Annotated in this window: 58 protein-coding genes (2 of these 58 cut by a window edge); 19 read left to right on the top strand and 39 right to left on the bottom strand. The window is 48.9% G+C overall.

Annotation, left to right across the window (positions count from 1 at the left end; genetic code table 11):
• A protein-coding gene (gene ppsA / locus ACO0LI_RS12075) for a phosphoenolpyruvate synthase (RefSeq protein ID WP_423032752.1) crosses the window boundary here: on the bottom strand, positions 1-1,848 show its 5' portion. The gene continues 570 nt to the left of window position 1, outside the view; the window shows 1,848 of its 2,418 coding nt (coding positions 1-1,848); its start codon is at positions 1,846-1,848; its stop codon lies off the left edge, out of view.
• A 242-nt stretch (positions 1,849-2,090) separates the two neighbouring features.
• On the opposite strand from ppsA, the gene ppsR reads away from it, so the two are divergent.
• A complete protein-coding gene (ppsR, locus tag ACO0LI_RS12070; protein ID WP_422949846.1) occupies positions 2,091-2,939 on the top strand; it encodes a posphoenolpyruvate synthetase regulatory kinase/phosphorylase PpsR in 849 nt (282 codons plus the stop codon).
• Here the strand turns inward: ppsR and ACO0LI_RS12065 are convergent.
• The 16 genes from ACO0LI_RS12065 to ACO0LI_RS11990 form a co-directional block, all read right to left on the bottom strand.
• Complete coding sequence (locus tag ACO0LI_RS12065; RefSeq protein ID WP_423032751.1) at positions 2,933-3,730, bottom strand: TrmH family RNA methyltransferase; 798 nt, start codon at positions 3,728-3,730, stop codon at positions 2,933-2,935. The genes ppsR and ACO0LI_RS12065 overlap by 7 nt on opposite strands.
• Complete coding sequence (rnhB, locus tag ACO0LI_RS12060) at positions 3,731-4,336, bottom strand: ribonuclease HII (RefSeq protein ID WP_423032750.1); 606 nt, start codon at positions 4,334-4,336, stop codon at positions 3,731-3,733.
• Entirely contained in the window at positions 4,329-4,580 is a 252-nt protein-coding gene (locus ACO0LI_RS12055; RefSeq protein WP_423032749.1) for a glutaredoxin family protein, read from the bottom strand. Before ACO0LI_RS12055 ends, rnhB begins: the two co-directional genes overlap by 8 nt.
• A 143-nt stretch (positions 4,581-4,723) precedes the next feature.
• Positions 4,724-6,208 carry a DegQ family serine endoprotease gene (locus ACO0LI_RS12050; protein WP_423032748.1) on the bottom strand — a complete coding sequence of 495 codons (1,485 nt, stop codon included), beginning with the start codon at positions 6,206-6,208 and terminating at the stop codon, positions 4,724-4,726.
• A gap of 12 nt (positions 6,209-6,220) precedes the next feature.
• Positions 6,221-7,165, bottom strand: a complete 945-nt coding sequence (locus tag ACO0LI_RS12045) for a MucB/RseB C-terminal domain-containing protein (RefSeq protein WP_423032747.1) — start codon at positions 7,163-7,165, stop codon at positions 6,221-6,223.
• 74 nt (positions 7,166-7,239) lie between these two features.
• Positions 7,240-7,908, bottom strand: coding sequence for a sigma-E factor negative regulatory protein (locus ACO0LI_RS12040; protein WP_422949840.1), 669 nt, complete (start codon positions 7,906-7,908; stop codon positions 7,240-7,242).
• Positions 7,909-7,983: 75 nt separating this feature from the next.
• Positions 7,984-8,586 (bottom strand): RNA polymerase sigma factor RpoE, encoded by a 603-nt coding sequence (gene rpoE, locus ACO0LI_RS12035; RefSeq protein ID WP_422949839.1) that lies wholly within the window; start codon positions 8,584-8,586, stop codon positions 7,984-7,986.
• Between the two features lie 135 nt (positions 8,587-8,721).
• Positions 8,722-9,222 carry a protein YgfX gene (locus tag ACO0LI_RS12030; RefSeq protein ID WP_423032746.1) on the bottom strand — a complete coding sequence of 167 codons (501 nt, stop codon included), beginning with the start codon at positions 9,220-9,222 and terminating at the stop codon, positions 8,722-8,724.
• Positions 9,223-9,282: 60 nt separating this feature from the next.
• Positions 9,283-10,524, bottom strand: a complete 1,242-nt coding sequence (gene fabF, locus ACO0LI_RS12025) for a beta-ketoacyl-ACP synthase II (protein ID WP_423032745.1) — start codon at positions 10,522-10,524, stop codon at positions 9,283-9,285.
• A gap of 33 nt (positions 10,525-10,557) precedes the next feature.
• Positions 10,558-10,797: an acyl carrier protein gene (gene acpP / locus ACO0LI_RS12020; protein ID WP_110253556.1), complete on the bottom strand. Its 240-nt coding sequence runs from the start codon at positions 10,795-10,797 to the stop codon at positions 10,558-10,560.
• 152 nt (positions 10,798-10,949) lie between these two features.
• Entirely contained in the window at positions 10,950-11,702 is a 753-nt protein-coding gene (gene fabG, locus ACO0LI_RS12015) for a 3-oxoacyl-ACP reductase FabG (protein ID WP_423032744.1), read from the bottom strand.
• The gene (fabD, locus tag ACO0LI_RS12010) at positions 11,699-12,640 is read right to left on the bottom strand and encodes an ACP S-malonyltransferase (protein ID WP_423032743.1); all 942 of its coding nucleotides are present in this window, start codon (positions 12,638-12,640) and stop codon (positions 11,699-11,701) included. Before fabD ends, fabG begins: the two co-directional genes overlap by 4 nt.
• A 61-nt stretch (positions 12,641-12,701) precedes the next feature.
• Entirely contained in the window at positions 12,702-13,688 is a 987-nt protein-coding gene (locus tag ACO0LI_RS12005) for a beta-ketoacyl-ACP synthase III (RefSeq protein WP_422949834.1), read from the bottom strand.
• Positions 13,685-14,779, bottom strand: coding sequence for a phosphate acyltransferase PlsX (gene plsX, locus ACO0LI_RS12000; RefSeq protein WP_422949833.1), 1,095 nt, complete (start codon positions 14,777-14,779; stop codon positions 13,685-13,687). The genes ACO0LI_RS12005 and plsX overlap by 4 nt, the downstream gene beginning before the upstream one ends.
• Before the next feature lie 265 nt (positions 14,780-15,044).
• Entirely contained in the window at positions 15,045-15,227 is a 183-nt protein-coding gene (rpmF, locus tag ACO0LI_RS11995; RefSeq protein ID WP_008449924.1) for a 50S ribosomal protein L32, read from the bottom strand.
• A 124-nt stretch (positions 15,228-15,351) separates the two neighbouring features.
• A complete protein-coding gene (locus ACO0LI_RS11990; RefSeq protein WP_422949832.1) occupies positions 15,352-15,876 on the bottom strand; it encodes a YceD family protein in 525 nt (174 codons plus the stop codon).
• 116 nt (positions 15,877-15,992) lie between these two features.
• Between ACO0LI_RS11990 and ACO0LI_RS11985 the strand changes: the two genes are divergently transcribed.
• The 6 genes from ACO0LI_RS11985 (at position 15,993) to ACO0LI_RS11960 (ending at position 22,183) form a co-directional block, all read left to right on the top strand.
• A complete protein-coding gene (locus ACO0LI_RS11985) occupies positions 15,993-16,604 on the top strand; it encodes a Maf-like protein (RefSeq protein ID WP_423032742.1) in 612 nt (203 codons plus the stop codon).
• 42 nt (positions 16,605-16,646) lie between these two features.
• A complete protein-coding gene (locus tag ACO0LI_RS11980; protein WP_423032741.1) occupies positions 16,647-17,399 on the top strand; it encodes an SAM-dependent methyltransferase in 753 nt (250 codons plus the stop codon).
• Between the two features lie 64 nt (positions 17,400-17,463).
• Complete coding sequence (locus ACO0LI_RS11975; protein WP_423032740.1) at positions 17,464-18,624, top strand: iron-containing alcohol dehydrogenase; 1,161 nt, start codon at positions 17,464-17,466, stop codon at positions 18,622-18,624.
• A gap of 516 nt (positions 18,625-19,140) precedes the next feature.
• Complete coding sequence (locus ACO0LI_RS11970; protein ID WP_162041307.1) at positions 19,141-20,163, top strand: phospholipase; 1,023 nt, start codon at positions 19,141-19,143, stop codon at positions 20,161-20,163.
• A 7-nt stretch (positions 20,164-20,170) separates the two neighbouring features.
• A complete protein-coding gene (locus tag ACO0LI_RS11965; RefSeq protein ID WP_423032739.1) occupies positions 20,171-21,565 on the top strand; it encodes a peptidylprolyl isomerase in 1,395 nt (464 codons plus the stop codon).
• A 48-nt stretch (positions 21,566-21,613) separates the two neighbouring features.
• Positions 21,614-22,183, top strand: a complete 570-nt coding sequence (locus ACO0LI_RS11960; RefSeq protein WP_423032738.1) for a hypothetical protein — start codon at positions 21,614-21,616, stop codon at positions 22,181-22,183.
• A gap of 106 nt (positions 22,184-22,289) precedes the next feature.
• On the opposite strand, the gene ACO0LI_RS11955 is transcribed toward ACO0LI_RS11960, so the two are convergent.
• The 8 genes from ACO0LI_RS11955 to ispD form a co-directional block, all read right to left on the bottom strand.
• Positions 22,290-23,513 carry a hypothetical protein gene (locus tag ACO0LI_RS11955; RefSeq protein WP_423032737.1) on the bottom strand — a complete coding sequence of 408 codons (1,224 nt, stop codon included), beginning with the start codon at positions 23,511-23,513 and terminating at the stop codon, positions 22,290-22,292.
• Between the two features lie 86 nt (positions 23,514-23,599).
• Positions 23,600-24,370, bottom strand: a complete 771-nt coding sequence (locus tag ACO0LI_RS11950; protein WP_423032736.1) for a hypothetical protein — start codon at positions 24,368-24,370, stop codon at positions 23,600-23,602.
• 9 nt (positions 24,371-24,379) lie between these two features.
• Positions 24,380-24,982, bottom strand: coding sequence for a hypothetical protein (locus ACO0LI_RS11945; protein WP_423032735.1), 603 nt, complete (start codon positions 24,980-24,982; stop codon positions 24,380-24,382).
• Positions 24,979-25,257 (bottom strand): DnaJ domain-containing protein, encoded by a 279-nt coding sequence (locus tag ACO0LI_RS11940; RefSeq protein ID WP_110253570.1) that lies wholly within the window; start codon positions 25,255-25,257, stop codon positions 24,979-24,981. The genes ACO0LI_RS11945 and ACO0LI_RS11940 overlap by 4 nt, the downstream gene beginning before the upstream one ends.
• A gap of 129 nt (positions 25,258-25,386) precedes the next feature.
• Positions 25,387-25,866, bottom strand: a complete 480-nt coding sequence (locus tag ACO0LI_RS11935; protein ID WP_423032734.1) for an FKBP-type peptidyl-prolyl cis-trans isomerase — start codon at positions 25,864-25,866, stop codon at positions 25,387-25,389.
• 309 nt (positions 25,867-26,175) lie between these two features.
• Positions 26,176-26,448 (bottom strand): DUF4404 family protein, encoded by a 273-nt coding sequence (locus tag ACO0LI_RS11930; RefSeq protein WP_423032733.1) that lies wholly within the window; start codon positions 26,446-26,448, stop codon positions 26,176-26,178.
• Between the two features lie 67 nt (positions 26,449-26,515).
• The gene (gene ispF, locus ACO0LI_RS11925) at positions 26,516-27,019 is read right to left on the bottom strand and encodes a 2-C-methyl-D-erythritol 2,4-cyclodiphosphate synthase (RefSeq protein ID WP_423032732.1); all 504 of its coding nucleotides are present in this window, start codon (positions 27,017-27,019) and stop codon (positions 26,516-26,518) included.
• A gap of 10 nt (positions 27,020-27,029) precedes the next feature.
• Complete coding sequence (ispD, locus tag ACO0LI_RS11920) at positions 27,030-27,716, bottom strand: 2-C-methyl-D-erythritol 4-phosphate cytidylyltransferase (RefSeq protein ID WP_423032731.1); 687 nt, start codon at positions 27,714-27,716, stop codon at positions 27,030-27,032.
• A 168-nt stretch (positions 27,717-27,884) separates the two neighbouring features.
• Between ispD and mfd the strand changes: the two genes are divergently transcribed.
• Both mfd and serB read left to right on the top strand, forming a co-directional pair.
• A complete protein-coding gene (gene mfd / locus ACO0LI_RS11915; protein WP_423032730.1) occupies positions 27,885-31,316 on the top strand; it encodes a transcription-repair coupling factor in 3,432 nt (1,143 codons plus the stop codon).
• A 49-nt stretch (positions 31,317-31,365) separates the two neighbouring features.
• Positions 31,366-32,214, top strand: coding sequence for a phosphoserine phosphatase SerB (gene serB / locus ACO0LI_RS11910; RefSeq protein WP_423032729.1), 849 nt, complete (start codon positions 31,366-31,368; stop codon positions 32,212-32,214).
• A 60-nt stretch (positions 32,215-32,274) separates the two neighbouring features.
• Here serB and ACO0LI_RS11905 read toward each other — a convergent pair whose 3' ends face one another.
• On the bottom strand, positions 32,275-32,778 hold the full coding sequence (locus ACO0LI_RS11905) for a hypothetical protein (protein ID WP_423032728.1): 504 nt from the start codon (positions 32,776-32,778) through the stop codon (positions 32,275-32,277).
• A 407-nt stretch (positions 32,779-33,185) separates the two neighbouring features.
• Between ACO0LI_RS11905 and ACO0LI_RS11900 the strand changes: the two genes are divergently transcribed.
• Both ACO0LI_RS11900 and ACO0LI_RS11895 read left to right on the top strand, forming a co-directional pair.
• Positions 33,186-34,253, top strand: coding sequence for a phosphotransferase (locus tag ACO0LI_RS11900; protein WP_423032727.1), 1,068 nt, complete (start codon positions 33,186-33,188; stop codon positions 34,251-34,253).
• 69 nt (positions 34,254-34,322) lie between these two features.
• Positions 34,323-35,582: an acyl-CoA dehydrogenase family protein gene (locus ACO0LI_RS11895; RefSeq protein WP_423032726.1), complete on the top strand. Its 1,260-nt coding sequence runs from the start codon at positions 34,323-34,325 to the stop codon at positions 35,580-35,582.
• 162 nt (positions 35,583-35,744) lie between these two features.
• On the opposite strand, the gene hmpA is transcribed toward ACO0LI_RS11895, so the two are convergent.
• From hmpA to ACO0LI_RS11880, 3 genes are all read right to left on the bottom strand, one after another.
• Positions 35,745-36,962: an NO-inducible flavohemoprotein gene (gene hmpA, locus ACO0LI_RS11890; RefSeq protein WP_423032725.1), complete on the bottom strand. Its 1,218-nt coding sequence runs from the start codon at positions 36,960-36,962 to the stop codon at positions 35,745-35,747.
• A gap of 228 nt (positions 36,963-37,190) precedes the next feature.
• On the bottom strand, positions 37,191-37,751 hold the full coding sequence (locus tag ACO0LI_RS11885) for an HNH endonuclease (RefSeq protein WP_423032724.1): 561 nt from the start codon (positions 37,749-37,751) through the stop codon (positions 37,191-37,193).
• Positions 37,752-37,931: 180 nt separating this feature from the next.
• Positions 37,932-38,165, bottom strand: coding sequence for a hypothetical protein (locus ACO0LI_RS11880; RefSeq protein ID WP_423032723.1), 234 nt, complete (start codon positions 38,163-38,165; stop codon positions 37,932-37,934).
• 471 nt (positions 38,166-38,636) lie between these two features.
• Between ACO0LI_RS11880 and ACO0LI_RS11875 the strand changes: the two genes are divergently transcribed.
• On the top strand, positions 38,637-38,831 hold the full coding sequence (locus tag ACO0LI_RS11875; protein WP_423032722.1) for a hypothetical protein: 195 nt from the start codon (positions 38,637-38,639) through the stop codon (positions 38,829-38,831).
• Positions 38,832-39,009: 178 nt separating this feature from the next.
• On the opposite strand, the gene ACO0LI_RS11870 is transcribed toward ACO0LI_RS11875, so the two are convergent.
• Positions 39,010-39,969, bottom strand: a complete 960-nt coding sequence (locus tag ACO0LI_RS11870) for a helix-turn-helix transcriptional regulator (RefSeq protein ID WP_423032721.1) — start codon at positions 39,967-39,969, stop codon at positions 39,010-39,012.
• A 99-nt stretch (positions 39,970-40,068) separates the two neighbouring features.
• Between ACO0LI_RS11870 and ACO0LI_RS11865 the strand changes: the two genes are divergently transcribed.
• Complete coding sequence (locus ACO0LI_RS11865) at positions 40,069-40,557, top strand: DUF1579 domain-containing protein (RefSeq protein ID WP_423032720.1); 489 nt, start codon at positions 40,069-40,071, stop codon at positions 40,555-40,557.
• Between the two features lie 57 nt (positions 40,558-40,614).
• Here ACO0LI_RS11865 and ACO0LI_RS11860 read toward each other — a convergent pair whose 3' ends face one another.
• On the bottom strand, positions 40,615-41,574 hold the full coding sequence (locus tag ACO0LI_RS11860) for a bifunctional helix-turn-helix transcriptional regulator/GNAT family N-acetyltransferase (RefSeq protein ID WP_423032719.1): 960 nt from the start codon (positions 41,572-41,574) through the stop codon (positions 40,615-40,617).
• Positions 41,575-41,834: 260 nt separating this feature from the next.
• Here ACO0LI_RS11860 and ACO0LI_RS11855 point away from each other — a divergent pair, with 260 nt between their 5' ends.
• From ACO0LI_RS11855 to ACO0LI_RS11840, 4 genes are all read left to right on the top strand, one after another.
• Complete coding sequence (locus ACO0LI_RS11855) at positions 41,835-42,146, top strand: FeoA family protein (protein WP_422949807.1); 312 nt, start codon at positions 41,835-41,837, stop codon at positions 42,144-42,146.
• Positions 42,146-44,035, top strand: coding sequence for a ferrous iron transporter B (gene feoB / locus ACO0LI_RS11850; protein ID WP_423032718.1), 1,890 nt, complete (start codon positions 42,146-42,148; stop codon positions 44,033-44,035). The genes ACO0LI_RS11855 and feoB overlap by 1 nt, the downstream gene beginning before the upstream one ends.
• Before the next feature lie 3 nt (positions 44,036-44,038).
• Entirely contained in the window at positions 44,039-44,302 is a 264-nt protein-coding gene (locus tag ACO0LI_RS11845) for a hypothetical protein (RefSeq protein WP_423032717.1), read from the top strand.
• A 116-nt stretch (positions 44,303-44,418) separates the two neighbouring features.
• Entirely contained in the window at positions 44,419-44,961 is a 543-nt protein-coding gene (locus ACO0LI_RS11840; protein WP_423032716.1) for a hypothetical protein, read from the top strand.
• 106 nt (positions 44,962-45,067) lie between these two features.
• Here ACO0LI_RS11840 and ACO0LI_RS11835 read toward each other — a convergent pair whose 3' ends face one another.
• Entirely contained in the window at positions 45,068-46,669 is a 1,602-nt protein-coding gene (locus ACO0LI_RS11835) for an ABC-F family ATPase (RefSeq protein ID WP_423032715.1), read from the bottom strand.
• Between the two features lie 228 nt (positions 46,670-46,897).
• The gene (locus ACO0LI_RS11830; protein WP_423032714.1) at positions 46,898-48,976 is read right to left on the bottom strand and encodes a 3-hydroxyacyl-CoA dehydrogenase NAD-binding domain-containing protein; all 2,079 of its coding nucleotides are present in this window, start codon (positions 48,974-48,976) and stop codon (positions 46,898-46,900) included.
• A 354-nt stretch (positions 48,977-49,330) separates the two neighbouring features.
• Here ACO0LI_RS11830 and ACO0LI_RS11825 point away from each other — a divergent pair, with 354 nt between their 5' ends.
• Complete coding sequence (locus ACO0LI_RS11825) at positions 49,331-50,800, top strand: diguanylate cyclase (protein WP_423032713.1); 1,470 nt, start codon at positions 49,331-49,333, stop codon at positions 50,798-50,800.
• 279 nt (positions 50,801-51,079) lie between these two features.
• Here the strand turns inward: ACO0LI_RS11825 and ACO0LI_RS11820 are convergent, their stop codons facing one another.
• On the bottom strand, positions 51,080-51,679 hold the full coding sequence (locus ACO0LI_RS11820; protein WP_423032712.1) for an SDR family oxidoreductase: 600 nt from the start codon (positions 51,677-51,679) through the stop codon (positions 51,080-51,082).
• A gap of 208 nt (positions 51,680-51,887) precedes the next feature.
• The gene (locus ACO0LI_RS11815) at positions 51,888-52,568 is read right to left on the bottom strand and encodes an SDR family NAD(P)-dependent oxidoreductase (RefSeq protein WP_423032711.1); all 681 of its coding nucleotides are present in this window, start codon (positions 52,566-52,568) and stop codon (positions 51,888-51,890) included.
• 156 nt (positions 52,569-52,724) lie between these two features.
• On the opposite strand from ACO0LI_RS11815, the gene ACO0LI_RS11810 reads away from it, so the two are divergent.
• A complete protein-coding gene (locus ACO0LI_RS11810) occupies positions 52,725-53,615 on the top strand; it encodes a LysR family transcriptional regulator (protein ID WP_423032710.1) in 891 nt (296 codons plus the stop codon).
• A gap of 466 nt (positions 53,616-54,081) precedes the next feature.
• On the opposite strand, the gene ACO0LI_RS11805 is transcribed toward ACO0LI_RS11810, so the two are convergent.
• The 4 genes in view from ACO0LI_RS11805 to ACO0LI_RS11790 are tightly spaced (at most 3 nt apart) and all read right to left on the bottom strand, a layout consistent with a single transcriptional unit that may run on beyond the window.
• Positions 54,082-54,792, bottom strand: coding sequence for an ABC transporter ATP-binding protein (locus ACO0LI_RS11805; RefSeq protein WP_423032709.1), 711 nt, complete (start codon positions 54,790-54,792; stop codon positions 54,082-54,084).
• Positions 54,789-55,553, bottom strand: a complete 765-nt coding sequence (locus ACO0LI_RS11800; RefSeq protein WP_423032708.1) for an ABC transporter ATP-binding protein — start codon at positions 55,551-55,553, stop codon at positions 54,789-54,791. Before ACO0LI_RS11800 ends, ACO0LI_RS11805 begins: the two co-directional genes overlap by 4 nt.
• The gene (locus ACO0LI_RS11795; RefSeq protein ID WP_423032707.1) at positions 55,550-56,836 is read right to left on the bottom strand and encodes a branched-chain amino acid ABC transporter permease; all 1,287 of its coding nucleotides are present in this window, start codon (positions 56,834-56,836) and stop codon (positions 55,550-55,552) included. The genes ACO0LI_RS11800 and ACO0LI_RS11795 overlap by 4 nt, the downstream gene beginning before the upstream one ends.
• A gap of 3 nt (positions 56,837-56,839) precedes the next feature.
• Positions 56,840-57,479: the 3' portion of a branched-chain amino acid ABC transporter permease gene (locus ACO0LI_RS11790; protein ID WP_423032706.1), read on the bottom strand. The gene runs 308 nt beyond the window's last position; 640 of the gene's 948 nt are visible here — the last part of the coding sequence; its start codon lies beyond the right edge, outside the window; its stop codon occupies positions 56,840-56,842.

The following is a 57,479-nucleotide window of genomic DNA, read 5'->3' as shown; positions in this document are numbered from 1 at the left end:
CAGCATAGGATTTTCTTCATCCGGCTCGTAGCGTGATCCACCTATGAGCTTCTTGTATTCATTCGATTTAAAATCAGACAAGCGGACGATGACTTTCTTGGGCCAGAATGCAGCAGCGATAGTCGCGATGCCTTCTGCCAGTTTATCTACATAAAAAGCTCTTGGAGAGGCATGTCCACGGGCAACAGATTCCACTGCTTTTTTGAGGTCAGCATCAATATTCGGATATTCCAGTATTGCCTTTGGATGTACGCCGATATTATTGTTGATGATGAATTCCAGACGTGCCAGGCCCACACCTTCATTTGGTACTGACTGGAAGTCAAATGCCAGTTGAGGATTGCCGACATTGAGCATGATTTTCAAAGGCAGCTTGGGCAATTCACCACGCAACTCTTCAGTGATTTCAGTTTCCAGTAAACCATCGTAAATCTTGCCTTCATCACCTTCAGCACAAGAGACTGTGACCAGGGTGCCGTCTTTCAGTACATCAGTCGCATCTTCACATCCAACGACAGCTGGCACACCCAGTTCGCGGGCGATGATCGCTGCATGGCAGGTGCGGCCACCGCGGTTGGTGACAATCGCGGCAGCGCGCTTCATGACGGGTTCCCAGTTGGGGTCTGTCATGTCGGCAACCAATACGTCGCCGGGTTGTACCCTCTCCATCTCGGATGGGTCATGAATAACGCGTACGCGGCCTGCGCCTATCTTTTGACCAATCGCACGGCCAGAGGCTAATACTGTGCCGCTGCCTTTGAGTTTGAAGCGCTGCTGCGCATCAGTGGCCTTTTGCTGGGATTTAACTGTCTCTGGACGAGCTTGCAGGATATACAGCTTACCGTCACGGCCATCCTTGCCCCATTCGATGTCCATAGGGCGACCATAATGTTTTTCGATGATGGTCGCATATTTGGCCAGTTCTACTACTTCAGTGTCATTCAGGGAATAACGGTTGCGCAATTCCACTGGCACATCGACTGTTTTGACCGAGCGGCCAGCCTTGGCTTCACCAGTGAATTCCATCTTGATGAGTTTGGAGCCAATATTACGGCGGATAACTGGCAATTTACCCAGTTCCAACATAGGTTTGTGGACATAGAATTCATCAGGATTAACCGCACCCTGCACTACGGTTTCGCCAAGGCCATAGCTGGACGTGATAAACACTACGTCCTTGAAACCGGATTCTGTATCTATCGTGAACATGACGCCAGCAGCACCCAAATCGGAACGCACCATGCGCTGCACACCAGCAGACAAGGCGACTTCAGCATGGGTAAAGCCTTTATGGACACGGTAAGAAATTGCCCTGTCGTTATACAGTGAGGCAAATACATGCTTCATTGCCTCCAAAATATTGTCAATTCCGACAACATTCAAGAAAGTTTCTTGCTGACCTGCGAAAGACGCATCAGGCAAATCTTCTGCCGTAGCTGAAGAACGCACGGCGAATGACATTTCAGCCGTAGAGTCAGAAACCAGCTTGTTGTAGAACTCTTCTATCCCTGTCAGCAAGCGTGGCTGAAATGGCGTGTCGATGATCCATTGACGGATATCTGCACCGGCTCTTGCCAGTTCCTTGACGTCGTCGATATCAAGCCCCTCAAGACGGTCGGCAATGCGTTTTTCCAGTGGTAAACCGCCATCAACACTATGCGTCAGGAAATCGCGAAAAGCTTGTGCCGTGGTGGCAAAACCACCAGGAACCCGCACACCGGCAGTTGCCAGCTGGCTGATCATTTCGCCTAAAGAAGCATTTTTCCCGCCGACGGATTCAACATCCGTCATGCGTAAATGCTCAAACGAGGCAACATAAGTTGCTTCAGTAATTGCTGCGTTGGACATAACAACCTCTTTTTGATGGTAAGAAATCTTTGCTGTTCCATGCTATTTAAAGCCGTGCTGCTTCGTATCCCGCTATTTTTTTGTTATTCTTGAGGCGAGCTACGCTGGACATGCTGTTGCAGCATTTTACATTGTGTCCTGCAAGATTTATCTAAACGGAATAAGAATTTGCAGTCTTTTTTGTTTCTAAGAGTACAAATATATTTCGTCCAGTCTATTGTCATTATTCATATAAAACTATCATGTCAGATACTCCCCAGCAAGCACGGCCTGCAGCTAACCGTACCGTCTTTTTCGTCTCTGATGGTACTGGCATCACTGCGGAAACCTTCGGTCACTCGGTATTGACGCAATTTGACCTCAAATTCAAGCAAATTCGCCTGCCTTTTATCGATACGCTGGAAAAAGCCCACGAAGCCGTGCGCAAGATCAATGATGCCTATACGGCTGAAGGCAATCGCCCCATCGTCTTTTCCACACTGGTCAAAGCTGACCTCGCTGGCGTTGTTTTTAAATCCAAGGGCTTGCACATGGATTTGATACAAACCTTTGTGTCACCACTGGAACAGGAATTGGGTGTCAAATCCACCCACACCATAGGGCGCAGCCACAATATTACAGACTCTGAAGAATATAAAAACAGGATAGAAGCCATCAATTTCTCTTTGGCACATGATGATGGTCAGTCCAACAAGAATTTATCAACGGCGGATGTAATACTGGTGGGCGTGTCGCGCTCAGGCAAAACGCCAACCACGCTGTATCTGGCGATGCAATATGGTATCAAGGCCGCAAACTATCCTTTGATTCCTGATGATTTTGAACGAGGCAAGTTGCCATCGGCATTGCCTGAATTTAAAGGCAAGATTTTTGGCTTGAGTATTGCGCCTGAACGTCTGTCAGAAATTCGTAATGAACGTCGCCCCGGCAGCAAATATGCTTCCCTGGAAAACTGCCGCTATGAAGTCAACGAGGCGGAGCTGATGATGAAGCGCGAAGGCATACGCTGGCTGTCATCCACTGCAAAATCGATAGAGGAGATTTCGACCACGATTTTGCAGGAAATTAAATCTGACGTACGGATTTACTGATTTTTTGTCGCCAACTGCTGCCGGACTTGCTCAAAAAAGCAGATTGCGGCACTGGCGGCTACATTCAGTGACTCTATCGCCGCTTGCTGGGGTATGGTCACTGTGCTTGTAGCCATGGACATCAATTCAGGTGAGACGCCCTGCCCTTCATGACCAAACAGCCAGACTACTTCCTGATTCAAATTACTTTGATAGATAGTCTGCCTGGTATGAGAACTGGTGGCCAGCACTGGTATCGTGGCTTTACTTAACAATGCTGGCAAATCGACATTTTCAAAAATATTCAGTAAGAAATGTGCCCCCATACCTGCACGCATGACTTTGGGTGACCAGGCAAATGCGGTACCGGGGCTGCAAAATACATTTTTTATACCCGCCGCCGCTGCGCTGCGCAGGATGGAGCCGAGATTACCAGGGTCCTGCAAATTATCCAGTATCACAGAAGAGGCCGCCAGGGCCGCTGGAAATTCAGGTGCTGGCGTGGCAATGATAAACATAACACCTACGCCATGCTCAACCTGGCTTAGCGCCTTGTACAAGGCATCCGGCAGGCAAATGCATTGCGTTCTCTGTTGCTCGCTTTGCGCCAAAACAGCGGCCACCTCGGCATGATGCAGGCTGCTTTCTGCAACGATGCAATACTCTGGTGCACCCAGATGCTGGAAGTAGGCTTCACACAGATGCACGCCATCAAGCAAGGTGCGACCGGCCTTGCGCCTTGCCTGCGAACTGGTGGCAAGCTGTTTGAATTCCTTGTAGAGAGGATTGTCGCGGGAAGTAATCGATTTCATTTATTTGAGTAAAGCTTTCACAGGCGCATAAGACTTTCGGTGTATCGGCGATACACCATGTTCACGCAAACGCTCCAGATGCAAGGCTGTAGGGTAGCCCTTGTGCTGATCCAGCGCATATTGAGGGTAGGTTTCATGCAACTGCATCAAGACATGGTCACGGGCAGTTTTTGCGAGTATAGATGCGGCCGATATTGCCGCTACCTTGTCATCGCCCTTGATGATGGCTTCTGATGGAACTGGCATGACCGGGCAACGATTGCCATCAATCAGTGCCAGTGTTGGTGTGACAGACAGGCCTTCAACTGCACGGCGCATGGCCAGCATGGTCGCCTGCAGGATATTGAGTTCATCAATTTCCTGTTCAGAACATTCAGCAATACACCAGGCCAGCGCATGTTCCTTGATTTCTACCGCCAGCAGCTCACGTTTTGCTTCGCTGAGTTTCTTCGAATCGCGCAAGCCTGCAATCGGGCGATTTGGGTCGAGGATCACAGCTGCAGCCATGACAGGGCCGGCCAATGGCCCCCTGCCCGCTTCATCCACACCACAAATCACTTCATTTTCATAATCAAACAGAGATAAACCAGGTGTCAGGTCATGCATGGAAAAAGGCTTTCAGTGCTGCGGGGTCTAAGTAATAGTGGCAAATTCTTTGCTGGCTCTGGCCTTCTTTCTGGCCTACTAGGACGGGCACCAGCTCATCATACAAGGCCAGCATCTCATCATCCTGATCGACATCGACCACCTTGACGGTGAAGCCATATTCAGGGCTATAGGCTTGCAGTTGTTCGAGCATGTCATCGCAAAGATGACAATAACTGCGTGAATAAAGGGTAAATTGAATCATCATTCCTGCCTAAAGTGGTTGAGATTGCTAACATCATGCGCGTATTGCATTCTCCATGCCTGCATTATAAGTCGCCAATATCAGACCTACAAAAGAAAAAAGGCCACCTGCATTGCAGGTGGCCTTCAATTTACTTGAAAAGTTTATTGACTTGCAGGACGCACTGTCACGAACTGAGATACGTCGCCACGCTTAACCAAAAGTAAAACTTGTTTCTTTTGATCAACTTTCGCTATAGCAGCTGTGAATTCCTTGGCGTCTTTAATATCTGAATTACCGATACGTATGATGATGTCGCCAGCTTGGAGGCCAGCACGGGCAGCGCCACCTTCGACATTTTCAAGTATCACACCGCCGTTGACATGAGCATCGCGCTTCTGCGCTTCTGTCAGGTCAGTCACTGTCAATCCAAATACATTGGCAGCGGATTCATTTTTTTGTTTTCCTGTTTTTGCGGGCGTTTTTTCTGCCTCCACTTCAGCAACAGTCACCACTATATCTTTTGCTCCACCTCTCCGCCATACAGTCACTATTGCCTTGCCGCCAGGTTTTATGTCACCAATAGCACGATTCAAATCAACTGCTTTTTCAATGACGGCACCGTTAACTTTAATAATCACATCACCAGCTTCAATGCCAGCCTTTTCCGCTGGAGAACCCGGCATGACGCGCTGTACAGATGCACCCTGCCCTTTCGGGAGATTCATACTTTCAGCAACGTCTTTGGCTACATCAGCATGCTGAACACCAAGGTAACCACGTACAACCTTACCGATAGATTTCAATTGCTCAACGACACTCATGGCATCATCGATAGGAATAGCAAATGAAATACCCATATAACCACCAGAACGGCTGAAAATTTGGGAATTAACACCAATCACCTCGCCACGCATATTGATAAGCGGGCCACCAGAATTACCTGGATTAACAGCCACATCGGTTTGTATATGACGCAGGAAATCACCGGTGTCCCGCGCTTTGGCTGAGATAATGCCAGCAGTCACTGTGTTTTCAAGATCAAAGGGTGAACCGATGGCAATCACCCACTCACCTGCCTTGATTTTATCGGAATCACCTATGGTGACGCGGGGCAATTTGTTTCCGTCAATTTTCAAAACCGCTATATCTGTACGGCGATCAGCGCCAACAACTTTTGCCTTGAATTCACGCTTGTCTGTCAGTTTGACATAGACTTCGGAAGCACCCTCAACTACGTGCGCATTAGTTAAAACATAGCCGTCTTGGGAGATAATGAAGCCAGAGCCGATACCGCGTGGCACTTCTTCCTCTTGTTGCTGAGGCGCCTGTTTGCGGTTTTTCGGCGTGGGCTGCTGTTTTGGGGTTGGCATCGGCACACCAAAGAAGCGGCGTAAAATCTCAGGCATCTGGTCATCTCCAGCAATGCCGCCATTTTGTCCAGCCGGAACTTTTTCTGTGGTCCTGATATTCACAACAGCCGAACCGGATTTCTCGACCAGTTCAGTAAAATCAGGCAAGCCAACTGTAGATGCTGCCTCTGCCACTGGGTTGGCATTGATTGCAGTCGGCGCTATAAAACCCACGCAGGCACTCAAGACCAGGGTGGAAGCAATTTTTTCAATTGGAAAAAGTTTATTCGCTTTCATGGTGTCATTCGCTTATTTAGGTTTAAATTCAATTGAGTTCATTACTTGCCGGATTGCGGTGGCTGGCACTTCACCCACGACTGTAAGCCAGTATTCTGCATGGCGCTTGCCCATAATGGTCATGGCGCCTTGTTGCAAACTGCCTTCAGTACGGTTTTCACTATCCGGTTCAATAAAAACGGAAATCGCTGCCAGGCCATCAGAAAAAATCATTTGCACTACCTGGTGCGATTTGATCGCTGTTCCATCGCTGTTTTTTGCATTGCCGGCAGCGGGGATCAGCCGTTTCATCTCTCGGGTTTTCTTGAAACCGGCTGGCAGAGATTTCACAACCCATCCTGAATGAATATTGGATTGCACCGTCAGATTTTCAACCTGCCACTGTGCAGTATTTTGAAAAGTAGGTCTTACCCTCTGCTTGTCGATGTCGCCAATAGTCAGTTGAGTAAAAGCGATTTGCTCTATGACTTCATTTTTGGTATTGACCGTTTGCGCACGCAGCAGCAAGCCAGAATTTTTTTCTACGCAGAGTCGATAACCATAGCGAAAGCCATCACGGGGGTCCAGCAAGTATGTCTGGCAATCAATACCTGCCACGCGACTGAGATCAGCTTTTTTTATGGCGTAAGATTCTGGGAGAGATTGCGCATTCGAGGTCAGCAAGGCGGGGAATACTTCTTGTGTCGCATTTTTCTCTATCTGCAGGGTTTTGCTGTCAGGGAGATAGCAGGTTACTTCTTCGTTTTTTCGCAAATATTCACGAGGTTGACCATCAAGAATTTCCAGTTTTTCGAGTTCATTATTCCCATCAAGAACATGAGTGATTCTGGAAGTTCTGATTTGATTGGCCTGCTGATAAACAAAAGTACCTGAGTAATTCATTTTCTGTGCTGAGGATTGCATTTTACGCAATACACTATGCACTTCACGCTTATCGTCTATCGTGTCTTGTGCCATTGCTGGTGCCCATAAACCAAGCAGGCACGCAGACCCAGCCAATGCGATATTAAAACGCCATACGCACATCATATTTATTTTTCCGCAGCAGATGAAACAGCGTTAGCGTGTGTAACGTATTGCGCTCCGTTATTGATGGCAGGAGAAAAACGCTGATGCGCCATCAGATAGCTGTCAATTCTGGGATCGCGCAACATATCCAGTTCTGCGACTTTTTTATCGCTGCCCTGTGCGAGCTGGGCAGGCTGACTGGTCTGCTCATTTGCTGCCAGGGTATTGGCGCTCTGGTTGTTGCTATGATTGGCTAGCTGCACACTACCCGGGTTTGTCGCTCTACTGCTGATCTGAATCGCAGCATCAGGCTTAGTCTGAAAGGACTGCAATTGCGGGATCATGATAAAAGCAAACACCGCAGCGGCCGCCATACTGGCCACGGCTGCATAAGTGCCCAGGAACTTGTGTTTTCTTTGCTTATCCTGAGTGTCTGTTTTTTGCATGGCGCGTGGTGCCAGGATGACGGGTTCAGCATTCAATTTTGCAGAAAACCGCTGAGAGAAATCAGCACTGAAAGTGACCGCCAATTCTTCTGAACGCAGCACATCGCCGATCTGGTGATAAATTTCCCATGCATCCTTGCTTTCTGCTTCATTTAAACTCGCAAGCAGGGAATCCAGCTGAGCATCACTCAATTCGCCATCTGCCATGGCTGAAATGCTCTCATGTTGATTTGTGCTTTTGTTCATCATTTTCACCTTTTACCACTATTTTTAAATTCGTTTGCACTACTTTTCATTTGGATACAGACTTTGCCCCGTGCTTTACCAGCGTTGTTCCAGTGTCGTACCCAACAAGGGTCGCAATTTCTCTGCTATCGCTTCTCGCGCCCTGAATATTCTGCTTCTGACTGTCCCTATCGGACATAGCATGACTTCTGCAATTTCATCGTAGCTCAAGCCTTCTATCTCGCGCAGGGTGATTGCATTACGCAATTCTTCCGGCAAGGTGGACATGGCCAAATTGACGGTCTCAGCTATCTGTTTGCTCGCCAGTAAGGATTCCGGCGTATTAATATCTCTTAGCCCATCTGCATCAACAAAGGACTCAGCTTCATCCACATCAGATTCTGTTGATGTGGGGGCTCTGCGCCCTTGCGTAACCAGATGATTTTTCGCCGTATTTACCCCGATACGGTATAACCAGGTATAAAAAGCCGATTCACCACGAAAATTCGGTAACGCCCTGTACGCCTTGATAAATGCTTCCTGTACTACATCTTCCGCTTCTGCGTGGTCATAGACGAGCCGGGACACGAGCCGCATTAATTTCCTTTGATATTTGGAAACCAGAAGCTCGAATGCTTTTTTGTCACCACGCTGGACGCGCTCAACCAATAGCTGATCAATTTCGCGTTCTGTCGTCACTCATTCATTCCTAGATTTGCATGGGAAGAGAAAAGCCCGCCCCAAATGCATGTTATTACCGTCAACATACGCGATTTATATACTGTCAGAGTCCGCATGATTCCTAAAAGTTCCTCGGCAGAAGTAAAATTCACGTCAATTCGCCTGATGTTGACTAATCCATATCAAGCTCACTCTTAACGCCTGGAATGCAGCAGGGCTCAATGAATCTGGCAGTATAAGCAACTTATGTTCCTTGCCAGCTTCATCGAGCAAAAAAATTGATAAAAAGTATGGCCAAATACGGGTTTTGTGACTTAAACGCACATTCAATCCCGTTAGTGCCCCTGTTTCCATCAACTGCATATCTGTTTTCACATTTCTTGTCATTTTTTGCTGGGGCAGCAAATGCAAAATTATTTCCCCCGTTGCAGAAATACTCAGTTGCCGGCTTTGTTGCATACGCCGCCAATATCTGAAAACAAGGCAGCAACTGCTGCAAAATGAACTGCTGGCAATCAGGCAAATAAAAACCAAAGGTAGTGCCTTGTAGCTCAATAAAAGCCAGATACTCAAATGCACTAGTGTCAGCATGCAAAAGCATGCCAGCAGCAGCCCTCGTGAAGCACGGGTATTGATATGTAGCGCTATCGTCATGGCAAAAAAAATGGCACTTCATTCCATCAGAAATGAAGTGCCAGGACTAATTATTTAAAATCAGACTTTTGCAAATATCAGCGTGCCATTCGTTCCGCCAAAACCGAACGAATTTTTCATCGCATAATCTATGCGCATATCACGTGCAACATTTGCACAATAATCGAGATCACAAGCCGGATCCTGATTAATGATATTCATGGTCGGTGGTGAAACCTGGTTGTGCAGAGCGAGAACCGTGAACAAGGATTCCAGACCACCAGCACCACCCAGCAAATGCCCTGTCATCGACTTGGTCGAATTGATGGTCATTTTGTAGGCATGGTCAGCAAAGGTCGCCTTGATCGCATCCGTTTCGTTCTGATCACCAATGGATGTGGATGTACCATGCGCATTCAGGTAACTGATTTGCTCAGGATTGATCTCAGCATCTTTCATGGCATTGATCATGCTACGGCGCGGGCCATCCATGGTCGGTGTAGTGATGTGATAAGCATCACCACTCATGCCAAAACCTATGACTTCGGCATAGATCCTGGCACCACGCGCTTTGGCATGTTCATACTCTTCCAGTACCATGACACCTGCGCCTTCACCCAGAACAAAACCATCACGGTCTTTGTCCCACGGACGAGAGGCTGTAGCAGGATCGTCATTTCTGGTAGAGAGTGCCCTTGCCGAAGCAAAACCACCCAGACCCAGAGGAGAAATCGTTGATTCGGCACCACCGGCAATCATCACGTCAGCATCGCCGTATTCAATCATGCGGGACGCAGAACCGATGCAATGCAGGCCTGTCGTGCAAGCCGTGACAATGGACAGATTAGGGCCCTTCAAACCATACTTGATCGACAGATTGCCAGAAATCATATTGATGATCGAAGCCGGAACAAAGAAAGGGCTGATACGACGTGGTCCACGCGCAATCAAGGTTTCCTTAGTCTCTTCTATCAATGGCAAACCGCCAATACCTGAACCTACGATGACGCCAATACGCTCTGCATTTTCTTCGGTGACGACAAGACCAGAGTCTTGAAACGCCTGCATCCCTGCGGCAATGCCGTAGTGAATAAAGGTGTCCATATTGCGCGCTTCTTTTGCCGGAATATAATCCTCGACATTGAAGCCCTTCACCTCACCTGCAAAATGCGTAGTGAAAGGAGTTGCATCAAATTTGGTAATCGTTGCGATGCCGGATTTACCTGAAGTGATGGCACTCCAGGCATCTGCAACAGTATTGCCGACTGGCGAAATACAACCGAGCCCGGTTACAACGACTCGACGTTTAAGCGAACGACTCAAGCGCTTCTCCTGGATTTGAAAAAATTCGACTAATTAAGCCTTCAGATGGGCTTTAGCGTAGTCAATCGCTTGTTGAACAGTAGTGATTTTCTCAGCTTGTTCGTCAGGGATTTCCATTTCGAATTCGTCTTCGAGTGCCATCACCAGTTCAACTGTGTCCAAAGAGTCTGCACCCAAATCATCTACGAAAGAAGATTCGATTTTGATGTCAGCTTCAGCGACGCCCAGTTGTTCAGCGACGATTTTCTTAACGCGTTGTTCGATATCGGACATGTGTGTCTCCAGTGAAAAAATCAAAAAAATAAGGGCCTACAGAAAGGTGCGCGCATTTTAGCAGGTTTGTGAGCAAAAAAAGCAAGCCTCTGATCCCCGGCAACAACTCCTGCTATTTTCGTCGAAGTTGCCTATAAAAATCAACAAAATGATTAGGCCAGGTACATCCCGCCATTCACATGCAGTGTCGTTCCTGTGATATACCCAGCATCTGGCGATGCCAAAAACACGGTTGCTGCGGCAATATCTTCCGGACGACCGAGTTTGGCGAGTGGAATTTGCTGCAAAATGGCCGCTTTTTGGTCTTCATTCAAGGCTCTGGTCATGTCAGTATCGATAAAACCAGGGGCAATACAGTTAACCGTAATATTGCGACTGCCTATTTCCCTTGCCAATGCACGGCTCATGCCTGCTACACCGGCTTTGGCAGCAGCATAGTTCATTTGCCCAGGATTACCAGAAGAGCCCACGACAGAAGTAATATTGATGATACGGCCATGCCTGGCCTTCATCATGCCACGCAATACAGCGCGCGATAAACGTGCGACGGAAGTCAGATTGGTCGTGATAACGCTATCCCATTCCTCTTCTTTCATGCGCATGGCCAACTGATCCTGAGTAATGCCGGCGTTATTGACCAAAATGGACAAGCTGCCAAATTCTTTCTGGATTTCATCAACCAGACTGGAAGTGCGCTCTACGTCATTAACATTGAAAGCCACACCCTTGCCTGAGCCCGGCGCCAACTCTTCCAGATAAGCAGTAATTGCCGCCGCACCAGATTCCGTCGTCGCCGTACCGATGACTTTAGCGCCTGCCTTGGCCAAGCCAATAGCGATTGCCTTGCCTATGCCGCGGGATGCACCAGTAACCAGTGCCACTTGATTTTCTAATTGTTGAGTCATTTCAAGAGTTCCAATACTTTTTCCAAACTTGCCTGATCAAATACAGTGTCGCCGGTCAATTCTGACTGAATACGCTTGGTCAGGCCGGTCAAAACCTTGCCCGGACCGCACTCAATCACATGCGTGATGCCATCGGCATGCATCTTGTTAATGGTTTCTACCCAGCGTACCGGGCTGGCTGCCTGCCTGACCAGCGCATCCTTGATAGCCACAACATCGCTCAGAATGGCAACATCGACATTATTAATCAATGGAATTGCCGGCGCAGCAAATGGAATGCCGGCCAGATAGTCACGCAACTTGTCTGAGGCAGGCTTGAGCAAGGATGAATGAAAAGGCGCAGACACTGACAAAGGCAAGGCGCGCTTTGCACCTTTTGCTTTGGCAATCTCGCAAGCACGATCTACCGCAGTCTTACTGCCGGCAATGACCACTTGTGCTGGCGCATTGAAATTTACGGCCTCAACTACTTCACCCGGCACTGCAGCCATTGCCTCAGCACAGGCAGCCAGCACATCCTCATCCGACAACCCCAGAATGGCAGCCATGCCGCCCTGCCCAACAGGCACGGCATCTTGCATGGCTTGCGCACGAAAGCGCACCACAGGCACGGCATCTTTAAACGCAATAACGCCAGCAGCTACCAAGGCGGAATATTCCCCCAGGCTATGACCAGCCACCAGCTTGGGTGCAGCACCACCTGCGGCGATCCAGGCGCGGTAGCAAGCTACGGCTGCAGTCAACATGACAGGCTGGGTATTGGTAGTCAGGTCCAGTGCTTCTTTTGGGCCTTCATTAATCATTTTGCCCAAATCCAGTTGCAGCGCATCAGATGCTTCAGCAATGGTTTGTTGCACGACAGGATTATCAGCAAAGCCATTCAACATGCCTATCGCTTGCGAACCCTGCCCTGGGAATACAAATGCAAATTGCGTCATTTCTTATCTCAAATGTTTATTATTGATTGTTTGATTCTTTTTAATTCTTTTGCTGAGCTGCTTACATCTTGACGATGGCCGCACCCCAGGTAAAGCCACCACCCACACCTTCCAGCATCACTGTATGACCAGGCTTGACCCGGCCATCACGCACCGCTAGATCCAGTGCCAGCGGTATCGACGCGGCAGAGGTATTGCCATGCTGATCAACCGTGACGACTACTCTATCCATAGGCATGCGCATTTTTTTTGCGGTGCTTTGCATGATGCGTATATTTGCCTGGTGCGGTATCAACCAGTCGATCTGATCTGTCGTCAGGCCAGCGATTTCCAGTGCCTCATTAGCGACTTTTTCCAGCAAATTGACTGCGAGCTTGAAAACGGCCTGTCCATCCATATACAAAAATGCACTGCCCTCAACTACGCCACTCTGGACATTGCCTGGTACGCATAAAATATTGGCATAGCTGCCATCCGCATGCAATTTGGTCGCCAGAACACCCGGCTCATCCGAGCGCGACATGACGATTGCGCCGGCACCGTCACCAAACAGTACGCAAGTAGTGCGGTCTTCAAAATTCAGGATGCGGGAAAATACCTCAGCACCAATCACCAGCACGTTTTTATGGTTGCCCGCCTTGATCATGCTATCGGCAATGGACATGGCATACATAAAGCCACTGCACACAGCCTGCACGTCAACAGCTGCCGCACCATTGGTGATGCCCAGCTTGTTTTGCACTACGCATGCAGTACTAGGGAAGCCGCCGAGAAAATCAGGGGTTGAAGTAGCCAGCACGATCAGATCAATATCATTGGCCTGCATCTTGGCAGCATCCAGTGCAAGCTTTGCAGCTTCCACTGCCATATCACTGGTCGCAACAGAAGGCTCGGCATAATGACGGAAGGAAATCCCGCTACGGGAAAATATCCATTCATCCGAAGTTTCTATGCCCTTCGCTGCCAGTTGATCCGTTAATTCCTGATTACTTACTTTTTTGGGAGGCAAATAACTGCCAGTCCCTATAATTTTGCTATAGAAAGTCATGCGGTTTTCTGTACCAAGAGTTCATTATTGTCTGGAGCAACTATTCCGGCAACTGCCTCAGCCTCAGCCATAGGCATCAATTTTGCCATTGAAGTTGCAATGCGTGACAATACATCATTTTTCGCGGCATCGAATGCGCGCTGTATTGCCCACTCATAACTATACTTGTCTGCGCTGCCATGGCTTTTAAATACCAGTCCACGTAAGCCTAGCAAACTGCCGCCATTGTAGTTGGATGGATTCATGGTGCGCGAGATGGATTTCAAGGCACCACGCGCAAATATGGCGCCCAGCATATTCAGGGGATTGCTCTTGAAGGCTGCCGTCAGGGTAATTTTTACAAAACGCCCCATGCCCTCCGCAGCTTTCAGGGTGACATTACCGACAAAACCATCACAGACGACGATATCGGTCGTGCCTTCAAAAATATCATTACCTTCGACATTGCCATAAAAATTCAACAAGCCACGTTCGTGATCGGCACGCAGTAATTGGGCGGTTTTTTTGACGACATCATTACCCTTGATATCTTCTTCACCCACATTCAGCAAGCCTATGCTCGGTTTATCTTTGCCTTCCAGCGCAGATACCAGGGCAGAACCCATGATGGCAAACTGATGCAGATGCAAAGGTTCGCAATCGACGTTCGCACCCAGATCCAGCATGTAAGTGGGGAGATTTTTTTGATTTGGCAAGATACTGCAAATTGCCGGACGGTCAACGCCTTGCATGGTTTTCAGCACATAGCGGGAAACCGCCATCAATGCACCAGTATTGCCTGCAGAAACACAGGCCTGGGCAGCGCCTTCCTTGACCTGGCTGATGGCGACACGCATGGAAGAGTCTTTTTTGCGGCGCAAGGCAACTTCTATCGGGTCATCCATCTCCACCACTTCTGTGGCATTGATAATTTTTAAACGTGTATGGCCGCTGGCATGGAGCTTCTTCAACTCGGCCTGAATGATAGATTCAGAGCCCACCAGGAGAAATTCGACATCAGGTTCGCGATTGGCAAAAGCAACGGCTGCTGCCACTGTAACTGCCGGGCCATGATCTCCGCCCATGCAGTCTATGGAAATTTTAATTGTCATGTAGTGGTACGAAACTTCAATCTGAAACAGCGAGTGTATCAAACCGGAACAGACATCATCCCGAATTAATTTTTCAAAAGCAGGATTATCTCAAAAATTCAAAGACTCACCGACAACAATTCAATCAAAAAAGTAAATTAAGGGTTCGCTTGATTCTGCAAGAGTGAAATAGACATGCAGCAGACAAGTTATTTCAGAAGGTTAACGCAAAAAAGCGGCGCCAAGTCAGAGACTCGTCACGCCGCTTCTTTACCAGGAACAGAGATTACTCGTCGTTCTTGGTTTTCAATACTTTACGACCACGGTAAAAGCCGTTAGGGCTGATGTGGTGACGCAGATGTGTTTCACCAGTTGTTGGCTCGATACCCAGTTGCGGTGCAACCAGGAAATCGTGGGAACGGTGCATGCCACGCTTGGATGGGGATTTTTTATTTTGCTGAACTGCCATGATAACTCCTAATACTTCAAAAAATGTTTCTAAAATTTAACACGCCTGGTTGAAGAATGCGAACATCAGCAACCAAGAATCCCTAACAATACTTCGACCTGAGTGTTTTTTCAGAATAATGCCACTAGGTACGCCCATTAATTTTCTTCAGCACGGCAAAAGCTGATTCTTTTTTGCCGACTTCCGCGTCAATCGCTGCAGTAGTATCTGCTGAAGCCAACGGTAGATCCGGGCATACTGCATGTTTGGGCGATTGGGGTATTGCCAGTAGCGCCTCATCCTCTATCAAATCCATGATATTGAATGTTTTGCTACCTACTACAACATCGATCTCGTCATCTTCAAGCAATGCTTCAATTTCATCTGCATTTTCTTCGTTTTTGGCGAGTACCAATATGGATTCAGAGTCAATATCTAATGCAAATGGTGTCAAACAACGCTGACACATCAACTGTACCGTACCATTCACAGACAATTGCAACTGCGGATGGCCCAGCTTGTCTTTGCCACCCTGCAGAGACCAGTTCAACGCACCTTCGGTGCTTGCACTTTCTTCTGACAGGCGAGGTAAATCTGCGACTAAAATGCTTCCCGAACGCTGCTCTTCGAGCCGGGAGAACGTGAAAGCGTCAATCACAAATGCTTGCATAGGATTATTTGAACCCAGAAAACCTGCGATAATAACAGGATTACACCTAAGTAGTCAAAGAATTGGCGTGATTTTTTCGCGTAATGGCTATGAAAACCATGGAAAATGTTTTCACAATGCAAATAAATAAGCAGCAAAGCAGGTTGATACTGGCATCAAGCTCCGTTTACCGCCGTGAATTGCTAACAAGACTGCAATTCAATTTCGAAAGTATAGCACCTGAACTTGATGAAAGCCCAGGTCCGGGAGAAAGCCCCGATCAAACCGCCCTGCGCCTCGCGCAACAAAAGGCTGAGGCAATAGCAAAAAATCAGCCGGAAGCCATTATCATAGGATCAGACCAGGTCGCTACGCTGGACGGCCTGCAAATTGGCAAGCCAGGCAATCATGAAGCGGCGCTAAAGCAATTGCAGCTCATGCGCGGACGTGAAGTGGTATTCCATACAGCTCTGTGCGTACTAGACAATCGTCAAAGCGCCCCCTCCCCTCTGCAAATTCAGGACGTGTGCACGATGGTCAGGTTCAGGGACTTAAGCGATGCAGAACTGGATGCCTATTTGCGCATAGAACAACCTTATGATTGTGCAGGCAGCGCCAAGAATGAAGGCCTGGGCATCGCCATCATAGAAAGCATCAACAGTGATGACCCGACAGCGCTGACTGGCCTGCCGCTGATTGCCCTGACCAGCATGTTGCGCAATACTGGTCTGAGCTTCTTCAATCTTTGAACTTATCGCTTTATCCATTTCATAAAATAAAAAATCAAACCCATGACAGGCACGCTTTACTTAATCCCCAATACTCTGGGTCTGAACGATGATCAACAAGTTAATTTACTTGCCAGTATCATCCCCGACACCGTTCAAAAAATGACAGCAGAACTCAGCCATTTTGTCGCTGAAAATGCCAAAACCACGCGCGCTTATTTGAAATACCTGTCGCAGGTACATCCTCTGCAAAAAGCCATGCAGGAAATCCAGATCAGCGAATTGAATATCAACACGCCTGCACAAGCACTGGAAGGCCTGTTGCAGCCACTACTGCAAGGTCATGACGTGGGTTTGATATCTGAGGCTGGTGTGCCCGCCGTTGCTGACCCTGGTGCCAACCTGGTCAGGCTCGCTCATCAGCGCAATATCAAGGTGCGCCCACTAGTTGGCCCCTCCTCGCTATTACTGGCTTTGATGGGTAGTGGACTGAACGGTCAGAGCTTTGCTTTTCATGGTTATTTGCCGACAGATGCTGCGCTGCGCGCCAAGCGTATTAAAGAACTCGAAGAGAGATCAAAAAAAGAAAAGCAGACACAGTTACTCATAGAAACTCCTTACCGCAATGCAGCCATGCTGGAGGCTTTGAGCAATCACTGCAACCCTGGCACCCTGATCTGCGTCGCAACAGATTTGAGCCTGAGCACAGAATCACTGCAAACAAAAACTGCGGCTGAGTGGAAAAACAGTTTGAGCAAGCAGCAAGGCCCTGATTTTCATAAAAAACCGACAGTTTTCTTATTCTTGAGCAATTAAAAAGTGCACGACCGGTCGATTTTTTCTATTTGCGCTAAGATGTCTCTTTTCTGGAGGAAAGCATATGCTGAATTTTGATTTTTATAACCCCACACAAATCCTGTTTGGCAAAGGACGCATAGCCGACCTGAATAAAGCCATCCCGGCTGAAGCTCATGTGCTGATGCTATATGGTGGTGGCAGCATCAAACAAAATGGCGTCTATGATGAAGTCATCGCGGCACTTGGCACACGCCAGGTGACAGAATTTACTGGCATAGAACCAAATCCCAGTTATGAAACCCTGATGAAGGCAGTCGAACTCATCAAGCAAAACAAGATAGATTTTTTGCTTGCAGTTGGCGGCGGCTCTGTTATCGATGGCACCAAATTCATCGCCGCTGCAGCCTTGTTTGAAGGCGATGATCCCTGGGTCATCATGGAAAAACGTGGCAGTAATGTGATCAAGGCCATGCCATTTGGCAGCGTACTGACTTTGCCGGCCACTGGCTCTGAAATGAATAATGGCGGTGTCGTCACCCGTAAATCCATCAAGGCGAAAATGGCTTTCTCCAGCCGTCATTGCTTCCCGCAATTCTCGGTGCTGGACCCTACCAAGACCTTTACTCTGCCAGTGCGCCAGATAGGCAATGGCGCAGTTGATGCCTTTGTTCATATCATGGAACAGTACCTGACCTACCCGGTGAATTCACCAGTACAAGACAGGTTTGCTGAAGGCTTGTTGCTGACACTCATAGAAGAAGGCCCGAAAGCCCTGGCCAACCCAGAAGATTACGACGTGCGCGCCAATCTGATGTGGTGCGCCACTATGGCCCTGAATGGTCTGATCTCGACCGGTGTGCCGCAAGACTGGGCCACACATATGATAGGTCACGAACTGACCGCCTTGCATAACATTGACCACGCCCAAACCCTGGCCATCGTGCTGCCTAGCATGCTACGCGTACGCAAAGAAGGCAAACGGGCAAAGCTGCTGCAATTTGCAGAGCGAGTCTGGGGCTTGCACGATGGCGATGAAGACAGCCGCATAGAAACCGCCATCAGCCATATGCAGGATTACTTTGAGCAAATGGGTGTCAAGACCCGTCTCAGCGACTATCAACTCGGCAGCGACGATATTGCACCCATCCTGTCAGCACTGGAAACCCATCGCATGGTCAGCCTGGGTGAGAAACGTGATGTGACGCTGGATGTCAGCCGTCAGGTATTGGAATTAAGTCTGTAACGTGCATACATGGGATTTGCCATCTTTTGAAATGAAAGGATGGCAAATCCCGACAAATGCTACCGTTACGTTTTAACAACATCACCCTCTGTGATTTTTGAAATTTTCATCGCCGGCCCCTCCTCCCGATATTATCCCTCAAGGAATATCTGCTGCACCGCAATGCATTAACAAGTCAGCCTCAACCTCATATCCCGCCTGAGATTCCTCAGCATTGTGCATATCCCGAAGTTTGCATCACAGCAATCTAAAAAGATTACTTTTTCTTATATCTACGCACAAAAAATGACATATTGATTACGGAAAACTAGAGGTCAACTTCTAGAAAAAACAGTAATGCCGCCGTTTTCGTTCATGTTAAAAAGCCAATTCGCTGAAATTATTTAATTTCCAATATCTGCATATGCCAGCGGCTGCTTCCGGTTTCGCTCTGTAGAGGGCGGGAGTTTGTCACGGCAATCATTTCAGCGGTCTGAGTTTCGCTCCTTTTCACAAATCAAACCTGAAGGACGTTCCATGAAATCCGTTTTTAAACTGGCTGCTGTCACCGCCTTGCTCTGTTGCTTTACCCCTGCACATGCTTTCCTGCAAGAGACCCATCGCCGTATCGCTATTGATGCCGTCAACTTCATGAAAAACAACCCCGACAAAACCAATTACAAAGCACTGGCAAGTGGCTTGGCGCGGGCAGGTATTACCGTGGATCAGTTCGCCACGGCCATGGGCCAGGGTGCCTATGATGTTGATGATTTTGCTGATACATATATTTGCGGTGCAGTGACCGGCGATTGCCAGTTGGCACCTATCTGGGGCGCAGCACAAAGTATCGTCAAATATACTTCTTACTGGCATTTCCAAAACCATACTGCTGGCCCTGATGTGCATGGCAATCCATTTGGTGGCTATAACTATGCCAAACTCACTGTCGCTGGCGATGTGGATAATCTGGCAGCGTCCTGGCTGGTCGGCGATTATCTTGATGATGGTCCTGGCGGTATGAAGGGTTGGTTTGGCGACAATAGCAAGTACAACACTTACGGCGTCACCGAGGCGCATTACCGTCTGGGCGGCTACTCCACACCCAGTCAGTATGCTGACTTTGAAAAAATCCCATTCCAGCCTATAGACAACCTGGCGCAATACTGGTTCCAGCAGTTTTTGAGCAGCCCCAGCCTGCAAAGCCTGGGCTTTGTCATGCATTCCACCGACTTGCTGCAACCGCATCACACCTGGACTACTTCAGCCCGCAATCATTCAGGCTGGGAGCAATGGGTCAGCAGCTATTACGATAGCCAACAACTGAATGACCCAGCTCTGGTTGCTGCAGCGATGGCTGACTTCACTCCTTTGGCAGCGAATGCGACCGACATACGCCAGTTGCTGACACAAGGTGGCACATATTCTTACCAAAACGGTGGCATCGTACTGTCCTCCACCGACCAGAATGACCGCGTCCGCGTCGGTCGCCTGGTAGTGCCGCACGCCATTGCCATGATGGTTCATGTATTGAACCGCGCTGCCAACCGTCTCAATAGCTGAGGTTACCATGTACAGACCAGGTCATAGCCTGCAATGGAGTATACGCATCACAGGCTGTTGCCTGTCTGTTCTGTGTCTGACAATGTCTGCCGCCGCCGTGGCGGTGGATATTGTCCCAGCGATTGCCCCAGCGACGAAACTGAATCAAGTAGCACTGCAGCCCGAGCTGGCCGCACATCTCAATGGCACGCCGGTTTACAGACTGACACTGGATGTGCTTAGCCAGATGGCGCAATTGGAGAAACCCAAAACCAGAAGCGCTGACATCCTTGACAACATCATCAATAATCGCCTGCTCACTGAAAAAACGCGTAGCCAGTTTACTGATGAAGAACTGCAAGCGTCCCGGCGGGTAGCCTTTGAACCTGATGTGGTGCTGGATAATCAGCTAAGCGGTTATTTGCGCACCGTTTATCACAAGGATCTGGAAGCTTCCATCAGCAAGCTTCCGGGTGGCAAGCTGGATGCACTGATACAGAAACAGGGCAAGCTGGGGGAAGATGAACTGAACAGTGTTTTCGGCGCCAGGAACAGAGTGATACTCGATTACACCCTGGGCACAGCCCAACAGGCAGCCGCCGCACAAGTGACCGTAATGCGCTGCAACTTTGCAGCCGCTACCAGCATCAGCCTTTATGATGTATTCCGGCGCCAGAATGTGCAAGGGCGAGTAGAATTTTTTAACCGCAACCGTGACTTCATACGTCAACAAGCCCAGCTTTATCTGGCCAACTTGTATGTGCTTGACTGGGCGCGCCTGCGTTTTGGCGAAGCGGCACTCAGAGATTTGCGGCAGGCAGTTGCAGAGCAAAATTCGGTCAGAGCCATCAAAAGTCTGCATGGTATAGGCACTGATACCGATTCAGAAAGCCGGCTTTTAAACCAGCTCGCTGCTGAGGTAAAACCAAAAGAAGTGTCAGCTTATTTCCGTAACCACAAGGAGGAATTTAAACGCATTGTTTCCGTCAGATCGCGCCACATCCGCCTCGACAATGAAACACAGGCCAGGCAGGTTGCCGAACTGGCGCGCCAGGGCAGCAATTTTGCCAACCTGGCACAGCAATATTCCACTGCAGCGGATGCCCGGCAAGGCGGCGACATGGGCATGATTGTTCACAACGGGCAATTGTCCTGGCTGGAGCAACTGGCTTACATGCAGGAGCCCGGCAAAGTGTCCGCTCCCATTCGCGCCGCCGTTGCACCTGATGAGAAAGCCCATTGGGAAATCGTGCTGGTGGAACAACGCAATGAAGGCTACCAAGACCCCGCCTCAGAAGAAGTACGTTATCAAGCCAGCCGGGCACTAGCGCAGGAAAAAGCGATCCGTCAGCTAACTGTTCTGCAAACGCAATTACGTAAAAACGCAAGAATTGACGTTAACAAAACCGTACTGACAAATTAATTGAAATTGTGAGGCAATGTATTTATGAACAAAGGCATACTCATTGCAATGACCATCCTTGCAGCTGCAACACTGATGATCTGGCAACTTTGGCCACAAGCTGAAGATAGTCAAGCCAGCCATCCAGAAACAGTTTCTACATCCAGCGCCAATGCAACTGGCAAACCTGAGCAGATGAGGACATCTTCCTGGCCGCCACCATTTCCTGAATCGGTAGAGGAGAAAAAATTTGTTCCACTACTGCCTACCGGGCCAGAGCTTTCTGCGGCCCAGAGCCTGGTAGCCACCCGAGATGGCGATCCGCGCACGCCGCCCATCCAGCATGATGAACCGATGCATGAAACACCTACGGCAGCCGAACTTGCCGATGCCAAGGCTTACCAGCAATATGAAGCCAGGCAAAATGGCCGTCTGTATGCTGCCTATGTGAAAGCCGCGGATGAAGAAATACCACGCCTGCGTGAGGCGATAGTCCGGGCACGCGATATGGGCATTCCCGCAGCAGAAATTGCCAAGGGCGAAGAGAAACTACGCCGCATCACTGCAATGCAAGGTCAAATGCTTGCCGAGCACCCGGAGCTGCAAAATACTGCAACTGCCACGGCGGGACAGAAATGAAAAATTTAAATTCGAATCGAAAGATATTGACCTGATACGGTGTTTTGTCGGTCTCAAAATGATCCAAAAGCACACTGGATCATTTTGCCGCCAGAGGCGTCAGGATTTATTTCTTGACTGTTTTTTGAATATGACAATTCGCATCCAGGAAACGCATGGCTCCCGTGTAATTGGTATCCCAGTCATCCATTAAATAATTACCTGCTTCTTCGACGAAATTATTCCAGTCTTCCAGCAAGCCTTCCTGCTTTTCGTGAGGCGCTGCTGTTTTAATCCAGTCTGTTGCCAGCTCAGGATTAAATCCCTCATCGCGGAATTTTTTCACCAGGCTTTTTGCCGTTTTCTCTGACAAGGTCGTTTTAGGCGTAATGCCGCCAACGATGCAGACAAACAAAGTCAGCAGAGAATCGATGTCGGTTTTACCCTTGGTTAATTTCGTCCACTCCTTTGACACCAGGGCATCGTATTCAGAAGTGTCTTCTACTTCATGGTCGCGCAAATAATAGCGATCCTTGAGTTCATACACCAGTTTATCCAGAGAGGCCGACTTGTCCTGCAGGCGCGGCAAATCATGGGATTGGATCTCGCCCAGTACGCGCTCAACGATGGCATGAAATTTCTCTGGGATATCAGCAAGATCAATTACGGATAAAGCCTTCTTCAACTTCGCTGCAGTATATGCACGGATAGCATCGATGAGGCTTGCAAACTCCACCTGGTTTTGCAAAGTCGCCTCGGGCTTGCCAAACATTTGCAGCAACAAGGCAGTGCGGACCACTGACACGGCTTCGACATCTTCTTCTTTGAGGTAACTGGCAGACAAGCCCAGTTCTTCACCAAACCAGTAACCAGCCTCGATTTCCAGCGCATTCATTTGGCGGTGTTCGAGCGTATTCCTGTACTCAATCGGCTTTTCCTTGAGCGACCAGGCTTCCAGAAAATCTTCTACCTTGCCCTTGGCTTCATGACCCAATAAGGCATACTCCGGCATGGCGAACAAGGCTTTCAACAAGCCAGAGCCGCCGCGTGACAACGTCAGAAAGGTGTTATCGCGTATCAATTTGGCAGCCAGTTCCAGGTCACCCTTGGTGGTTTCAATCAAATACAGGCTGGCGAGATTAACAATACGTTTGCGTGCCGCTTCAATTTCAGGGCGCAGATATTTACTGCCGAAAGCATCCGCTATCTGCACCATGCCTTTTGGGGCTTCAGCCTCAATCGCTGCAATCTTGGCGGTGGAGATAATTGCCTTTTGCACGCCATAACGCAGCGCCGTTTCAAAATAAGGGCGATTATCAAGCAGGGCAATTTCAAAAGTATTTTCAGGCATAAATACCAGAATAGAAACAGGCTATGGAAATGAAAAGCAGGCAGAAAAACTCCTGCCTGCCACGTGCATCAAAATAACATCAAGAATTACAATGCTGACTCTTCGTCATCATCCTTGTCGTCGCCATCATCATTGTTTTTAGGACGTTCTTCCTGCTCTTCTTCAGCAATGCCCTCGCCGCCTTCCAGCAATTCATCTTGCGCCAGGCTGGCTTGATAAGCCTTGTAACGTGCACGCAATTTCATCAGCACTTCACGGAAGATTTCTGGCAATTCATAGCGCAGGATGTAAGTCACTTGCATCCAGTCATGATCTTCCAGATTTGCCATATCCAAAGGTGATGCCAGACTCTCGGTGTCACGTGTCAGGTTCAGCAAATCATCATCACGTGCCTGGGTTTTGTTGTCATCACCGTATTCGTACAAGTCGAAAGTCGCATAACGGTAGAAATGCTCCACCATTTGCGCCCTGTCGAGCAGGTAATCGACGAGAGCGTCATAACCGCCCTCCACTTCTGCGATTTCATACAAAAATTCTGCCGGGTCAGCACCTTCACGGAAAATAACGGAATTGACCATGCCACGCAATTGCTCATGAGTCTGGTCGCCATAGCGACGTTCCAGTACTACAGCCTGGGCAAATTGCTCAGGCGTGACCAGCAAATTCACCAAAGACTCTTTGGAAGCATCGTATTCGCGGATAATCGCCAGCAAATCCTTGGCGGGGAATTCATCCAGGGCAGCGACCAGCGCTTTGTCGCCTTCGGTTTCGGCCAGATTGGCCAGCGCATGTTCAGCACCAGCGATGTCACCCGCCTTGACCAGGCTTTGGGCTTCGATTAATGCAGGATAATTCATCTGTACTCCTTATTCTTTGCGGTCAAAACCTTGCTCAGCCAACCAGTCTGCACCGGCTTCGCCCAGATCATAATCATCACCATCATCACCGTCATCGCGACCATGTCTGCCATACTGGCCATCAAGATCGCCATGTTCTTTCAGCTCTTCATTTTCCTCATTGGCTTCTTTATCTTCATCTTCGTCAGCACCAGTTGCATCGCTGGCACCAGCCTTGCGTGTGGTATTGCTACGGTTCAGATATTCCAGCGCGGCAGCCGTCACCAGGAAGGCTTCGCCATCCGGGTCTTTCAAGACGATGCGACTCAAAGGCTCAGCCCATGGTTCCAGCTTGACTGCTGCCGATAGAGTTTTCCATGAAGGGAATCTGTCTGCTTCTTTGGTAATCAATGATTCCATCGTCAGCGGGTTTATGAAGATGAAACCCTCATGAAAAGCCACTGCCAGCATTTCAGGATTACTGGCCATCATAGGCAACAACATGGGCAATTGTTCCGCCTTTTCACGCAACCTGGCCTTGAGCACGTTTTTGCCCTCGGAATCGGATTTCAAATCCTCCAATTCAGCTTTATAGAGCGGAATAATATCTTCAAAAAAACGTGACAATTTCACTGCAATACTCCTGATAAATAATTTTTCCAGATTTCGGTCGCTGTCTCGATAGGAGAGTCCAGCAAATTGCGCCTGCGATTTTCATCATAGGCAGTACGTGCTGCCTCATCCGACAAAATATCGTAAGCTTCTTTGACCGCATGGAATTTTTCCGGCGCCAGTTCAGAATCATTTCTGTCTGGATGAAACTCTGCAGCCTTTTGACGGAACGCCTTCTTGACGTCTGCCAGACTGGCATTGGTGGCGATACCGAGAATAAAATAATAGTCTTTCATACACACCTTTGGCTTGCACTTGGACTTGAATTGACACTGCAGATCAGCAGCGAAGAACAAGGGGAACCATATATATGGATTCCCCTATGCAGGAACAAGCCAGAATTCAGCTATTCCTGTAGATACATCTTAATGGTGATGACCATGTTCACCGTGCACGTGGCCATGCACAACTTCTTCATCAGTAGCTTCACGCACTTCCAGCACTTCTGCATCAAAACGTATGGTCATGCCAGCCAGAGGATGGTTACCATCGACAGTGACCACGCCTGCATCGATAGCAGTAACGCGGAATTGCATGGTTTCGCCAGTTTCTGGCTCACGTGTTTCAAACATCATACCAACTTCTATATCCGGCGGGAAAGCACTGATATCTTCTTCGCGCACGAATTCTGGATCAAATTCGCCAAAACCTTCTTCTGGTGCCAAAGTCACAGAGACTTTGTCACCAGCGGCTTTACCATCCAGCGCGGCTTCCACTGCTGGCAAAATATTATCATATCCACCATGCAAATAAACGATGGGCTGCTGATTCTGGTCTATGACCTCGCCCTCAGCACTGAACATGGTGTAATTCAAAGTGACAGCGGTATTTTGTGTGATTTGCATGACAAATAAATAGAGTAATTGCGCATTATTGCGACAAGATTGAAATGAGAAACCCATGAAAGGCTCAGATACCTAGCCATATATAGCCTACAAGCACCCATTTCAATAGGCTAACCGCGTATTGTAGCAGAGCTGCCCTCTATTTTTGGCGTTTGCTATCTTTGTTATTCTGTCTCTCCAGTTCGAGATATTTTTTCTTCGCCCCTCGCTGAGGGCTTAGCTTGGCTATAACGCAATCTTATTTCCCATCAGGCAATAAAAAACCGCCAGCGGCGGTTTTAAAAGTAATGCTGGATTGATGAAAGCCTCTCAAACACCAATTTTTTCAAGCATGGTGCCCAGTTCACGCAAGGCCGGTTCCAGCTTGGGGTGCTGTGCAGCAAATTTCGCTGACAGAGCCTGCGAACGCTCACTCAAAGCCGCGAATACGGGGTCATCTTGATTTTGTGTCGTTGCCAGGACATGTTGAATATCCTCATTCAATTTCTCCAGCAAGGACTTCAATTCATCATCAACCGCTTCAGTGCTTGCCAGTTCTTGATGCAACAGGCCCAGCAGATGTTTCAATTGTTCTTGTTTCATATCGTATCTCCTTGATGGAACATTCTTAACTTCGTTGCAGCTTAGCTTTTCGCAGCCTACTTGCAGTCTAGTTGCTGACTCGCGGAAAAACCAGTACCACGGCTTCGGCAGCTATACCCTCTTCCCTACCCAGATAACCAAGACGTTCATTGGTTTTTGCCTTGATATTGACCTGATTGATATCGACCTGCATATCCTCTGCAATATTTGCCACCATGCCCGCAATATGCGGCGCCATCTTCGGTGCCTGGGCAATGATCGTGGCATCCAAATTACCCACCTCATAACCCGCAGCATGAATACGTTTGACAGCCTCACGCAGTAAAACACGCGAATCAGCACCGGCAAAGCGGGTGTCGGTATCCGGGAAATGCTTGCCTATATCACCCAGGGCGACTGAACCAAACAGCGCATCGGTAATCGCATGCAATAACACATCTGCATCTGAATGCCCAAGCAAGCCTGTGGCGTGAGGGATAGTCACCCCACCGATAATCAATTTACGGCCAGGTACCAGTGCATGACAGTCATAACCCTGACCTATTCTGAACGGTAACATCTTATTTTGCATCAAGCTTCCTTTATTCTTGCTGGCTATTCAAATACTGGGCGATTAATGCCATATCGCCGGGCAAAGTCAGCTTCATATTGCGCACATGTCCTTCAACCAGTATGGGGGCATGGCCAGCAGCTTCAATAGCACTGGCTTCATCAGTAACCTGATCTGCCGCATCCAGAGCGTCGCACAATAGCTGATAACGGAACATTTGTGGGGTTTGTGCCAGCCACAAGCCATCACGGGATATGGTTTGTACTTTGCCGTTTTCTACTCGCTTGACCGTGTCAACCACAGGCAAGGCAAGCAATCCGCCGACTGTATCGTCCGCAACACTATCAATCAAATGTTGCAGCAAGCCAGATGTCAAACCTGGCCTGGCGGCATCGTGTACAAGTACCCAGTCCTGATAGTCCAAAGTATTGGCTAGCTCGCTCAAGCCATTTCTGACCGTATCACGGCGGCTGGCACCACCACAGCGCAAGACGCTCAGGTTTTCTGCTTTTGCCAGATATTCATCGACATAAGCATCATCCGGACTAACGACAACATAGGTATGCTGTATTTTTGAGAAACCAAGAAATGCCTCGACAGTGTGCTGCAAAACTGATTTACTACCTATGCACATATATTGCTTAGGTGTTGTTGTGCCCATCCGCGAACCCACGCCCGCAGCAGGAATCAGCGCAACATAGCGAGGCGTATTTGTCACCTTTTCAGCTTCAGAATGATGTTCTTGCAATTGTTTTTCCATGAATGTCACAAGCTCTTGAAGCTACCCCGATAAGAAAGAGCCCCTTCGTTTATAATTAGGCGCTCATTTTAACCGCGTATCTTGTTCCGTAAGCAGCTTTTACGGCATCCCACATGTATAGCCGCAATGTCATTTGATTTCAGCAAATCCTTAGCAAAACCTGGCCATAAACTGGCACTCCCCAATTTGCATGGTTCTTCCGATGCTTATGCCCTGGCGCAAGCAGCGACGGCGCTCAAGGCTGATAAGCGCATGCTGACCATTTTTGTAGCCAACCCTGGAGATGCCCAGCGCCTGCTGGATGAAATCCCCTGGTTTAATGCAGAATTGCGCTGCCATTTACTGCCAGACTGGGAAACTCTGCCCTATGACGCTTTTTCCCCGCATCAAGACCTAGTGTCTGAGCGTCTGGCCAGCCTGCATGAAATCCAGAATGGCAATTGCGATGTCTTGCTGGCACCGGCAACGACGGCCTTGCTACGCATGGCACCACCCTCTTTCCTGGCAGCCTACACCTTCTTTTTCAAAAAAGGTGACCGTCTGGATGAAGCGAAGCTAAAAACCCAGCTGACGCTAGCAGGTTATAGCCATGTCAACCAGGTCATGTCGCCGGGTGAATACTCTGTGCGCGGTGGTTTGATCGACTTGTTCCCCATGGGTTCGGCCTTGCCTTACCGTCTGGACCTGTTTGGCGACACCATAGAAACCATACGCACCTTTGATGCCGACACCCAGCGCTCTCTCTACCCTGTGCCGGAAGTACGCTTGCTGCCTGGGCGTGAATTCCCCATGGATGAACCTGCGCGCGCTGCGTTTCGCAGCCGCTGGCGCGAAACTTTTGAGGGTGATCCTTCGCGTTCCAGCATCTATAAAGACATAGGTAATGGCATACCCTCAGCTGGCATAGAATATTATCTGCCGCTGTTCTTTGAACAAACCGCCACCCTGTTTGATTATCTGCCAGAAGCGCCGCATTTTGCCTTGATCGGTGATATCGATGATGCCATCAGACGCTTCTGGAACGATACCCGCTCTCGCTACCAGTTTTTAAAGTCTGACCGCGAACGCCCGGTGCTGGCACCAGAAACCGTATTTTTGCGCGACGAAGACTTCTTTGCTGCGATGAAACCGCTGGCACGCTGGACTATCGCGGCCACAGATAAAGCCGCTGCTGCTTCAGAAGTGTCCAGCTTTTTACCAGATATCGCCGTCAATCGCCGCGCTGATGATCCGCTGACGAACTTGCGCTCCTTCCTGCTGCAAACAGATAAACGCGTAATGATCTGCGCCGAGACTCTGGGCCGGCGCGAAACCCTGCAGCAATATTTCACTGAATACGATATCCGCCTGAGCCTGTGCGAAGGCTATACCGACTTTGCCACGGCAGATGCCAAGCTCATGCTAGGAGTTGCGCCCCTGCACGCTGGCTTTGTGCTGGCAGATGGTCTGGCTTTTATTACCGAAGCCGAGCTGTATGCCGGCAGTGGCAAACGCATAGGCCGTAAAAAGCAGGAAGCAGTCACACAGGTTGAGCACATGGTGCGCGATCTGTCAGAACTGAAAATTGGCGACCCTGTCGTCCATAGCAACCATGGCATAGGTCGCTACATGGGCCTGATCAGCATGGACCTGGGCGAAGGTGAAACCGAATTCCTACATCTGGAATACGCTAAAGATACCAAGCTGTATGTACCGGTATCGCAATTACATGTCATTTCACGTTACTCCGGCGCTTCGCCAGATGACGCGCCCTTGCACAGCCTGGGTTCTGGTCAGTGGGAAAAAGCAAAGAAAAAAGCGGCTCAGCAAATTCGCGATACTGCCGCCGAACTGCTGAACCTGTATGCCCGTCGTGCAGCACGCCAGGGTCATGCCTTTGAATATTCTGCGCGTGACTACGAAGCCTTTGCCGACAGCTTTGGCTTTGATGAAACGCCGGACCAGGCAGCCGCCATCACCGCCGTGATTGGCGACATGACCTCGGGCAAGCCTATGGACAGGCTGATTTGCGGGGACGTGGGCTTTGGCAAGACAGAAGTGGCATTGCGTGCCGCCTTTGTAGCCGTCATGGGTGGCAAGCAAGTCGCCATCCTGGCGCCTACCACCCTGCTGGCGGAACAACATGCCCAGACTTTTGCTGACCGCTTTGCCGCATGGCCGGTGAAAATTGCCGAATTATCGCGCTTCCGCTCTGGCAAGGAAATCAGCGTCGCCATGAAGGGAATGGGCGACGGCACCGTTGATATCGTCATTGGCACGCATAAATTACTGTCTGGCGACGTCAAATTCTCCCGCCTTGGCCTGGTGATTATTGATGAAGAACACCGCTTTGGTGTACGCCAGAAAGAAGCCTTGAAGGCCTTGCGTGCAGAGGTCGATGTATTGACGCTGACAGCAACACCGATACCACGTACCCTGGGTATGGCACTGGAAGGCTTGCGTGACTTTTCTGTCATCGCGACTGCACCGCAAAAGCGGCTGGCGATCAAGACCTTTGTACGCGGCGAAGATGATTCTGTCATCCGCGAAGCCTGTTTGCGTGAATTGAAACGTGGTGGTCAGGTGTATTTCCTGCACAATGAAGTCGAGACCATAGAAAATCGCAAGGCCATGCTGGAAGCCCTGCTGCCAGAGGCACGCGTAGTCGTGGCACATGGCCAGATGCATGAGCGTGACCTGGAAAAAGTCATGCGTGACTTTGTGGCCCAGCGTCATAATATTTTGCTGTGTACCACGATTATCGAAACCGGTATCGACGTACCAACCGCCAACACCATCATCATGCACAGAGCAGACAAATTTGGCCTGGCGCAGTTACATCAATTGCGCGGTCGTGTCGGTCGCTCCCACCATCAGGCCTATGCCTACTTGCTGGTGCATGATGTACAAAGCCTGACCAAGCAGGCGAATCGTCGTCTTGAAGCTATCCAGCAGATGGAAGAACTGGGTAGCGGCTTTTACCTGGCCATGCATGATCTGGAAATTCGTGGTGCTGGTGAAGTGCTGGGCGATAACCAGTCTGGTGAAATGCATGAGATAGGCTTCCAGATGTATTCCGACATGCTTAGTGAAGCAGTGCGCTCGCTGAAGAACGGCAAGGAACCCGATCTGGCCGCGCCGCTGTCGACGACGACAGAAATCAACCTGCATATCCCTGCCCTGCTGCCGAATGAATTCTGTGGTGACGTACATGAACGACTGTCCATCTACAAGCGCCTGGCCAATTGCAGCAGCGCCAATGGCATTGATGATATGCAGGAAGAAATGATAGACCGCTTTGGCAAATTGCCAGAACCCGTTAAGTCACTGCTGGAAACACATAGACTGCGCGTTGCAGCCAAGCCACTCGGCATCATCAAGATTGATGCGCATAGCGAAGCCGCGACCCTGCAGTTTGAACCCAAGCCGCCGATAGATGGCATGCGCATCATAGAACTGGTGCAAAAAAACAAAAACATCAAGCTCAATGGTCAGGACAAGTTGCGTATCACTGCCGCCATGCCCGACCTGGCCAGCCGCGTAGCCCAGATCAAGGCTACCATCAAGGCACTGCACTAATTAGTCGAATAAATAAGTGAATAAAATAATTGGATAAAAAGAGAAGATCATGCATTTGACCATACAAGGCCTGAACAATACGCTCAGCAATAACACTGCACTCATTCACGGTATAGCCAGCCAGACCAAGGCAAAACTGGTGCCATTGAATGCCCAGGCAGTGCGCCTTGATGATGCAGAATATGATGAACAGACCTTAAGCGCAATACGCGAAAGCTGCTTTGCTACTCAACTGGATATCACGGCTATGGACCAGCAACTTGCCATAGCAGATTTCAAGCTGGTCGCCATGGACATGGATTCAACCTTGATCACCATAGAGTGCATCGATGAAATCGCTGACATGCAGGGCTTGAAACCGCAAGTAGCAGAAATCACCGAGGCCGCCATGCGCGGCGAGCTGGAATTCCAGGAAAGCCTGATCCGTCGCGTCGCCCTGCTCAAAGGACTTGACGCCAGCGCCTTGCAACGCGTCTATGACGAACGCCTACAATTGTCCCTGGGTGCGGACCAGATGTTGAAGTCCATACAGCGAGCCGGTCTCAAGACTTTGCTGGTGTCCGGCGGCTTTACTTTCTTCACCGACCGCATGAAGTCACGCCTGAATCTGGACTACACCCACTCCAATGTGCTTGAAATTCAGGACGGCAAATTGACTGGCAAAGTCATAGGCACCATTGTCGATGCTGATGAAAAGCAAAGAACCGTGGAGCGCGTCTGTAATGAGATGGGCATTCCCACCAGCCAGGCCATCGTCATGGGTGACGGCGCAAATGACTTGAAGATGATGAAAATCTCTGGCCTGTCAGTCGCATTCCGGGCCAAGCCTGTGGTGCGTGCACAGGCAGATGTGGCCCTGAATTTTGTCGGGCTGGATGGGGTGTTAAATCTGCTTTGAACATATGGTTTGGTTCAATGCTTAATCTGCCACTAGTTACAATGAGCGTCAGCCACTGGTCTAATCGAACAGATTCGACAACAACGGCCCAAAGTGATTCGCCGGATGCACAGGGTCACGTTTCCTGTCGCTTATTCTCGTCACTGAATCCGGCCTTTCCAAATAGGTCTGGTAAGTTTTTTGCGTATACGCGTAGTCGTTGTAGGTAAAAGCGATACCACCGTTCCATGCCAGACCTAAGGGCATGCCTTCATACTTCTCAAGAAAGGCCATCAATCCTTCCTTGGTACGCAGCTCGGGATAGTCATTCTTCTGTATCCTGGCTTCTACATATAGATTCAAATTGTTTTTGAAGGTATCCCATGCTTCCATGCTGACGCCAGCTTGCGGGCGCACTGCAGCCCTTACCTTATCGAGCTCAGCTTCAGACAAGGACTTGGGTATTGAGGTATACACTGTCACATTAGGTTTTCTGGCATCAATAATCACATAGCCAGGCGCTGCGGCCACTGGCATAGAAGTGAATAACAAGATGGCGAGGCTGACGAGGATATGTTTGAGCATGTATATTTCCTTGTATGGCAAAGTTATAGAGGAAATACAAGTCTGCGGCATTGAACCAGGCACAGCAACAAGCTACTAAAAAGTCGCGTTTTCTTATACAGAGCGTATCGTCAAAAACACGCCCCGGATAAATAATAGATTGTAGTAATTGAAGTGGAAGGCAGCACGTCCGAGTAAGGCGTGAGGCTCAAAGGAACAGTGCGCGCATGGCCAGCTCTCTACGTTCAACTGGGCACCTCGCTAACTTTCAACAATGCAGTCATTCAAAAAATGAGCAAATGTCATAAGCACACAATAAATAGTACGAACGTTCTATTATTTGAGTTAGAATAGTTTCAGCTCATCCAGCACATCCACCTGTGCCAGGAGTAAGATCATATAAAAACTGAAACAATTGGGAGACACCGATGTTTGAAGAATTCATGGGCACCATGCCGGTAGCTGAGCGTCAAAAATTTGATGTGGCGGCACTGGCAGACTATATGCGTCAGCATGTGGAGGGTTTTGACGCTGCGCTGGCAGACAAGCTGGTGGTGGAGCAATTCAAGGGTGGGCAGTCCAACCCCACCTTCAAACTCAGTGCGGGCGACCAGCGTTATGTCATGCGCGCAAAACCCGGCCCAGTCGCAAAACTGCTGCCGTCTGCCCATGCCATAGAACGTGAATTCAAGGTTATGAATGCCTTGAACAAGGCAGGCTTCCCGGCAGCGCGCCAATATGCCTTGTGTGCCGATGAAGATGTCATAGGCCGCGCCTTCTACATCATGGAATTTGTCGATGGCCGTGTGCTGTGGGATCAATCGCTACCCGGCATGACGCCCGTTCAGCGCGGTGAAATCTACGACGAAATGAATCGCGTCATCGCGCAATTGCACACCATCGACTATGCCGCTATCGGTTTGGCCGACTACGGCAAGCCAGGCAATTATTTTGCCCGCCAGATAGATCGATGGACCAAACAATATCGTGCTTCTGAGACTGAAAAAATCGAAGCCATGGACAATCTTATTGAATGGCTGCCGCATAATATCCCGCCTGGTGACGACACCAGCATCGTGCATGGGGATTACCGCCTCGACAATATGATGTTCCACCCGACTGAACCACGCATCATGGCGATACTGGACTGGGAACTCTCTACATTGGGTCATCCACTGGCTGATTTTTCTTATCACTGCATGAGCTGGCATGTAACCCCCGGCCAGTTCCGTGGCATCGCTGGTCTTGATCACAAGGCATTGGGTATCCCCAATGAGCAGGAGTACATTGCCAAATATTGCGAACGCACAGGTAAAACCATACGCCAGGAAGATTTCAATTTCTACCTGGCCTACAACCTGTTCCGCATGGCAGGTATTTTGCAAGGGATCATGAAACGTTATGTCGATGGCACGGCATCCAGTGCGCAAGCCAAGAAATCAGGCGAAGCGGCACGCCCCATGGCTGAACTAGGCTGGAGCTACGCTAAAAAATAGTCACCCATTCAGGCGGCACATACTCTCAGTTCCAAAGCAGCGCAAAACGACAATATTATTGGAGATAACATGGAATTCGAATACTCAGATCGCTGTAAAGACTTGCAAGCCAGGCTCTTGCGTTTCATGGATGAACATATCTATCCCAATGAAAAAGCCTACAAAGAAGAAATTGACCGCAATGGCCTTGAAAAAGGCAATCGCTGGATCGCCACCCAGATCATTGAAGACTTAAAGCCGAAAGCGCGTGCGCAAGGCTTGTGGAATTTATTTTTGCCAAAATCGGTACGCGCGCCAGAAGGCTTGTCGAATCTGGATTACGCGCCACTATGCGAAATCATGGGGCGTGTGAGCTGGGCGCCAGAAGTATTCAACTGCTCCGCGCCTGACACCGGCAATATGGAAACCATAGAACGCTATGGCAGCGAAGAACACAAAAAACAGTGGCTGGAGCCGCTGTTGCGCGGCGAAATCCGCTCTGCCTTTGCCATGACCGAACCTAGCGTTGCTTCATCTGACGCTACCAATATAGAAACCCGCATAGACCGCGATGGTGATGACTATGTCATCAATGGCCACAAATGGTGGATATCCGGTGCTGGTGATCCACGTTGCGCTGTGTATATATTGATGGGCAAGACAGACTTCAATGCAGCCCGCCATTCACAACAATCGATGATACTGGTGGATGCCAAAACCCCGGGCATCACAGTTGTCCGCCCTCTTCCCGTTTTTGGTTACGACGATGCACCACATGGTCATTGCGAAATCCTGTTTGAAAACGTGCGTGTGCCTGCATCGAATATTCTTTTGGGTGAAGGCCGTGGTTTTGAAATTGCCCAGGGTCGTCTTGGCCCTGGCCGCATCCATCACTGCATGCGCGCCATCGGTGTGGCAGAACGCGCACTGGAATTGATGTGCAAGCGCCTGAACAGCCGCACTGCCTTTGGCAAAAAAATCTCGGAACAAAGCATCTGGCGTGAACGCATTGCCGAATCGCGCATACAAATTGATACGGCACGTCTGTTGACCCTGAAGGCAGCTTATATGATGGATACGGTCGGCAACAAACATGCACAGGCAGAGATCGCCATGATCAAGGTTCTGGCACCGAACGTCACCCAGCAAGTGCTGGACTGGGCAATACAGGCCCATGGTGCTGGTGGTGTTTCTGGCGATTTTCCGCTGGCGGCGCAATGGGCTGGCAACCGTACTTTACGTCTGGCAGATGGCCCGGATGAAGTGCATAGAAATGCGATCGCCAAACTGGAGTTGGCCAAACATATCAGCCTGACTGAAGATCTGGGTTTGCCAATTACCCGTTCCTGAATAAACTCAGATTGAATCAGTGCGAAATTCGTTGGCAACATGAGTTGCGCACTGTACCCTCACCTGATTTTATTTTACCTGAAAAATCACATTAATACAGAGCTACAGCAAGGCAATAGCATAGGCTTCAAATCACACAAAGCCTGACATTGCGTTGTCTCATCAGTGTGCGAATCCACCACTCCCAAAAGCCTCTTTATGAATACGTGCAGATGCAATGCCCAGACTCTGCAAACTGGCGATTTGCGCCTGCATGAACGGACGTGGTCCACAGATGTAATAATCGGCTTCAGGTAAAATAAAATCACTCGCCACAGTCTGCAAATCCAGTCGCCCTTGCTGATCATAATCTACGGACTGCAGATCCTCTGCACGTGGCGCCTCGTAATACGTCAATGATTTGATTTGCCCGTATTGCTCGTTCAATTCGCGAACTTGTTGTTTGAATGCATGCACTCCACCATGCCTGCAAGCGTGCACGAAACGAATTTTGCGCCCGGTGTTTTGTTTAAGTAAATGCTCCAGCATGGCAAGTTTGGGAGTTACACCTACACCAGCACTGATCAGAACCACCGGTGTATCCCTGTCCTCATGCAAGACATAATCCCCCATAGGTGGCGCCACATCAATTAATGCACCTTCATGACAATCCCTGTGCAATACATTGGAAACCAGGCCAGCTGGTTTGGTCGCCATTGCAGCCTCACGTTTGACGGATATACGCAAATAGGCTTGACCAGGCGCACATGAAAGGCTGTACTGACGTGGTTGCATCATACCCAATTCAGGCACAAATACTTTGACTGAGATGTACTGACCTGGCTTGTAATCAGGCACCGATCCACCATCGGCAGGTTGCAAATAGAAGGACGTTATTTCTTCACTTTCCACTACTTTTTTGCTGACGATGAAGCCGCGCCATCCTGTCCAACCTCCGGGGGTCATTGCCACTTTTGCATAAATGGCGCTCTCTTGTGCAATCAATATATTTGCCAGTTGCCCATAGGCTGCAGCCCAAGCTGCCAATAACTCATCGCTGGCAGCGTCACCCAATACCTCTTTGATCGATGCCAATAGATGCATGCCAACTACAGGATAATGCTCTGCCCTGATACCAACGCTGACGTGCTTGTTCGCTACCAGGGTCAAAACCGGCATCAGGACCGAAGGGTCATCAATGTGTTCGGCATACGCCAATACAGCCATTGCCAACGCTTGTTGCTGGCTGCCAGATTGCTGATTACCCTGATTAAAGACAGGTTTCAATTCCGGGTTATGTAAAAACATGCGCGCATAAAAATGGCGGGTCAAGGCGACACCATGCTCTTTCAATACCGGTACCGTGGCTTTTACTAAATTTCTTGTATTAATGTTTAACATATTCAATTAAATAAATGTATTTTAAATACATGTTTAAAGCCAATATGAAATAAAAGACTTTAAACAAGCGGTGAAATTCAAAGTTAATGTGGGGCCATCATACCCCACATAAAATGTATTGTAAATACATATTATGAATCGCACTGACAATTGTGCACCTTGAATAAAATCCTTAATTTAAAAGGCATGAATCCACTTACATGCAGCAAGGATTCATGCCTCCACGCGCTACAACAGACGACTGTGTCTGGGTAATTTCGCTGAAAGATACTCCAGTTGATCAGCAATCACATTCCTGCCGCTCAGGATGAAATGCTCGAAACGGCAAGGTGCATACGGCACATAAATCAAAGGTTTGAAGTCATGCACAAACTTGTTACCTTTCGCGTGATTGCATTCCTTGCAAGCAGTTACGCAATTTTCCCAAGCATCTTTTCCACCGCGAGAAGTTGGCAGAATGTGGTCGCGTGATAATTCCTGGTAAGGAAAAGTCTCGCCACAATAAGCACAGATATGCCTGTCACGCGCATATAGCAGACGATTACCATCTCCCAGGGGAATCTGATGACGGCTGTTCCTGGACATACGTTCACTATTACGTATAGAAATAATAGGCTTGATGAAGATTTTTGATTGTTCACCATCCTTGTTGTAACCACCACGCAGCATGATGACCTGATCACCTATATCCCATGCCACTTTTTTTGCGGCGTACTGAGTCGCAGCGTCGTTCTGACTTATCCAGTCATACGGTACCCCTGCTATATCCAAAACCAATATTTGTTGCATACATCACCTGTTTGTATGGGATGTTTTTCCAATTTGGGAAGACGGATTGATAGATGCTCGCTGCACATGCCATCGCCATCACGACGACTTGTTCTTTCATTGTAGCCACGATTTGCTGATGCTGTAAGGCATGATGATCAAATTTCAGCCGAATCGGCATTTCACTGCGTTTCACTGGATTTAACGACGTTTTTTCCAGGAATATTCTGGCCCAGCATCAGCGACACCAGCATGACCAACTGAATCAGGATTTTCACACGACATGGTGATATGGCGAATCGCTGCGCCATGACGCTGCTCTGCGCGCAAGGACTCAGTGAATAGCAAGGCATCAGCCATGCAGTCATTGGCAAACTCTTTTGAGCAAGCCTGCTCTTTTCCATCAGTACAGATGGACCAATAAATCATAAACATAATTTTCTATTTTTCTTGTTTTTATAGGATGACAAAATACATGCCTTAACTCGCCACAGGAATTTTCTTTTTTGCAGTGTTATCCGTAGTGGGAAGTATAGGCCTCATCACAAAATGAAGCGCCAGCATGTTAAAAATGACCTGATCTCAAGTCACTTTTAACATGCTGCGAATATTATTCAATATTCACAGCATGCCCCCTGCCCGTCACATGCACAAACATGTAGCGGAAGGGGCTATCAATACATCTTCCCGAATTGTTAAAGAATCCCGTGTTATCCGGCGTTTCCCGGCACGACCGCCAAACGGCGGGTTTTACTACTGTGTTTTCAAAAGTCATCTGTCAAAGCATGAATTTTAGAAACCAAAAAAGGCAAAAAGCCCGGAGCTTTGCAGGCATCCGGGCTTTTCAGCTCTCATCAAGTAGCAGATTCATATCTGCTTTCTTGACTTCAAGGGTTTGCACCCCGAATGTCCATCGTCATAGCCCTGCAAAATGCAAATTCACTGCCGCAATCCTGGCCGCCAAAGCCTGTGGCCGTGTCGCATGCCGGCACCAGTGCCGCCGCAGAAATCGTTCCTGCTGCAATAACTTCAGCTTCGCTTATCCCCATCCACTTGCCCAATAGCCTGCCTGCCCGCGTCGCGAGGCCAGGACTTGCCTGAATCAGTGATTGATAAGTGCTTTGCGTATTCATATGCTGGTTAATTTCGAAGCTTTTTCATTATTGACCATACCATCTTGTCATAGTTCTTTCTAATTCACAAGCCTGAAAAGAATAATTTCTTCATTTAATGAAGAAATTATATGCCTTGTGACGTTTATCTTATCGATTTTCTTATATTAGGGCAGGCAATTCTGTAATAAGCGATTTGCTACTTCTTTAAGCTCAATGTGCAATTGCGCAGGCTTACGAATTTCAAAATCAAAGGGCAAAGCGGCCAATTGTCTTGCAAACCAAGTCAAATCTTCAGACTGGTTATACAACAGCACTCCCTCCGTTGTTTGCTCCAACACAGCAATCGAGTCAGACAGATGTCTGCGCGCCCTTTGCATATCAGTTTTCAATAGGACTTCGACACTATAGGCACGGGGAATAGTCGCCACAGCGCTACGCAGATATGTGATGACACTGAAATTGGCAGGAACATCAAAATGTCTGGCCTGTAAATCTGCATGTATCACCCTGTCGAGCCTGAAACTACGTATGTCTCGTCGTAAATGGCAAAAGCCAACGAAATACCAACATGCTGCGTGGAAGGCCAGACCATAGCCATCGACCATCCTTTCGCTTTCAACATCATTCGCACCGCGGTATCGCAAATGCATCGCTTGTTTGTGCGCAACGGCATGGCTTAGCATGGCCAAGATCTCTTTATCTGCAGGTACTGCTGCGGATTGAAGATTGAGTTCTATCGCTGCATCTGCGGCCTTCAATCTTTGCCTGAGTTTGTCTGGCAGGATTCTTTGTAATTTTGCCTGTGCGCTTTCTATGGACGATGCAGCGTCCAGCAGCTTCATTTGACGCGCAACAGACAGGGCAATGGAAATGGCAAAGCCCTCCTCTTCATTAAACATCATGGGCGGCAATTTAAAACCGGGCATGATGGAATATCCGCCATGGCGACCGCGCGCAGTCATGATGGGTATGCCCATTTCTTCCAGCGTGACGATATAACGACGCAGACTGCGCCGGTCAATATCAAGTTTCTGTGCCAGGTCGGCACCACTAATCTGCCCTTGATTTTGCAAGAGTTCCAGCAGTGCGAGGACGCGGGTGGTCGGATGATAACTTTGAGACATACGCCAAGTTTATGCAATTAATAGGATGAATTATGCCCTATATATTCTCTATTCTTTCACTTATTGCTTCTGCCGAAGCATGTTTAACTAAGGGAAATCATGAATACCAGAACAAATACTACAGGCGTCGCCGACTTTGATTTTTTTATTGGTAACTGGAAGGTCAAACACCGTCGCCTTAAAGAGCGGCTTGCCAACTGCCAGGACTGGCTGGAATTTGATGGCAATACCAACGTCAGTAAAATCCTCGGCGGCGTTGGCAATGTCGATGACAACTTGCTTGATATGCCAGGTGGCGCATACCGTGCAGCGACCTTACGTTCATTCGATGCAGAAAAAGGTATCTGGTCCATCTGGTGGCTGGACGGCCGTTACCCGACTCAGCTGGACGTGCCCATGCAAGGACGTTTTGAGAATGGGGAGGGACAATTTTATGCAGATGATACCTTTGCTGGCCAGGCAATACGAGTACGCTTTTTATGGAGCGTGCCAGCGCCAGATCAACCTCGCTGGGAGCAGGCATTTTCAGTAGATGGTGGCACTCATTGGGAAACCAATTGGGTCATGGATTTTCACAGGATAGAATAATTTCGCGAGCATGTCGCCTGTGCGCTGTACTGCTGGTCACCAAAATTTAATGGGCCTCTACCTCATAATGCGGCGTGCAAATCGTTGTTCTATGACCTCCTCGCCCCATTGTCGGCCCGGGAGCTCTTCAAGCATGATAAAGTCAGCTTGTTCATAAAGGCGGCGTGCTGCATCCAGGCCTTTAAATGTCCAAAGTTTTATTTCACTGAATTGCTGCTGCTCGCAAAAGGAAACTGCTTCATTCAGTAAGCGTCTGCCCATCCCGCTGCCACGCAATTCATCATCGACAATAAACCAGCGTAGGTGAGCAATATTGTCGCCAAGGTCTTCACCATCGATCACGATGGTGGCGACAACTTTGCCTTCACTGACTGCAGACCATAATTGATTGCATGGCTTATCGAGGCGCCCGATAAATCCGGCCATGCCACTGGCGACTTTGGCTTCAAAGAAATGCCCGAATCCTGAGGTACGTGCATAGTAGCGCGCATGCATTTCTACCGCCCGGCCAAGCACGCCGGGGTGATAGCCGCATTGAATACTTATCTCAGGAGTGACAGTTGGCGACACGCCCTCACGGACAGCCTCGAGTGCTTTTGCGTACGTAATCAAGCCAGCCTGCACTTTCTCATGAGCTGACACGGGAATGTTTTTCAATGCATTACTGACTTGCAGGTGAGCGAACTGATTGATGCCGTCCAGTGTTTGCTTGCCTTGTACTGTTAATGCGAGTTCCTTCCCTCTCGCATCTTTTTGACTGCTGGTCTCGACCAATTCACCGCTGTCTATCAGTTTGCGCACCATACGGCTGACACTGGATTTTTCCAGACAGAGCAGATCGCAAAGTACCGTTGCACTCAGTGCGCCATGTTCACCAATCTCAATTAAGGCATGTACTGCAGATGCAGGCAAACTAGTACCAGCCAGTGTTGGCTTCATAAAACCAAGCTCCCGCACCAGCCTGCGCGAAGCATCGCGGATTTCTTGAATCGGTGGCGATGACATTGCAGCGTTCATGATTCACTCCCATATAGTTGCATAATACAACTATATTTCACTGTCCCTGCTCATGCAAGAATTTATTTGAGGTTGTGCGCTTAAATAATTAAGAAAAAGACAAATTTGTTACTAAAGGAAAAATAAACTCATTAAAGCTCTGAGGAATCGCAAAGCTAGTCATTGCCAGCCCGTATAGCGATTGAAACATAAGCGGTATTGATATATATTCTCATTATCATTTAGAGTTGCATTTTTTTCTTTGCCACAGGAATTCCGTCATGAGCAGTTTGCCATTGCAGCAAGCAGTTGCTACCACATTGAATCTGATGAAAGTCGGTGACTCTGGTGTCGTTGAAGATGTGCAAGAGCAAGGCGATGCGAAAGACGATAGCTTGTTTAATATTACCCGCCGCCTGAAAGAACTAGGTTTTGTTAAAGGCGAATCGGTAAAGATATTACACAAAGGCTATTTTGGCGGCGAACCACTGGCAGTCAGGATAGGCCAGTCTACCTTTGCACTGCGAAATTTTGAAGCAGCCTTGATTGGTGTTGTCCCCGGCGTTACTCACTCAGGAAAAGTAGGAACATAGTGAACGAATTGTTTTCTCCGCTCATCGCTCTTGTCGGCAACCCTAACTGCGGAAAAACTGCACTCTTCAATCGATTGACAGGTGCGCGACAAAAAGTAGCAAACTATGCAGGTGTCACGATAGAACGGAAAGAAGGTAAATTCCGTTCTGATGCAGGGCGTCAATGGCAGGTATTGGATTTACCAGGTACTTACAGCCTGCACGCCATCACACCTGATGAAAAAATCACCCAAGAAGTTGTCACTGGTCAGCGTACTGATGAAACCATGCCAGATGCCGTGGTATGCGTAGTCGATGCGACTAACTTGAAACGTGGCCTGCGAGTAGTGTTTGAACTGCTGGCACTTGGCCAACCGCTGATACTGGCAGTGAACATGATGGATATCGCCAAGAAGCGTCATATCCACATCGATATTGCTGCTTTAAGCCGCAAACTGAACATTCCTGTAGTCGAAACTATTGCGGTTGATCCCAAAGGGATAGATGCGCTTTTGACTGAACTGGAAGCACTGGCGCAAACGCTCCAACCAAATGGCAACGTCACACCGCATGCACTTTCTGCACAAAGCCCTGAAAGCTTGCAACAACAAGCCAATGCGGTGCTGGAAGCCTGTGTCACGCAAGATGTTGATGCAGTCAGCGAACGCGCTGCCAGTTTGAGTTATCGCATGGATAGCTGGATTTTGCATCCAGCTATAGGCCCCGTCATTTTTGCGACCCTGATGTTCCTGGTATTTCAGGCAGTATTCGCCTGGGCACAGGCACCTATGGACTTGATCAAAGCAAGCATTGATGCGGCTGGCACCTCAGTTGAATCAGCGCTGGCACCCGGCGTATTGCAAGGCTTGCTGGTCAAGGGCGTGATAGGTGGTGCTGGCAGCGTGCTGGTGTTTTTGCCGCAGATTGTCATCCTGTTCTTCTTCATCTTGATCATGGAAGATTCTGGCTATTTGCCTCGTGCTGCGTTTTTGCTGGACAGGGTCATGGGCAAAGTCGGTCTGTCAGGTCGCGCCTTCATACCGCTGCTGTCGAGTTTCGCCTGCGCCATCCCCGGCATCATGGCAACCAGGACAATACAAAACCCGCGTGACCGTCTGGTGACGATCATGATTGCCCCCTTGATGACATGCTCAGCGCGCCTTCCTGTATATGCCCTGATCATCGCGGCCTTTATTCCTGATCAGACCGTATTGGGTATATTGAATCTGCAGGGATTGGTGCTGTTTGTCTTGTATCTGGGTGGCATAGTCTCAGCCATGCTGGTGGCCTACTTCTTTAAAAAGAAATGGGGTAGCGAAGTACACCAACAGGCTTTGATGCTGGAATTGCCTGATTACCGCTGGCCAAATCTACGTAACCTGCTACTGGGTCTGTGGGAGAGAATCAAGATTTTCACCACCCGCGTCGGCACCATTATTCTGTCTCTCATGATTTTGCTGTGGTTCCTCAGCAGTTTTCCTGGCGCGCCAGAAAATGCAACTCAGCCACCGATTTATTACAGCATTGCCGGTTATCTGGGACGTGCGCTGGAAGTGATATTTGCACCGATAGGTTTTAACTGGCAAATATGTATTGCACTGGTACCAGGATTGGCCGCCCGCGAAGTTGCTGTCGCCGCTCTGGGTACGGTATATGCGCTCTCACAAACTGGCGAAGAACTGAGCCGTTCGCTGGAACCCTTGATTGCCCACTCCTGGAGCATACCAACAGCCCTGTCCCTGCTGGCATGGTATGTTTTTGCACCACAGTGCGTGGCCACCCTGAGTGTGGTCAAACGTGAGACCAATACCTTGCGTTACCCGGTCATCATGGCGGCTTATTTATTTGGCCTGGCATATTCTGCTTCTTTCCTGACCTACCATATTTCCAGTTTTTTCCTGGGGAGATAAGACATGCAAAACCTGATTGCAATTCTGTTGTTGGCTCTGGCGTCCGGGTATCTGTTATTGAAATGGATGCCTGCTGCGAGCAAGGAAAAAATCCGCGCATTCAGTGTCCACCATGTCCCAGCACTTGCCCCTGTGTTGGCCAAGATGGTCAAGCAAACCGCAGCTTGCGGTTCTGGTTGCAGCAACTGCTCATCCTCTACAAACGACACCTGTAACAGCGCCTCCGAATTAAAAACTGTGAAGTTGGTCCGCAAGGCATCTAATTAAAGATTAGAACTGCATTTGCCTGCATTTCATTGGCAGGCCCGGCTGAATTGATGTATCCTCGAATAAAGTGGAAACAATTTCTGCTATATTGAGACAAGCAAAGGCCGTAGCTGGATATGAACACAAGCATCTACGACAAGACCGAAAAAGGCCGCGAAGAAATCACGACCAGAAAGTATCAACTGGCATCCAGATTGCGTACTTTATTGGTCATGATAGACGGCAAGCAAAGCGCTGCTGACATCATGAAAAAAGTGGCGGCTTTGGGTTTGACAGAACAAAACCTGCAAGAACTGCTGGAACAGGAATTCATTATTGAGATCGCTGTACAGGCAGAAACTTCCCCCATCATTACAGATACATCTCCAGTACCTGAATCAATAGCGACGCCTGCAGGCATTGCCACAAAATCGCCAGAACCTGTCGCACTGGAAATGACAGATTCCGAGCGCTTCCAGGCACTGTACAACTTCTACAATGAGACGATCAAGAGTGCCATCGGTTTGCGTGGCTACGGTTTGCAACTCAAGGTAGAGCGCGCCGCAAATATTGACGATTTTCGTGCGTTGCGACAGGCCTATGTAGAAGCAGTGCAAAAAGCCAAGGGGCCAGAAATGGCACGCAGCCTGAGCGACCGGCTTGATTTGCTGTTAGGTTAGACTTGGTTTGGTTTAGGAAAGCTTGGCTGGATTAAATTGACATAAGCAGTTGCGCGCGTAAAAAAGCCAGGCTAACCTGGCTTTTTTGCTTTATTCACAAAAACTTTTATTCAATACCCTGGCTGCTCAGATATTCCTCATACGTACCCTGGAAGTCGATGATTTTATTTTCCTTGATTTCCAATACACGTGTCGCCAATGAAGACACGAATTCACGGTCATGCGACACGAAAATCAGAGTGCCTGCGTATTTTTCCAGCGCGATATTCAGTGACTCAATGGATTCCATATCCATGTGATTGGTTGGTTCATCCATCAACAAGACATTATGACGACCCAGCATCAGCTTGCCATACATCATGCGGCCTTTTTCACCACCAGACAACACCTTGACTGATTTTTTGACGTCATCACCACCGAACAGCAAGCGACCAAGAATGGAGCGCACGGCCTGATCATCATCGCCTTCTTGTGTCCACTGGCCGATCCAGTCAGTCAGGTTTTTATCGGATGCGAATTCCTCGGTAGGATCTTGCGGCATATAGCCAACATTGGCATTTTCTGCCCATTTGACCGTACCATAATCCGCATGCATACCTGCGATGTCATCGCCACCTATGCAACGCAACAGCGTGGTTTTACCGATGCCGTTGGCACCGATAATCGCGATTCTTTCACCCGCCTCCACCATCAGATCGACGTTCTTGAACAATGGCTTGTCATAAGCTTTGCTCAGGGATTGTACTTCCACTGCCAGACGGTGCAATTTCTTTTCGCCATCGAAACGCACGAAAGGATTCTGGCGGCTGGATGGTTTGAAATCTTCAATCTTGATTTTATCAATCTGCTTGGCACGTGAAGTTGCCTGACGCGCCTTGGATTTATTCGCAGAGAAACGGCGTACAAAGTCTTGCAATTCAGCGACTTTTTCCTTGGCCTTGGCATTGTTTGCCAATTGCTGCGCACGTGCTTGGGACGATGCCAGCATGTAGTCATCGTAATTACCCGGATATACTTTCAGCGTGCCGTAATCCATGTCAGCCATGTGCGTGCATACCTGATTCAGGAAATGGCGGTCATGCGAAATGATGATCATGGTGGAATTACGTTCGTTCAGAATATCTTCCAGCCAGCGAATGGTGTTGATGTCCAGGTTATTCGTCGGTTCATCAAGCAACAAAATGTCCGGGTTGGAAAACAAGGCCTGCGCCAGCAAGACGCGCAGTTTCCAGCCTGGCGCAACCGCACTCATAACGCCCTGATGCTGATCAGTTGGAATGCCAACACCCAGCAATAATTCTCCAGCACGTGCCTCAGCTGTGTAACCATCATATTCAGCAAACTTGGCTTCCAGGTCTGCCGCTTTCATGTAGTCATCGTCAGTCGCTTCAGGATTGGCGTAAATCGCATCCCGTTCCGACATCGCGGCCCACATTTCTATGTGACCCATCATGACCACGTCCAGCACGCGCATGTCTTCAAAAGCAAACTGATCCTGGCGCAATTTACCCAAGCGCTCATTTTGATCCAGCATGACCGTGCCTGAAGATTGCTCAAGGTCACCGCCAAGAATCTTCATGAAGGTGGATTTGCCGCAGCCGTTGGCACCAATCAGGCCATAGCGGTTACCTTCGCCAAATTTGACAGAGATATTTTCAAACAGCGGCTTGGGGCCGAACTGCATGGTGATATTAGCGGTAGAAAGCACAGAAAACCTTTTGCAATAAAGATGGGGATCAACCGTGCATTATAGCATTGTGCTTTTGGTGACTTGCAGACAAGCCCATGATTTATAGAGAAATTATGAGATTTGGGAGCTGGATATCTGTAGCCCGGTAGTTTTTTACTGGTGAGATTACTTCTTTACCAATAGGAAATGGCTTGTCTGAAGATTAATTTTTTAGACAAGCCATTTATTAATTTCAATTAAGTTTGTTTAATTGAAAGTTTTTCCTTCTGCAGCCAGTTTTGCAAGCAAAGGAGCTGGTTTCCAGGCATCACCATGGCGGCCTTTGGCATATTTCTCCATGGCCATGACTACATTTGGCAAGCCTACGGTATCAGCGTAGAACATCGGTCCACCAGTGTGCAATGGGAAGCCATAGCCTGTCAGGTACACCATATCGATATCAGACGCACGTGTCGCGATACCCTCTTCCAGGATGTAGGCTGCCTCATTGACCAAGGCAAATATCAGGCGCTCAACAATTTCCTGGTCAGAAATCTTGCGGCGTGTAATGCCCAGGTCAGCAGAGTGCTGGATGATCATGTCATTCACGATAGACGACGGATAGGCTTTGCGGTCACCCGGTTTATAGTCATACCAGCCTGCACCGGTTTTTTGACCAAAACGACCCAACTCACACAGCAAATCTGCTGTTTTGGAATAGGTGATTTGTGGTTTTTCTACGTAACGGCGTTTGCGGATATACCAGCCGATGTCATTGCCAGCCAGATCACCCATACGAAATGGCCCCATGGCAAAGCCCATTTTTTCTACCGCTTTATCCACCTGCTCCGGTGTGCAGCCTTCTTCCAGCAAGAAACCTGCTTGACGGCTGTATTGTTCTATCATGCGATTGCCAATGAAACCATCGCACACGCCAGATACCACGCCAGTTTTTTTGATTTTTTTGGACAAACCCAACACTGTCGCCAGCACGTCTTTGGCAGTTTTTTTACCGCGTACGATTTCCAGCAATTTCATGACATTGGCCGGGCTGAAAAAATGGGTACCAATGACATCTTCAGGGCGTTTGGTGAAGTCGGCGATTTTATCGACGTCCAGCGTTGAGGTATTCGACGCCAGAATAGCGCCCTGCTTCATGACTTCATCAAGCTTTTTGAAGACTTGTTCCTTGACGCCCATGTCTTCAAACACGGCTTCAATGACGATATCAGCCTGGGCAATCTCTTCATAAGACAAAGTGCCAGTGATCAAACCTACACGCTGATCAAATTTCTCTTGCGTCAGCTTGCCTTTTTTAAGCGTGTTTTCATAATTCTTGCGTATCGTCGCCAGACCTTTATCCAGTGCTTCCTGTTTCATTTCCAGAATTTGTACAGGAATGCCCGCATTGGCAAAGTTCATCGCAATACCACCACCCATGGTGCCAGCACCGATAACGGCGACGGATTTGATAGGGCGAGTTGGCGTGTCATCAGGCACATCCGGTAATTTGCTGGCCGCGCGCTCGCCAAAGAAGGCATGACGCAGGGCTTTGGATTCTGTGGTTTGCACCAGATCGACAAACAATTCACGCTCAAATTTGATGCCATCATCAAATTTCTTTGTCACAGCGGCTGCTACTGCTTCTACGCATTTCAAAGGTGCAGGGAAAGGACCAGCCATGGCACGCACTGTATTGCGTGAGAATTGCAGATAGGCTTCATAGTTCGGATAATCAATCTTGATATCACGTACTCTTGGCAATGGGCGCACATCAGCAACTTTTGCGGCAAATGCGAGTGCCGCTTCCATTACATCGCCTTCCACTACTTCATTGAAGATGGCTGTCTTGGCCAGTTTTTCAGACGGCACAGCTGTGCCGGAAACGATCATGTTCAAAGCCATTTCCAGGCCCAGCACACGCGGCAGGCGTTGTGTACCACCGGCACCAGGCAGGATGCCCAATTTAACTTCAGGCAAGGCTATTTGTGCACCTTTGGATGCGACGCGGTAATTACAACCCAGCGCCAGTTCCAGGCCACCACCCATGCACACTGTGTGAATAGCAGCGATGACTGGCTTGTCAGATCCTTCGACCACATTGATCAGCGTATGCAGGCTAGGTTCTGCAGATGCTTTTGGGGAATTGAATTCTTTGATATCCGCACCGCCGGAGAATGCCTTACCGGCACCTGTAATGACGATGGCTTTGACAGCATCATCGTTCAAAGCCTGTTTCATGCCATTCACCGCCGCTGTGCGGGTAGCATGACCCAAGCCATTTACAGGCGGATTGTTCAGGGTAATTACGGCGATATTGCCATTCACTTGATATTCGGCGCTCATGTCTCTTCCTATAGGTGAAATACTGCTTGGATTTGCCAGTTCAGTGCTTTTAAAAATCTGGTGTAAGCTTATTTTTGCTTACTATACCGCAAAATAGTACGAGCGTATTATTTTATTTTAATTCCAATACTGCCGCACGTGAAAATAACTCAGACTTGGTGAAATCCTGGTGAAATCTTGGCGGAATACACCGTGATCTGCCTGCATGACTTACTATCTGCTACAGTACTTTAGTCCATGGCGCGGCAGAACATTGGAAAATCTGAAGTTGAGAACCCGGATTCAATTCAGATGGAATAAGCCAGAAATTATTCATTTCAACGCCAACGACGAACTGGAGTTTTTGAATTGATGATGTATCCCACTTCAAGCTGGACTGAGCAAATCAAGGCGGCAGCCATTATTGGCGCAGTCGTGTTTGCTGCCTGCCTGCTAGGGATACTCAGCCGTTCCATGGGGCATCTCGCAGCCTTGTGGCCAGCCAACGCACTGCTGATTGGATTATTTGTACGCTTTCGTCCATTAAATAATCCCGGTGGATGGCTGGGCGCAACAGCCGCTTATATTACGGCCTACTCCCTGACTTACAACGCAGCAGGCACAATGACAGCCCAGAATTTGTATGCCAGTTTGATGCTGACTGGCGGCAATCTTGCCTGCGTCATCACTGGTGTTTTGCTTTTTTCCTGGCTGGATGATGAACACCGCCGCTTGAAACATCCGCTTTCTGTACTTTACCTTGCGCTGGTTGCATCATGCGCCGCTGCAGTAGCTGGCGTGGTTGGTACGATGACAGATCCTATACTGTCCAATGCCGGTCCGCTCAAAGGCTGGGCATTCTGGTTCGTGAATGAACTGGTCAATTTGATGGCAGTTTTACCTGTCATGCTGAGCTTGCCGGATTTATCAGGGTTCAGATTAAACCGCCGCCGCACTTTCAAGACCGAGCATATTCATCCCGGCAAAATCTTGCCCATATGCGCTCTTCTGATGTCTTTTACCCTGGGCATCATGGTAGGCGGCCCGGGTGCACCTGTCTTCCCTATCCCGGCCCTGCTGTGGTGTGCATTGAGCTACGACATTTTCATCACCAGCATACTGACTTTGCTATATAGCGGCTGGGTATTGATCTCCATGTCGCTTGGCTACCTGCCGATTTCCATCGTCAACATGAATTCGCGCCCCATGTTGCTCTCAATACGCATAGGGGTGAGTCTGCTGGCACTGGCGCCGTTAACAGTGGCTTGCGTCATGGCTGCACGTGAAGAACTCCTGAGGCAACTTAAATACATCGCTGAACATGATCAATTAACCAGCCTGCTCAACCGCCGTGCCTTTAATGAGCGCGCTTCCAGCCTGCTGACGAAGCTTGCTGAGCAAAACAGGCCAGTAGCCGTATTGATGCTGGACATTGATAAATTCAAGGATGTGAATGATACCTACGGGCATGCCGGTGGTGACCGTGTACTGATCGCTTTTGCACGCATAGCGAGTGCAGGCCTGCGAGATATTGATATTCTGGGCCGCATAGGCGGTGAAGAATTTGCCGCCATATTGCCGGGTTGTGGACGCAAGGAAGCAGAAATGATTGCGCAACGCGTGCGCAACAAGCTCGCCAATACATCCATAGACATAGGCGATGACCAGCAAATAGCAGTGACTGTCAGTATAGGCGCCAGCTTTGTCCGTCAAGCTGTGCCTGATATTGAGCCGCTGCTATTGGTCGCCGACAAGGCCCTTTACCGCGCTAAAGAAAACGGACGGAACCGGGTAGAGATTAATGATTTTACTGATGTAAAACAAGAAAATGCTCAGGCTCATTAATAATCTGGATGATTATTAATGAGCCTGATGTTCCTCTCACTATCTATGGATACAGATTCTCTAAAGATGACTTTACTGAACTTTGACAGCAAGGGTTATAAATCGTTAGAAGACGCTTGGCACCAGATTCTCCCCTCCGGACACTTCGATGACTGTTCCACTGACATAAGGATTGGTCATCAAAAACAACGCTGCATGCCCGACATCCTCTTTGGCCCCAGCATGACGCGCTGGGAAGGTTGTGCGCACGCGTTCGTTCAATGCGATGCGCTCATCAACCTACAAAACATTCCACAACCCGGTGTCGATGTAGCCTGGACGTATTGTGTTAACCCGGATCGGCGCCATCTCCAGCGCGAGTGAACCCGATAAGGATTCCACTGCAGCAAACGCAGCAACTACGGCCGCCAGGCCCAGTTTTGGTCGCGCCGCAGTTCCACCTGTAAGGAAAGTAATCGACCCGCCGACTTGCAGGTGAGGCGCGGCATACCGCGCACAGGCCCAGCTACCCATGAATTTAGCATCCATATAGCTTCGCACACCGCGCATGTCGTCTGCCATGAACGTCCCCCACGTACCAAAGCCAGGTCCTGAGGTAACGACGAGATGGTCAAAGGGGCCAATGATGTCAAATGTTTTGCGCACAGCAGCCTCATCAGCGATATCTAGTGTTACCTGCTCGAAATTGACTAACTCCGGATGCTGCTCCACCGAGGTAATACGCCGACTGGCAACAATCACGGATGCACCCGCTGCATATGCTGAGAGTGCGATACCCAGTCCAATACCCGTTTTTCCGCCAACCACCACTACTCGCTTCCCATTGAGGCTTGATGGAGACAAAGTCGGTTGTTCAAAATTATTTGTGCTTGCGTTCATAGTTCTCTTCACCTTAGTCTGTAGTTTATGAATGCCCCCCTAGTCACAGTTGAGTAGTAATCAGCAGTTACTCAAGCGTCTTAGGGAGCTGTGTATCTGTTTGAATAAAACTTATTCAAACAGCAAAAGGAAGTTGGGTTGGCCATTGGATGCATACACTCCACCAAGTACGGCGACAATCGTGCCATTAATGAAGCTGGTATCGTCGCTAGCCAGAAACGCGATCAAGGCGGCAACCTATTCCAGGATTGCGACGCGGCCAATCGGCATGCGGATGCGGAAAGCGGCGAGCAGTGGCTCGTTTTTTTGTTAACTCGGCGGTCGCATCGGTGGCGGTCAGGCTTGGTGCCACCGCATTAACGCGAACACCGCGTGCACCAAATTCCAAAGCTAGTGCACGGGTGTAATTGGTTATCGCCCCCTTAGCGGCGTTATAAGCACTCATGCTCCAGCCGCCGACCATGCGCGAAGCAGAAGACAGGTTGACAATTACGCCCCTGGTTTTCAACAGATGGGGCAAGGCCGCGCGCACGCCGAAATAGACACTATCGAGATTGGTGCCCATGACCGTGCACCTGTCGGCAGTCCTACTCTGTTCGAAAGGGCCGAAGATCGCCATGCCAGCATTATTGACTAGAACATCAAGCTTGCCCAACTTTGCGACCGAATCCGCGACTAAGCAGTGAACGTAATATTCATTGGGCACGTCGCCCGCGTGGATCAAGGCTTGTTGCGGGTCGAGGCCCGCCAGGGTATCGTAAAGCTTGTGCTCGCGTCGCCCAATTAACGTTACCAACGCTGCCTCTTGCAGAAATCGGCGAGCAGTAACGGCTCCGATACCGGATCCTGCACCTGTGACGATGACCACCTTATCCTCAAATCTTTTCATGACGTTCCCCATTAAATTACGCGGATGTTCGTCCGCAAAACAGGAACCATCATAATTACCTTTTTATCGATTGATAATCCACCCATTTTGAATCAAACTAATTCCAAATAAGAATAAATCAATCTAATTAATAACTTTCATCGCATTAAGGAAATTATGGACCGCTTTCAAGAATTGTCTGCTTTTATTGCCGTTGTTGAAACTGGAGGCTTTTCTGCCGCTGCGCGCAGAACGGGTGACTCGCAATCTACGATCAGTAAATCCGTCGGAGCACTTGAAAAACGGCTGGGGGTCATATTATTCAGGCGCAACACTCGTAGCGTCACGTTGACGGACGAAGGCCAGCGTTACTATCAGCGCGCCAAACCACTGCTTGATGAGATCGATTCAGTCGACAGTGAAATGACCAGTCTGACAGCGAAGGTTGCCGGTCAAGTCCGTATCGCAGTTGCTGCTACATTCGGGCGCCTCCACATTCTTCCACTTGTGCCAGGATTACTCAAGTTGTATCCGGAATTGGAAGTAGGTCTGGTGCTGTCAGACTCCGTGCGTGATATGGTCGATGATCGAATCGATCTCGCCATTCGCGTCGGTACCGTAAGTGAACTTGATTCGGTGGTTCGAAAGGTGGCGACGACCAAGCTGGTATGTGCCGGTGCGCGGAAATATTTCGACAAGCACGGCATTCCCGCCACCCCTGCCGATTTGAGCCACCATAATTGCCTAGTGTATGAAGGGGGGAGTACTGGCGGCGTGTGGCCGTTTATTGACTCACAGGGAAAATACAGCGTTCCAGTCTCTGGCAATCTAAAATCAAACAGCGTTGAAACCATCCGGGCAGGCGTATTGGCCGGCGTTGGAATTGGCATGTTCACTCATCTTTCGCTTGCCAACGAATTGAGACATTTTGATATCGTCACTGTACTTGACGACTTTCTGCAAGAGACCTTGGACGTGAGCCTGATTTGGCCAAATCGCCGCTTCGTCTCTTCTCGCGTCCGCTTAGTTACCGAGTATTTTGATGCCGCACTTCGGAAAAGCACTTGATCCCAATTTTTCGCCTCCAGTACAAGTAAATTGATGTCGACCTGTCGATTGTTTGTTCGTTTGCTCGCTGAATTGACCCTATCAGTTTGATCCACCTTTCATTTCCTGGCTAGGGCTACGACCATCTTCAAATCCCACTTTTTTAAAATCCAGATGAAGCTGTTTTAAGCTACATCCTTATTTACGATTTTTACTTGCTTCAGTTTTAAGTCAACTTGAAAGCTGTAATACATATTTGTCGATGGCACTGGTTTTTTGTCGTTCTGTATAAGCTTTTAAAAAAAATAAAGCTGCGGAACCAAGTTTTTCCACTTAGAGACTGAAGATCGACGGGAAAATCACACTGTGAGTCTTTGAAATATAAGAAATATTCATAATCACATTAATTTTCACGCAGAGTGCGAATACTCTTTATCTGGAGACAATTGGCTACCGCACCTCTATGCACGAAAGATACGATTATCCCCTAAACCTCCAGCCATTCTTTACGGATGTTTTCATTGGCACGCAAATCTGCTGGCGTGCCCTCAAACACAATGCTGCCATGTCCCATGACATACACGCGCTGTGAAATTTCCAGGGCAATGGCGAGCTTTTGCTCAACCAGTAAAACGGAGATACCGCGATTTTTCAGCTCCTTCAAGTATTCGGCTACCAGCTCAACAATCTTTGGTGCCAATCCTTCTGTAGGTTCATCAATCATGATCAGGTCAGGGTCACCCATCAAAGTGCGGCATAACGTCAGCATTTGCTGCTCACCGCCAGACATCACGCCTGCCTGGGTATTCCTGCGTTCGCGCAGACGTGGGAACATCTGGTACATATCTTCTATGCTCCAGCGTGGCTTACTGTCTTTGGGACGTCCAGATTTCTCACCCAGCATCAGGTTTTGTTCGACAGTCAAGGTGGGGAAGATATCACGGTTCTCTGGCACGTACCCCAGACCCTTATGAGCAATCTGAAAGGCTTTCAGACCGATGATTTCTTCTCCTTTGAACAGGATGGAACCGGTCGCATTCACCTGCCCCATGGTTGCCTTGACGGTAGTAGAACGCCCTACGCCATTGCGACCCAACAAGCTAACAATTTCGCCTGCATTGACCTGCATATCAACACCATGCAAGACATGGCTTTTGCCATAAAAGGCATTGAGATTTTTTATCGTCAGTAAGCTCATTCAACCTCCACCGGTGCATGACCACCAAGATAGGCGTCTTTGACTTTTTGATTATTGCGGATATTGGCGGGGGTGTCACAGGCAATGACCTCACCATAGACAACCACGGCAATTTTATCGGCCAGACCGAAGACCACGCTCATATCGTGCTCCACCATCAATAGTGATTTGCCGACGGTGACCTTACGTATCAGTTCCACTGCAGCATCAGACTCAGAACGGCTCATGCCTGCTGTCGGTTCATCGAGCAAAATCACGTCAGCACCGCCAGCAATGGTGATGCCGATTTCCAGCGCACGCTGCTCTGCATAGGTTAGCAGGCCAGCCGTGACATTGCGCCTGCGCTTGAGGCCAATTTGCTCCAGCACAGCCTCTGCTCTTTCATGCGCATCCTTCAAGCCATTCAACCTGTGCCAGAACGAGTATTTATAACCCAGTGACCACAAGACTGCGCAGCGCAGGTTTTCATAGACAGACAGGCGATGAAAAATATTCGTAATCTGAAAACTACGTGACAGGCCACGGCGGTTGATTTCATACGGCTTCAAGTGCGTGATGCTCTCGCCATTGAGCAGGATATCCCCGGAAGTAATAGGAAAGCGGCCAGAAATCAAATTAAACAGTGTGGATTTACCAGCACCATTCGGGCCGATAATCGCAAATCGTTCGCCTTTAGGCACCTGCAGATTGGCGCCCTTGATGATTTCTGCACTGCCAAAGGACTTTCGTACCTCTTTTAATTCAAGCGAAAAGCCTGTCATGCTTGCACCCTCCGCATTTGTTCTTCAATTTCAGTATTGACTTGCCCCCAATGTTCGGCAAAACCACCCTTAAGTTTGGCGCAGACAAAAAAACCTATGCCAATAACAATGATCGTCATTGTCCACCAGGTGCTGCTGGCAGTGTCTATTGAAACACCAAACATTTCTATGACTGCACTTTGTGTCGCCTCAAGGGTGCGTTGATACAGCATTTCTACGGCCAATATGACACCAGCGGTGGTAATTGCTGCTGCAAGCACCAGTTTCCACATGCTTGGCCACACTCGTTTAAACAAGCCAAATTTAGCCACGCGCAAATTCATCATGATGATGCTGGCCATACCGCCCGGTGCATACATGACGATGATTATGAAGAAGACACCCAGATATAATTGCCAGGCCTTGGTCAGATCTGACAGCATTACGGTCAAAAACACACCTATGATTGCTCCTATCATAGGTCCGAAAAAGAAACCCACTCCACCAATAAAGGTAAACAGCAGCACAGCTCCGGAGCGTATGGCACTTACATTTTCTGCAGTCACGATTTCAAAGTTAATCGCTGACAAACCACCGGCAATACCTGCAAAGAAAGCTGAAAGTATCAATGTCAGGTAACGCACCCATTGGGTATCGTAGCCTATGAATTCAACTCGCTCAGGATTATCGCGAACGGCATTGACGATGCGACCCAAAGGCGTATGCGTAAAAGCATACATGCCTATGGTACTGATGAATAACCAAAAAGCGATCAGGTAATACACCTGAATTTGCGGCCCATAAGTGATACCCAAAAAGGATGAACCGATGATGCGGTTGGTGGAAATACCACCTTCACCACCAAAGAAACTTGGGAACATCAGCGAGCAGGCAAACACGAGCTCCACCATACCCAGAGTAATCATGGAGAAAGTCGTACCTGATTTTTTGGTCGTGACATAGCCAAACAAAACCCCAAAGAACATGCCGGCGACACCACCGATCAGCGGGATCAACGTGACTGGAAAAGTCAGGCTACCCGCCGTCATGAGATTCATCGCATGAATGGCGAAGAAAGCCCCAAGGCCGGAATAAACCGCATGGCCGAATGACAGCATGCCCCCCTGCCCCAGTAGCATATTGTACGAAAGGCCAAAGATCATTAAAGTGCCAATTTGCGACAGCAAGGACAATGATCCGCCAGTGCTAAAAATCATTGGTGCGAGTATCAGCAGGAAAGCAAAGCTGCCCCAGATAATCCAGCGTGCAAGATTGATAGGTTTGAATACTAAAGCTTTGCTCATCTTTTATCCTTCACGAGTGCCGAGTAAGCCTCTGGGCCTGAAAATCAGGATGAGTACCAATAAGAGATAAGGCAAGATAGGCGCTACTTGCGCAATCGTCAGACTCAGCAAAGCATAACCAGGTGCGGTGGCACTGATGATCATGCCCAGTTTGGCGAACACGGACACAAAGGAGTAGTCCAGAGCAACCGCAAAAGTCTGCAATACACCTATCAGCAGTGATGCCACAAAAGCACCCGCCAATGACCCCATGCCGCCAACAACAACGACGACGAAAATAATACTGCCCAGGGTAGATGCCATACCCGGCTCGGTGACAAAGGCATTGCCACCGACCACGCCGGCAAGCCCGGCCAATGCGCAACCGCCGCCAAATACCAGCATGAAGACGCGGGGAACATTGTGTCCCAATGCTTCTACAGTATCAGGATGAGTGAGGGCTGCCTGTATCACCAGGCCTATGCGGGTACGCGTCAGCAATAGATAAATCGAAACGAGCATCACCAACGCAACCAGCATCATGAAACCGCGATAGATAGGGAAAGTCGTTGTGTACAGCGTAAACAAAGGGCCATCCAAAGATGCAGGGATAGGATAAGGAACAGTTGACCTGCCCCAGATCAATTGCACCAGTTCGACAATC

This window comes from Undibacterium sp. Tian12W (assembly GCF_049339405.1).
GTDB lineage: Bacteria > Pseudomonadota > Gammaproteobacteria > Burkholderiales > Burkholderiaceae_D > Undibacterium.
The sequence above is the reverse complement of the archived record's forward strand: the minus strand, read 5'-3'. Positions and strand labels throughout refer to the sequence as shown.

Bases quoted from the DNA above. Each gene is read 5' to 3' on its own strand.
- ACO0LI_RS11855 (WP_422949807.1), top strand. From the start codon at position 41,835: ATGAGCAGTTTGCCATTGCAGCAAGCAGTTGCTACCACATTGAATCTG.
- mfd (WP_423032730.1), top strand. From the start codon at position 27,885: ATGTCATTTGATTTCAGCAAATCCTTAGCAAAACCTGGCCATAAACTG.
- ACO0LI_RS11800 (WP_423032708.1), bottom strand. From the start codon at position 55,553: ATGACAGGCTTTTCGCTTGAATTAAAAGAGGTACGAAAGTCCTTTGGC.
- ACO0LI_RS11880 (WP_423032723.1), bottom strand. From the start codon at position 38,165: ATGTTTATGATTTATTGGTCCATCTGTACTGATGGAAAAGAGCAGGCT.
- ACO0LI_RS11975 (WP_423032740.1), top strand. From the start codon at position 17,464: ATGCTGAATTTTGATTTTTATAACCCCACACAAATCCTGTTTGGCAAA.
- ACO0LI_RS11930 (WP_423032733.1), bottom strand. From the start codon at position 26,448: ATGAAACAAGAACAATTGAAACATCTGCTGGGCCTGTTGCATCAAGAA.
- ACO0LI_RS11990 (WP_422949832.1), bottom strand. From the start codon at position 15,876: ATGCAAGCATTTGTGATTGACGCTTTCACGTTCTCCCGGCTCGAAGAG.
- ACO0LI_RS11865 (WP_423032720.1), top strand. From the start codon at position 40,069: ATGAATACCAGAACAAATACTACAGGCGTCGCCGACTTTGATTTTTTT.
- ACO0LI_RS11950 (WP_423032736.1), bottom strand. From the start codon at position 24,370: ATGAATTATCCTGCATTAATCGAAGCCCAAAGCCTGGTCAAGGCGGGT.
- ACO0LI_RS11845 (WP_423032717.1), top strand. From the start codon at position 44,039: ATGCAAAACCTGATTGCAATTCTGTTGTTGGCTCTGGCGTCCGGGTAT.
- ACO0LI_RS11955 (WP_423032737.1), bottom strand. From the start codon at position 23,513: ATGCCTGAAAATACTTTTGAAATTGCCCTGCTTGATAATCGCCCTTAT.
- ACO0LI_RS11860 (WP_423032719.1), bottom strand. From the start codon at position 41,574: ATGAACGCTGCAATGTCATCGCCACCGATTCAAGAAATCCGCGATGCT.
- ACO0LI_RS11810 (WP_423032710.1), top strand. From the start codon at position 52,725: ATGGACCGCTTTCAAGAATTGTCTGCTTTTATTGCCGTTGTTGAAACT.
- ACO0LI_RS11875 (WP_423032722.1), top strand. From the start codon at position 38,637: ATGTCCATCGTCATAGCCCTGCAAAATGCAAATTCACTGCCGCAATCC.
- serB (WP_423032729.1), top strand. From the start codon at position 31,366: ATGCATTTGACCATACAAGGCCTGAACAATACGCTCAGCAATAACACT.
- ACO0LI_RS11905 (WP_423032728.1), bottom strand. From the start codon at position 32,778: ATGCTCAAACATATCCTCGTCAGCCTCGCCATCTTGTTATTCACTTCT.
- ACO0LI_RS11870 (WP_423032721.1), bottom strand. From the start codon at position 39,969: ATGTCTCAAAGTTATCATCCGACCACCCGCGTCCTCGCACTGCTGGAA.
- hmpA (WP_423032725.1), bottom strand. From the start codon at position 36,962: ATGTTAAACATTAATACAAGAAATTTAGTAAAAGCCACGGTACCGGTA.
- ACO0LI_RS12055 (WP_423032749.1), bottom strand. From the start codon at position 4,580: ATGATTCAATTTACCCTTTATTCACGCAGTTATTGTCATCTTTGCGAT.
- acpP (WP_110253556.1), bottom strand. From the start codon at position 10,797: ATGTCCGATATCGAACAACGCGTTAAGAAAATCGTCGCTGAACAACTG.
- ACO0LI_RS11805 (WP_423032709.1), bottom strand. From the start codon at position 54,792: ATGAGCTTACTGACGATAAAAAATCTCAATGCCTTTTATGGCAAAAGC.
- ACO0LI_RS12030 (WP_423032746.1), bottom strand. From the start codon at position 9,222: ATGACGATAGCGCTACATATCAATACCCGTGCTTCACGAGGGCTGCTG.
- ACO0LI_RS11895 (WP_423032726.1), top strand. From the start codon at position 34,323: ATGGAATTCGAATACTCAGATCGCTGTAAAGACTTGCAAGCCAGGCTC.
- ACO0LI_RS12050 (WP_423032748.1), bottom strand. From the start codon at position 6,208: ATGAAAGCGAATAAACTTTTTCCAATTGAAAAAATTGCTTCCACCCTG.
- ispF (WP_423032732.1), bottom strand. From the start codon at position 27,019: ATGCAAAATAAGATGTTACCGTTCAGAATAGGTCAGGGTTATGACTGT.
- plsX (WP_422949833.1), bottom strand. From the start codon at position 14,779: ATGACAATTAAAATTTCCATAGACTGCATGGGCGGAGATCATGGCCCG.
- ACO0LI_RS11965 (WP_423032739.1), top strand. From the start codon at position 20,171: ATGTACAGACCAGGTCATAGCCTGCAATGGAGTATACGCATCACAGGC.
- ACO0LI_RS12005 (WP_422949834.1), bottom strand. From the start codon at position 13,688: ATGACTTTCTATAGCAAAATTATAGGGACTGGCAGTTATTTGCCTCCC.
- ACO0LI_RS11980 (WP_423032741.1), top strand. From the start codon at position 16,647: ATGACAGGCACGCTTTACTTAATCCCCAATACTCTGGGTCTGAACGAT.
- ACO0LI_RS11985 (WP_423032742.1), top strand. From the start codon at position 15,993: ATGCAAATAAATAAGCAGCAAAGCAGGTTGATACTGGCATCAAGCTCC.
- ACO0LI_RS11900 (WP_423032727.1), top strand. From the start codon at position 33,186: ATGTTTGAAGAATTCATGGGCACCATGCCGGTAGCTGAGCGTCAAAAA.
- ACO0LI_RS12045 (WP_423032747.1), bottom strand. From the start codon at position 7,165: ATGGCACAAGACACGATAGACGATAAGCGTGAAGTGCATAGTGTATTG.
- ACO0LI_RS11935 (WP_423032734.1), bottom strand. From the start codon at position 25,866: ATGCAAATCACACAAAATACCGCTGTCACTTTGAATTACACCATGTTC.
- ACO0LI_RS11960 (WP_423032738.1), top strand. From the start codon at position 21,614: ATGACCATCCTTGCAGCTGCAACACTGATGATCTGGCAACTTTGGCCA.
- rnhB (WP_423032750.1), bottom strand. From the start codon at position 4,336: ATGCATGACCTGACACCTGGTTTATCTCTGTTTGATTATGAAAATGAA.
- ppsR (WP_422949846.1), top strand. From the start codon at position 2,091: ATGTCAGATACTCCCCAGCAAGCACGGCCTGCAGCTAACCGTACCGTC.
- ACO0LI_RS11885 (WP_423032724.1), bottom strand. From the start codon at position 37,751: ATGCAACAAATATTGGTTTTGGATATAGCAGGGGTACCGTATGACTGG.
- ACO0LI_RS11795 (WP_423032707.1), bottom strand. From the start codon at position 56,836: ATGAGCAAAGCTTTAGTATTCAAACCTATCAATCTTGCACGCTGGATT.
- ACO0LI_RS12040 (WP_422949840.1), bottom strand. From the start codon at position 7,908: ATGAACAAAAGCACAAATCAACATGAGAGCATTTCAGCCATGGCAGAT.
- ACO0LI_RS11815 (WP_423032711.1), bottom strand. From the start codon at position 52,568: ATGAAAAGATTTGAGGATAAGGTGGTCATCGTCACAGGTGCAGGATCC.
- ACO0LI_RS11830 (WP_423032714.1), bottom strand. From the start codon at position 48,976: ATGAGCGCCGAATATCAAGTGAATGGCAATATCGCCGTAATTACCCTG.
- ACO0LI_RS11840 (WP_423032716.1), top strand. From the start codon at position 44,419: ATGAACACAAGCATCTACGACAAGACCGAAAAAGGCCGCGAAGAAATC.
- ACO0LI_RS11970 (WP_162041307.1), top strand. From the start codon at position 19,141: ATGAAATCCGTTTTTAAACTGGCTGCTGTCACCGCCTTGCTCTGTTGC.
- fabD (WP_423032743.1), bottom strand. From the start codon at position 12,640: ATGACGCAATTTGCATTTGTATTCCCAGGGCAGGGTTCGCAAGCGATA.
- rpmF (WP_008449924.1), bottom strand. From the start codon at position 15,227: ATGGCAGTTCAGCAAAATAAAAAATCCCCATCCAAGCGTGGCATGCAC.
- ACO0LI_RS11940 (WP_110253570.1), bottom strand. From the start codon at position 25,257: ATGAAAGACTATTATTTTATTCTCGGTATCGCCACCAATGCCAGTCTG.
- fabG (WP_423032744.1), bottom strand. From the start codon at position 11,702: ATGACTCAACAATTAGAAAATCAAGTGGCACTGGTTACTGGTGCATCC.
- ACO0LI_RS12065 (WP_423032751.1), bottom strand. From the start codon at position 3,730: ATGAAATCGATTACTTCCCGCGACAATCCTCTCTACAAGGAATTCAAA.
- ACO0LI_RS11820 (WP_423032712.1), bottom strand. From the start codon at position 51,679: ATGAACGCAAGCACAAATAATTTTGAACAACCGACTTTGTCTCCATCA.
- ACO0LI_RS11825 (WP_423032713.1), top strand. From the start codon at position 49,331: ATGTATCCCACTTCAAGCTGGACTGAGCAAATCAAGGCGGCAGCCATT.